This is a genomic window from Candidatus Pantoea floridensis (genome assembly GCF_900215435.1).
GTDB classification, from domain to species: Bacteria; Pseudomonadota; Gammaproteobacteria; order Enterobacterales; family Enterobacteriaceae; genus Pantoea; species Pantoea floridensis.
The window spans coordinates 461372-518492 of record NZ_OCMY01000002.1 but is presented as its reverse complement, the minus strand read 5'-3'; the positions used below and the strand labels follow the sequence as shown (position 1 = coordinate 518492).

Genomic DNA, 57121 nt, shown 5'->3' with positions numbered 1-57121 from the left:
GACTTCGGAAGGGCGGCAAAGCTTCGTTCCCAGCGGAGTCACCACTATCGGACGGTTGATCAGAATCGGGTGAGCCAGCATGGCATCCAGCAACTGTTCATCAGTAAAGCTGTCGCTGGCGAGGCCCAGCTGTTCATAGGGATCTGTGTTTTTACGCAGCAGCGCCCGCACTCCGATTCCCGTCGCTTCAATCAGCCCCTGAAGAGTTTCACGCGTCGGCGGAGTTTCAAGGTAGTGAATAACGGTAGGTTCCGCGCCGCTGTTCAGGATTAGCGCCAGTGTATTACGCGAGGTGCCGCAGGCGGGATTGTGATAAATGGTAATGTCAGACATGGTAAAACCTCGTGTGATGGGGCTGCATACGCCGCCCCGGATTATCATCAGACAGAGAGGCGCAGCGCGAGCGCAGCAAGCGTAACGGTCATTACCGGCAGCGTCATAACGATACCGACCCGGAAGTAGTATCCCCAGCTGATGCGGATGTTTTTCTTGGACAGCACATGCAGCCACAGCAGCGTAGCCAGGCTGCCGATAGGCGTGATTTTCGGTCCAAGATCGCAGCCGATAATGTTGGCGTAAATCATTGCTTCACGCACGACACCCTGCGCAGTGCTGGCATCAATGGAAAGTGCGCCAATCAGCACCGTAGGCATGTTGTTCATTACTGATGAGAGGAGTGCGGTGATATATCCGATTCCCATCGCCGCGCCCCATACACCGGCATCGGAAAAATCGTTAAGCAGCGCGGTCAGATATTCTGTCAGTCCGGCATTGCGCAGTCCATAGACCACCAGATACATGCCAAGTGAAAACACCACAATCTGCCAGGGGGCGTTGCGCAGCACTCTGCGGGTATCAATCACATGGCCGCGCCGTGCGACCAGCCAGAGGATTAGCGCGCCGATGGCTGCAACCAGGCTGACCGGTACGCCGAGCGGTTCCAGCGCAAAGAAGCCCGCCAGCAGTAGAACGAGGACAACCCATCCGGCACGGAAGGTGCTGATATCACGAATGGCCTCACGCGGCATCCTGAGCCTGGCTTCATCATACTGCGCGGGGATCTCCTTGCGGAAAAAGAGGTGCAGCATGGCGAGTGTAGCCAGCACCGAAGCGATATTGACCGGCACCATGACCGAAGCGTAATCCCTGAATCCCAGATGGAAAAAGTCAGCTGAGACGATATTGACCAGGTTAGACACGATTAGCGGCAGGCTTGACGTATCAGCGATAAATCCAGCCGCCATCACGAACGCCAGCGTGGCACCCTGGCTGAATCCGAGTGCCAGCAGCATGGCAATCACGATGGGCGTCAGGATCAACGCCGCGCCATCATTAGCAAACAGCACTGCTATCGCCGCTCCCAGCAATACAATATAGGTGAAAAGCAGCTTTCCGCTGCCGCCGCCCCAGCGTGCCACGTGCAGCGCCGACCACTCAAAAAACCCTGATTCATCCAGCAGCAGGCTGATAATGATCACCGCAATAAACGTGGCCGTTGCGTTCCAGACTATCTGCCAGACCACGGGAATATCACCGATATGAACCACGCCGGTTGCCAGAGCCAGCGCGGCTCCGGCAACAGCGCTCCATCCGATACTAAGCCCGCGTGGCTGCCAGATAACAAATATCAGTGTAAGAATAAAAATTGCGCCTGCCAGCAGCATGCTTCCTCCGTTGATAAGTCTTAGAAGCCTAAAAACACATTCGATAATTCGAATGTGTTTGGCTAAATTTTTTTACAGGCAGACAGCCCTGCCGTTAGTTGTGGCATGATCCAGCTGTGAATGATCGGCCAGGTCACGAATTTCGTCACGCTGGCTCAGCCACGCCTGATCAATGACAGAAGCCGCCCACACTGGCATGTGTGGAGACAGGCGATAGTGGATCCACTTGCCGTCGCGCCGGTCACTGAGTAACCCGCTGGATCGCAGCATTGCAAGGTGGCGGGAAATTTTAGGCTGAGGAAGGTTCAGTGCCCCTGTGAGTTCACACACACAGAGCTCTCCCTTTTCTTTCAGCAGCAGCACCAGTGTGAGACGTGTTTCGTCCGAAAGGTTTTTAAAAAGTTGTAGTGGGGTTAGAGATAACATGTTGAAACCCGATTAAAGAAAGCCTAAAGGTATTGGCAAGAGGATAGAACAAAAACATATTCAATAAAAGGAATATGTTCAAGGGAAGACCATACTATCTCATGGGGTATTTAAAATTTCCCGCTTTTAAATAATGCACCTTAAAATTAGCAATGTCCGTTTCTGGCACAGAGCGGACAGATATGAGAGCCCTGTGCGGTATGAGCGAGGAGCAGACGTCAAAATGATGGCGACATGCAAATTTTGCCAAATTAAACATAACAGTGCTGTTGTGAAGCCGAAATTTTCTGACTATAAAAACAGTAAGATAACTCATTGAATGAATCAAAAACTCAGGAGAAATTTTGCGGCTAACCACCTCCCGACTGCATCTTCGGCCTGTAATCACCTCAGACGCAGATGACCTTTTCAGAATTTATGGCGATCCTGCCACGAATACATTTAATCCCGCAGGCCCATATCCTGATATTGATTATGCCCGTGATGTTTTGGCTCGCTGGCTTAAACACTGGGAAGATTACGGTTTCGGAAACTGGGCTATCTCGCTGAACGATGATCCTAAAAGGCTCATCGGTTTTGGCGGGCTGAATATCCGCAGTTATGCCAATACCACTATCAATAACCTAGGATATCGGTTCTCTGCTGAGTCGTGGGGAAGAGGGCTGGCGACAGAGTTTGCTAACCATGCGGTCAGTTATGGATTTGGTGAGCTAAAACTGCCGGATATCTCTGCAGTAGTAAGAGCAGACCACCTGGCATCACAAAAAGTCCTGACTAATTCCGGACTCAGATATGTACGGGACATTCAGGATGTGACAAATGCGCCCGCCAGCATGCTGTTTACACTGACTCACGCCGAATGGGATAAAAAGTCAGAGTAAGAGAGCAATTCAGTCGCTTTACATAAGACTACTTTCGCTCACCCGTTTGTGTTGGCCCAGAACGCAGATGTCCGCTTCTGGCACGCAGCGGACAGATATGAGAGCCCTGTGCGGTATGAGCGAGAAGCGGAAGTTCACCGTTTTACTCGTCTCTGATCAGGTTTTAACGAACCAGCGTATCAGCCAAACGGTAACTCGTCGGAATGCAAACTAATGGTTATTGGACGCTGAAGGTCCGCTGTGAGCGAAAAGCGGAAGCTAAGAATGGATATTTACATCGGAATGTCCTGCGCAATGGTGAGCTGGTTACTCAACACCAAAAACGGGTACATAATTAATGATCCTTTTTTCGTTGCCTGGATACATAGGCATCTCCCCAAGCTTTCATCGTCTCGAGTACAGGAGCGAGAGTAAAACCTAATTCAGTGAGTGAATATTCAACTCGTGGGGGGACCTCTGCAAATATTTTCCGGGAAATAATGCCATGAGCCTCAAGTTCTCTAAGTTGTAGCGTCAATGAACGCTGCGTCACACTACCTATGAGTTTACGAAGTTCTCCAAATCGCTTGGTTCCACTGAGCAGATAATAAATGATCAACGGTTTCCATTTACCCCCGGCTACTGTAATGGTTGCTTCTACGGTGCATTGGTAATTCTGTTCTTCCTCGATTTTCATCAATTTAGACACTCCATTAGTATACTTATTATCCCTATGTATCATAAGAGTGCCTACTTTTAAATACTATCCATAGAGCTTAAAGTACACCAAGGAACAAGACTAAAACGTATAATGATTTATTTTCAATTCATACATAGGGTTACAACTAATGAAAGCCGCATATTATGACACTCAAGGTAATGCATATGATGTACTGAAAATTGGTGAAGTTTCTAAACCCAGCCCTGGTCCGAATGAAGTACTCGTGCGTATTTACGTTTCAGGAGTCAATCCATCAGACATCAAGGCAAGAACAGCTTTCTCTGCGAGCATGCCATATGCCCGCATCATTCCCCATCAGGATGGCGCAGGTGTGATTGAAGCAGTTGGTGAGAACGTATCGTCAGAACGACTTAATGAGCGTGTCTGGCTTTATGAAGCACAATATGGACGGGCGTCAGGAACGGCAGCAGAGTTCGTTGTCGTACCAACAAGTCAGGCTGTAAGACTCCCCGATAATGTTTCGTTTGAAACAGGCGCTTCACTTGGAATTCCAGCCCTTACCGCTCACCGCTGCCTTTTTTCAGACGGTGACCTTAAAGACCGCCGGGTACTCATTCATGGCGGAGCTGGAGTGGTGGGAACTGCAGCAATTTTATTAGCTAAATGGGCCGGTGCATGGGTTGTTACCACGGTGAGAAATGCTCAACAAGCGGCGATAGCAAAAATTAATGGTGCTGATTTAGTACTCGACCATACAGCTGGCGATGTGGCAAATATCATCATGGCGAATACAGATAATCAGGGGGTTCATCATATTGTCGATGTGGCTTTGAAAGAGAACCTTGATATCAACCTGGCTTGTTTGTCTCAAGGAGGAGTTATTAGCTCTTATGCTACGAGTAGCGCAACAGAAACAATTTCTGTTCCACTTCTCAAAGCCATGATGCACGGCTGTGTACTCCGCTTTGTCTATATATACAAAGTTCCCATGGACGTTAAAAAAGCCAGCGCAGAAGATATTAATTCCTGCCTTCAAACTGGAAGTTATGCACCTTTAATAGGCTTAAATCTGCCGCTTGAGAAAATAGCCGACGCTCATTATACAGTGGAACATGCAAAAGTGATCGGTAAAGTCCTTATACACATATAATGGCATCCTTAAAAATCAGTGCGCTAAGTGGTGACTGAGTTCCGCTTCTGGCGCGAAGCGGACGCAGAAGAAAGTCAGCTATGAGCGAACTGCGGACATAAGAGTGATATGTCAGGTAACATAGAAATGAAAATCAAAATCGGATGCCACTTCCAGTGAAAGAAAACAATTGCCAGACCTGTAATCAGCCAATGAGTAAAACACCAGACACATTGAATTTAGACTGTGGCGGAGATTGTTTAAGTTGCATGGCCTGGCATGGTGATCCAGACGCAATAGAGGCGGTTGGGAGACTGACTGGCGAAAAAGTTGATGTCTGCGGACATCGATAAAGTTCATGTGAGATCTAAGGTCAGCTATGAGCGAACAGCGGACGCTATGTCTTAAAGAGGGTTTAATAAAACGGCGTAAGAACCGAATAGTTATCGCTATCCGGTTATGAGCAATAAATCAAAGGCCGAATATAGCCTCAATTTCAATCGAGAGGTCAGGTGAAAAGAGGCGGCTAACTTCAACAAGCGAGCTGGCTGGCAAGTGATCACCGTAATTTCGGTACAATACTTTGCGTAGCTCGTCTATCTCTTTAAAAGAGGTAATGAATATCGTCACTTTAATCAGGGCTGAAAAATCTGAGCCTTCTGCGCTGATTATTTTCCTGATTTGGCAAAATATTTCTTCAGCCTGCTCAGCAATGCCTTTATGTTGAGCAACTGTGCCAAAAGCAGTCAATCCGGAAATGTAGAGCGTACCGCCATGTTTTACAGCATGAACATAAGGAGCCTTTACTTCACCTAATTCGGGATAATTCTTCCGTAACACATTGTTCATATAAGAGCCATTTTGGAAATGAGCAAACAATGACCTTACCATCCTCCTCTGAATGTTCAATCTTGCTTTTTTGATAATGAAACGCACAACCTCTGCTTCTGTCACAAAACGGACTGACGTAAGGCTTATGTCTGCTATGAGTGAGGAGCGGACGTCAAAATCATGGCGATAGGGATGTTATGCCACATTAGACATAACAACCCACTCACGAATCCCACATCCATCCTACATGCTATATTTAAAACCCTTCTAAAACATATGGGTAGAAACATGATTGTAAGAACATGGCATGGATGCGTACCAGTCAAGCATGCAGAAGGTTTTGCACATCATTTGCAAAAACCGGTGTTGAACATTTAGAGAGGACACCCGGAAATCTGGGGACATATGTACGCAGAGAGACGCAGGGTAATTGTGAGCATTTCTTTCTGGCAACTTATTGGAAAGATATTGAGGCAGTGAAAGCATTCGCAGGCGAACAGTTCCAGATCGCAGTTACCTATCCGGATGACGAGCAATTTCAGCTGCTATCAGATCCTTACGTCTTTCAGCATAACGTCCAAACCGTATCCCGTTTGTAGTAATTTGCTGGCTGATACCATGAGGCAGTCTCGACCCCTTTAGAGGTGCCCAACACTCATATGTTACATAAAAGTATGGGTGCCAACAGTTGATGCAAATGTCCGCTTTTGGCACAAAGCGGACTGACGGTAGGCTAAGGTCCGCTATGAGCGAAAAGCAGACTGCGTGATATAGCAAGTCCTGCTTTTTGAAGTCAAAATCATGACTCTAGCAAACCATGAGCTCTCCTTCCTGCGATACCTGAGTCAGAAATCCCCTGCTCTCCCGGAGAGGTTTTTTGTAACCTACACTCAAAGCCCTCAAACAATCTCACAACCCTCATTGACCTTCAAGTTGACTTTAAACCTATACTACAGTCACGGTTGATTCAGAGCCGGTGAAAGGATCGGTACTTATCAGTTCGTTCTGCCCTTTACGAAGAGTTGAGCAGGATAAGCACAGTCCATTGACAGTTTATCTGAGTGGAGAAGTGACATGGGTTATGTAACAACTCGCGATGGCGTTGAAATCTTCTACAAGGACTGGGGTCCAAGGGATGGTAAAGTTATTTTTTTCCATCATGGCTGGCCTCTGAGCAGTGATGACTGGGATGCCCAGATGTTATTCTTCGTAAATAAAGGCTTCCGCGTTGTGGCACATGACCGGCGCGGGCATGGTCGCTCAGGACAGGTGTGGGATGGCCACGACATGGATCATTACGCAGATGATGTTGCAGCCGTTGTGGAACACCTTAATGTACAAGGCGCGATGCATGTTGGCCATTCAACCGGCGGTGGCGAAGTTGTACGTTATATAGCCAGGCATGGTGAAGATAAAGTTTCAAAAGCCGTGTTAATCAGTGCCGTACCGCCATTGATGGTGAAAACCGACAATAATCCACAGGGAACGCCGAAAACAGTATTTGATGACCTGCAGGCGCAACTGGCTGCTAATCGCGCTCAGTTCTATTATGACGTTCCTGCTGGACCATTTTATGGATTTAACCGCTCCGGTTCGGCTCCTTCCGAAGCTGTCATTTATAACTGGTGGCGACAGGGCATGATGGGTAGCGCCAAAGCGCATTACGATGGGATCGTTGCTTTTTCGCAAACCGACTTTACTGAAGACCTCAAAGGAATATCCATCCCCGTAATGGTGATTCATGGCGATGACGATCAGGTTGTCCCTTATGATGATTCCGGTAAGTTGTCGGCTGAACTGGTCCAAAATGGGAAACTCAATACTTATAAAGGAGCTCCCCACGGCATACCCACTACACACGCGGATCAGGTGAACGCAGATCTACTTGCATTTATAAACAGTTAATCCAGCTGATAAAATATATAAGTTGAAGACTCCGTTACCGGTACAAAATACCGGTAACGGAGTCTTCATGCTTGTGAACAAGGGAACCGTGTCTTACAAATCAGACTTCGTTAATTCACTCTTCATTCTGAAACAGACCTGGCGCAATGTTTGCCAGATTACTTAATAGCATGAAGAACCGGCGTATCAACCTGCATTAGCCTCATAACCCGCAACATATTTTCCTGGCATGAAATACCCTCCGGCCTGTTTTCGATGCCGCTGATTAAATGCAGTATCATGGTCTGATTTTCCCTGAGTTGCTGCTGCAGGAGTCGGATCTCCTCAACCCTGGATTCAAGAGAAGCAATTAATCCTTCATGGTTCCAGCTTTCTTTCCCCTGAGGTAATACCTGACGGATTTGCTCAAGCGTGAATCCAAATCCCTGTGCCCGGTCAATAAGCATGAGTATCAGGGCGGTCTCAGGCGGATAATGGCGATAGCCATTATCCTGTCGGGGAGGGGCACTTATCAGGCCTTCCGCCTCGTAATAACGGATGCGGGAAGGTGTAAGCCCCGTCGCTTTTGCAAGATCTCCTATCTTCATTTCATCTCCAGTGACCGCCCTTGACATTAAAGTTAACTTTAATCTTATACTTTTAAAAAAGTCAAAGTCCCGGGACTTCCATCAAAAATTGTATGAAGAGGAAATAAATGCAAACGATTCTGGGAGCAAGCGGACAGATTGCCCGGGAACTTGCCCGCGAGTTAACACATTCCTACAGTGCTGAGTTGAGGCTTGTCAGCCGCAATCCGCATAAAGTCACTAAAAGCGACACCCTTATGTCGGCTGATTTGCTTGATGGCAGTCAGACTCTGGATGCGGTAAAAGGAAGCCGCATTGTGTATTTTGCGGCAGGACTGCCACCGGATTCCTCCCTCTGGGAGGAGCAGTTTCCTGTAATGCTTCAGAATGCACTGAATGCCACCCGGCAAGCAGGGGCTCATTTTGTCTATTTTGACAATACGTATATGTACCCTCAGGACGGCAGACTGCAGATGGAAGATATGCCGTTCCAGCCATCAGGGCGAAAAGGGCGAGTCCGGGCTAAGATGGCGAATATGGTTCTGGAGGAGATGCTGCGGGGTGATATTCCTGTACTCATTGGTCGCGCCCCTGAATTTTATGGGCCCGGGAAAACCCAGAGTTTTACCAATGCCCTGGTTTTAGACAGACTTAAAGCTGGAAAAAAACCACTCGTCCCATTGCGTGATGACTCATTACGTACGCTCATCTGGACCCCTGATGCAAGCCGGGCTTTAGCGCTGCTGGGTAACACGCCAGAAGCCTACGGTCAGACATGGCATCTGCCCTGTTGTGAAGAACGAATCACCTATGCGCAGTTTGTTTCTCTGGCGTGCAGTGTATTTGGAAAAGAACCGTCATGGTCAGTTCTGAGGAAATACTCCTTATATATTGCGGGTATATTTTCTAAAGGGCCTCGTGAACTGCGGGAACTCCTTCCCCGCTATGAAGCTGATAATTTTTTTGACTCATCAAAATTTAAGATGCGCTTCCCGGACTTTCGTATAACAAGTTACAGGCAGGGGCTGGAAAGTATATACGCTGAATGGAAAGCCACCTCCGCGTTGAAGAAAGATAATTAACCATTATGGCTGGTTGTGAATAACAGGCTCTGACAAACACCAGAAGGTTTTGCATGATTCGGACTATTTTACATGTTTGAACCATAGGAAAGTAATGTCCGCTTCTGGCACATTGCGGACATCTAATTATGAAAAGTCTGCTATCAGCGAGAAACTCACTGATCCGCTTTCCGATGAATAACCATCAAGATAGGCGTCATCCTTCATAAGCAACGCGAAGTTAACTCATCCGTGTTCGTTAGCTATGAAGTTAATTTTGCGTCCGTACCGGCATGACCAATTTGCTGTTGCACTTAGCCAACCCCCATTCAACGTCCCGAAAGGGTTGTAATTACTGTGGCCGATCATAGATATTGATGCGGCTATTCACAGCGCGGTTGAATGAGGGAAGAAAGCAAGGTGAAAACGTCGGGAACCAATCTGGAACATGCACGGGCGCATAATCGTCGCGTGATCATTGAAGCCATTCGCCTGCACGGCGAACTCACCCGCGCCGAACTGGCTCGCCTGACCGCGCTCACGCCGCAAACCGTTTCAAATATCGTTGCCGAACTGGAGCAGGCGGAACTGCTCACCAGCCGTGAGCCGCGCAAGCAAGGACGTGGGCAACCGGCCATTCCGGTGACGCTCAATCCTGCCAGCGCCTTCTCTATTGGCATCCATCTGGATCACCAAACGCTGCTGATTGTGCTGGTGGATCTCACCGGTGAAATTCACTTCCGGCGTCTTATTCTGGTGCAAAAGCCCGAGCCAGATGCCACTTTAGCGCGCATCGAAGCGGTGCTGGCTGAAATCAAAACGCAACTCGGCGAGCGCTGGCGCAAAGTGCTGGGTATTGGCGTGGTGATGCCGGGTCCGTTTGGTGTCGAAGGCATCTCCTCGGTAGGACCCACCACGCTGCACGGCTGGGAGCAGGTGGATATTGAAGCCAAACTGGCAGCGATGAGCGGCGTGCCGGTGACGCTGGAGAACGATGCCACGGTGGCGGCGATTGGTGAACGTTTTCATGGCGTGGCGCGCCAGCTCAACTCGTTTATCTATCTCTATATCGGCACCGGTTTGGGTGCTGGCATCATTATGGATGGCCACGTTTACAGCGGCCATGCGCATAACGCCGGTGAAGTGGGGCATGTGGTGGTTGAGCCTGGTGGACGCGAATGTTATTGCGGCAATCATGGCTGTCTTGAGCGCTATGTATCGCTGCAGGCGGCATATGAGTTTTGCGGTCTCGATCCGATGACGGCGCTGCCGGAAGATTTACTGGAGGTCGATCCGGCGCTGTTCGATCGCTGGATTGATACCGTGCTCACGCCGCTGCGCCAGGCGATTAATCTGCTGGAGTGCATTTTCGATGCTGAAAGTGTGATTATCGGCGGCATGATACCGGCTGCGCTGCTGGACAAAATCATTCGCCGCCTGCCACCGCTGTATCAATCAGTACGCGGCCGTTACCTTACCGGCACCCGCTTAAAAATCGGTATGACCGGCAGCGATACCGCCGCGCTGGGTGCTGCAGCGCTGCCGATTTTTGACGAATTTAATCCGCAGTTTCAGGTGCTGATGAAGTGATCAGACCGGGCAAGCGCCCGGCCTGTCGCTGCTACGCTTCTCTTCGAGTACTTTGCTCATCCAGTTTCTGATTGAACTGGCTCGGGCTCCACTCTTGCTGCAAGGCCTCGTGCACCAAAGCCTGCTGCGTCTGCGGAACCATGCCGCCTAACGGTGGATCGGTATCGAGATTCGTGGGGAAGGAGTAACCGCGCGCCGCCACGTTGATGACCGTATTGAGCTCCTGCTGGGTAAGCTGGCTGTTTTGCAGCAGCGGGTAAATCAGCTTGAGCAACTGTTCGTGATTTACTTTCTCCATCGGTACGCCAAATGCGGAGGAAACCTGCAGCAGGTTGGCGGTTCTAACATGATCGCTGGTGGTATTGTTACCTGCGGCATGGAACAGCGCCGGATTGAAGAACAGGCCATCACCTTTTTCCAGCGGCAGCTGGACGTAATTGTGGTTAAAGAATTCAACGAACTCTGGGTCACGATAGGCGATGTAACCCAGCTCATACTGATGTGACCACGGCAGTAAACGGGTCGGGCCGGATGCCAGCGGCATATCCGTGTGTGCCACGGCACCTTGCAACGTCAGATATTGCGAAAGGATCTGTACCGGCACCGGGAATTCAGACGCGAACGCACTTTGCTGGAAGCCCAAATGGTAATCCCGGTGCGGCTGCTGGGCTTCGCCGCCCGGCCGCACCTGATTCACTTGCGAGGTCATGCTCCACGCTGGGCCCAGCCACGCCTGACAAATCAACTCCAGCGTCGGATTCGCGTAGTAATCAACAAACGTTTGCGGGCTGGTTTCCGCCAGTTTTTGCAGCGCGTTCCAGATACGTCCATTGTTACCCGCGCGTGAGAAGTGATCGGCCTGAATTTTAGATTTGGCCTCGTGACTCATGATGGTTTCGAAAGCCTGCGAGGTGCGATCAATGACGTCGAGATCGCGGTATAACCCACGTACCACAAAAACGCCGGGACCATAAGAAAGGGCTTTGTGCAGTTCGCTGAGCAGCGCTTTTTTATCCGTTTTCGCCGCGGTCTCCAGCGTCTCTCGATCGTAAACCAGCACGTTGGCAACCGCTTCGCTCGCCAGCGGATAATCACTGGCATCGAGCTGCTGAGTACAAAATGTTTTGAAGTCTTCAACAGAGACCTGATCTTCACGGGCAAAATAGGGTGACATCATAACGACCTCATTTTAGAGATGGAGTGACAGAGCGTTATCAGCCGCCAGTGCAACATTAACTGGCGTCGTGATAGGGTTGATGAGTGTTAAAATAGCAGTTACATTTCTTTAACAGCACATCAAAAACACCTCACTCCTACATCATGTGACCTATGCCAAAATTTACGCAAAAACAGATTTCAGCCCAGTCCGGATTAAGCCTCGCCACCATCGATCGTGCGTTGCATAACCGCGGCCGGGTACATCCGCAAACGCAGCATCGAATTCAGCAAGCATTAGCCGATTTGGAGTTGCAGCAAAAAAGCAGCCTGGCGCAAGGGCGGACAATTTACTTCGATGTCATCATGCACACGCCAGAGCGTTTCAGTGAGTTGGTAAAAGAAGCCTTTAGTAGCCAGATATCCAGTTTCGCCTCTTTCCGCATCCAGCTTAGATTCCATTGCAGTGAAGAGATGGCGGTGGAGGAAGTGGAACGATTGTTGAAAAAGTGCTCGCTGAGCACCCATGGCATTATCCTGAAGGCGATGAATTCAAGCCAGCTGGTGCCGGTTATTAACAATCTGATTAAGCAGCGCATTCCGGTTGTTACGGTGGTTACGGATATCACGGGTAGCCATCGGCTGCGTTACATTGGCATGGATAACGTCAGCGCGGGACAGTCGGCAGCCTTCCTGATGGCAAAATGGTTGGGTAACGAACCGGGCACGATTGCCGCCATCACCGGCAATAAAGCGTTTGTTGGGGAACAGGATCGCATCCGCGGTTTTCAGGAGGGAATGAAATCCTTTTCCCCCCAACATCAGATAAAAATCGTCGCCGGTGGATCGGGCATAGACCATCTGATGTACCAAACCCTGCAAACCTTCCTGCAGGATAATCCCCAGATTGATGCGGTTTACACCGTGGGTGGCGGAAATGCCGGCATTTTGCGCGCATTAGAAGAACGCAACATTCAGCCGAAGGTGTTTGTTGGGCACGACCTGGATCGGGAAAATCGCGCGTTGATGCAGGCGGGTAAAATCGACGCGCTGATTGAGCATAATCTGCAACTGGATGCGCAGCACTCATTTAAAACACTGCTGGAATTCCACGGGTTTTTACCTGAAACGCGTAGCAACGCAACCTATTCACGCATCAATATCATCATGCGCTACAACATGTATACCTAACGAAGCCTGACGGCGTCAGGCTTCTGTTGGCATCAGCGATATTTCGGCTGTTTCCACACCGTACCCTGTTGATGGCTATCGACCACTGCATCGACAAAGGCTACCCCTTTTAGGCCATCATGGATTTGCGGGATAAGTGCGCCAATGCCAGAAATCGCGCGCTGTTCGTCGCGCGCGCGCAGTGCCGCAGCAAAGCCGCTGTACAGATTGGTAAAGGCTTCGATATAGCCTTCAGGGTGGCCTGGCGGTGTGCGAGTGCGCGCCCGGGTTATCGCATCCAGATCGTCACGCCCCCGTTTAATAATCTGGGTATAGCCTTCCAATGAGGTGTAAATCAGTTCGTTCGGCTGCTCTTGCGCCCAGGTCAGGCTACCGGTTTCGCCGTAAACTCGCAGCCGCAGCGCATTTGAACAGCCTATGGCAACCTGCGATGACCACAACATGCCGCGCGCGCCGCCCTCATAGCGAATCAGCACATGGGCGTTATCGTCCAGCGCTCGCCCTTCCACAAAGGTGGCTAAGTCAGCGGCCACGCTCTCCGCTTTCAATCCGGTTACATAACCGGCGAGATGATAGGCATGGGTGCCAATATCGCCAATCGAGCCGCCGCGTCCATTCTTTTGTGGATCGACGCGCCATGCTGCCTGCTGGTTATTTTTCAGCTCGACGCCGGTCGCCATCCACTCCAGCGGATACTCCACTTGCACGGTCCGCACCTTGCCAATCAGTCCAGCCTGGACGCGCGCGCGGGCTTCCACGATCAGCGGATAGCCGGAATAGGTGTAGGTCACGCCAAGAAAACGGCCGGTCTGGCTCACCACTTCGGCTAGCGCTTCGGCATCCTGCAACGTGGTAGTGAGCGGTTTTTCACAGATCACATCGATGCCGGCTTCAAGAAAGGTCTTGGCGATGGGGAAGTGGGTGAAGTTAGGCGTACAAATGGCGACAACATCAATACCGTCTGCGCGCGCCGCCTCAAACTGCGCCATGGTGGCGTAATCGCTATAAGAACGCTCAGGGGCGATATAGTTTTGCGTGGCAAAGCGGTGCCCGCGCTCGGCGTCAACGTCAAACGCGCCCGCTACCAGTTCATATTGATCGTCAAGACGCGCTGCAAAACGGTGAATACCGCCAATGTAGGCACCCTCGCCACCGCCGACCATGCCTAATCGGATACGACGTCCATTCAAAGGTGATCTATTCATCTTTCGCTCCTGTAATACCCAAAATTTTGCGGTTAAGTGACCGATCGGCGTAGGACTTACAAAAATCATCAAACGATTTATCGGTGACGCGAATAATGTGGTCGCTGATGAACTGCGCGCCTTCACGTGCGCCATCTTCCGGGTTCTTAAAGCAGCACTCCCACTCCAGCACCGCCCAACCCTCGAAGCCGTAACCGGTTAACTTCGAGAAAATCCCGCCAAAATCAGTTTGGCCGTCACCAGGCGAGCGGAAGCGTCCTGCCCGGCTGGTCCAGGGTTGATAGCCGCCGTACGCACCGGTTTTGCCATTCGGCCTGAACTCGGCATCTTTGACATGGAAAGCCTTGATGTGCTGGTGGTAGTGATCGATATAGCTCAGGTAATCAATGCCCTGTAATACCAGATGGCTGGGGTCATACATGATGTTGCAGCGTGGATGGTTGTGGGTTTTTTCCAGGAAACGCTCGAAGGTCACGCCGTCATGCAGATCTTCCGTAGGATGGATCTCATAGCAGAGATCGATTCCCTGTTCATCGAAAGCATTGAGAATCGGTATCCAGCGCCGCGCCAGCTCGCTGAAGCCCTCATCAATCAGGCCTTCTGGCCACTGCGGATAGGGATAGAGATAGGGCCACAGCAGCGTGCCAGAGAAAGTGACATGCTTCGTCAGGCCTAAGCGGCGTGATGCGCGTGCTGCCAGGTAAAGCTGCTCAGTGGCCCACTGCTGGCGCACGTGCGGATCATTACGCACGCTTTCTGGGGCGAAGCTATCGGCGGGTAAATCGAAAGCCGGATGGAGTGCGACCAGCTGGCCCTGCAAGTGGCTGGCTAAATCGGTCAGCGCCAGCTCGTGCTCAGCCAGTACGCCAAGAATTTCATCAGCATAGGTCTGGCTTTCAGCCGCTTTGCGCAGGTCAATCAGACGAGAGTCCCAACTGGGGATTTCTACGCCCTTAAATCCTTTTTCCGCCGCCCAACCCGCCATGCCAGCTAAAGAATTAAAAGGCGCATCGTCGCCAGCGAACTGCGCCAGAAATACCGCGGGGCCTTTAATCGTTTTCATAACTTCTCCGAATTAAAAAAAAGGCACCTGCTGCCTTCACAGGTGCAAACAACAGACACAGAAGAAAGCGAAAGTTAATTAGTCATAAACTTCTGGTAGTTTTGCGGTGTGACCAACTGGAACGGAATAAAATTAACATCCTGGATTTTTTCACCTTTGGCGGCTTTTTCTGCCATATCCACGGCGCCATAAGCTTGTGATTTCGCATCCTGGAATACGGTGACAGTGAGTAAACCGGTTTTTATCGCCTGTAAACCATTCGGGCCGCCGTCGGTGCCGCCAACTAAAATATCTTTGCCAATTTTAATGCCGTTACTTTTAATGGCCATGGCGGCACCAATAGCCATTTCATCCGCGTTAGCGGAAAGGATATCAATTTTGTCGCCCGACAGAATCCAGTTATTCATTAGATTCATGCCGTCTTCACGCATCCATTTCGCTGTGTCTTCAACAATCACATGCATATTAGGATGTTTGGCAATAATCTCTTTCGCGCCTTGCGTTCTGAAACGGGTGGCATCATTACTTAATAAACCTTTCATGATGGCGACATTAACGCTTTTGCGATCTTTAACCAAATCTGCCAGATACTGCATCTGCAAACGTCCCGCTTCAATTTCATCGCTGCCGATATAGCTCACGCCATCGCCCATTTTGGCGTCTGAAGGCATACGGTTAAGAAATATCAGCGGTACTTTGGCGGCGCGTGCCGCGTCAGCCATATTCTTGGTTCCCTGGGTATCAACCGGATTAACAATGATGACGTCGACTTTACCGTTAATAAAACTTTGCACCTGGCTAAGTTGTTTATCTACGGCGCCCTGAGCGTCCTCAAATTGAATTTTCATATCAGGATGCGTTTTCGCCTGCTCGATAATATATCCTCTCAGGCGTGAGAGAAATACGTCATCCATTTGGGCGATACTTACGCCAACCTGTACGGCATTAACAGCAGGGCTTAGCGAAAGTAAGGTAAGGCAGAGTAAGATGATTTTTTTCATAATAGCATTCCACATTTATGATTAATCTCAGAACCAGTCTGATGTCGGGTTTTTTATTATTAACTTCACTTGCGTAGGGTTTATTTACAGCACTTTTATGTCGTGCACGATCTGGAACGGCTGATAATAGAAATTACAGAGCGGCATCCCTGCCTTACGACCTGATGTTTTAGATCGTTATCCAACTTTTTTCACGTGAAGAGGCGACGGCAGCATCGACCAACTTCTGAATTTCATATGCTTCAGTAAAATCGGGGCCAAAAGATTTCCCCTCATTGATTGATTGAATAAACTCCAGCATTTCGATAGTTTTTAAATCGTTAAATCCAAGCTGGTGTCCCGGAGCCGGGCAGAATAGGGCATAAGGATAATGTTCGGGTCCGGCCACCAGCGTTTTAAAACCGTTGGTCGCTTCATGTTGATTGAACTGGAAATATTGCAGTTCGTTGAAACGCTCCTGATTAAAAATCAGCGCGCCTTTAGAACCGGTAATTTCAAAGCCCAGCTGCATTTTATGGCCTGAAGCCACCCAGTTAGCTTCAACATGCCCGCTGCAACCGCGCGCAAACTTCACCGTAAGACGAGCGATATCATCCACTTCAACGGCTTTGGTATTTGCGGCACCGGCACTTTCCGGGCGTGTTTTAATCACGGTTTCCAAATCGGCAAACAGTGACGAAATGGGACCAAGCAGAAAGCGCGCCATGCCAAGAATATGGCTGCCCAGGTCGGCCACGGCACCGGCGCCGCCTGAGGGATCCAGTCGCCATGACCAGGGGATCTCTGGATTGGCCATAAAGTCTTCGGCATGAATACCGCGAAAACCGGTGATATCACCCAGATCGCCTTCCGCTATCATCTTTTGCGCCAGCTTCAGCAGCGGATTTTTAACGTAATTAAAGCCAACCTGGGTGACCACGCCTGCTGCTTTGGCGGCCAGCACCATGCGTTCTGCGGTTTGGCTATCCGGTGCCAGCGGTTTTTCGCAGTGCACATGTTTGCCCGCCGCAATCGCCGCTAGCGACTGCTCGGCATGAAAGCGATTGGGTGAGGTGATTGAAATGACATCAATTTCAGGATCGTCAATCAACTCCTGCCAGTTATTGGTTGAACGTTGAAAGCCATACTGCTGTTGGGTACGGCGGGCAGCTTCACCGTCAATATCCGCGACGCACACCAACACCGGCTGCACCTCGCCTGAAAAGTTGGCTGCCGCACGCCAGGCCATAGCGTGAGATTTGCCCATGAAGCCGGTGCCAATAAGGCCAATACCTAATTTGCGCATCACAATGTCCTTAATTCAGTTTCACCACGGCCTGAGTATCGGCGGAGAGCTGCGCAGCATCGGCAAGGCGTAGCGCCTGGCAGCCATCATGAATAGTGACAGGCAGCGCGGTACCCTTGCTGATGGCCTGAATAAAGGCGTCGATTTCCAGCCGATACGCATCGGTATAACGCTGCATGAAGAAGTCCAGCAGCGGACCGCGCACTTCGGTGTGCTGCGCGCCAAAATGGCGCACCGTGGTCTCACGGTGGTTGTCATTGATCATCATGCCGCCAGAACCAAATGCCTCCAGGCGCTGATCGTAGCCATATACCGCCTGACGGCTGCAGTTAATCTGGCACTGTTTACCCGAAGCCGTACGCAGCTGCACCATCACGGTGTCGTAATCCCCTAACGCTTCCAGCGAAGGCTCAAACAGGCGGCTGCCGGTGGCAAACACCTCTACCGGTTCCTCGCCCAAAATCCAGCGCGCGAGGTCAAAATCATGGATCACCATATCGCGGAAGATACCGCCGGAATGCTTGAGATAATTCAGCGGTGCCAGACCCGGATCGCGGCTGGTGATCACCACTTGATGCAGGTCGCCAATATCTCCCTTAGCGATACGCTGATGAATTTCGTTAAAGCCGGGATCGAAGCGACGGTTGAAACCCAGCATTACTCTGCTGGCCTTCTCGCCCAGCGCTTTTTCGGCCGCCAGCGCTTTGTGGATATCAAGATCCACCGGCTTTTCGCACAGCACGGCTTTGCCTGCATTGGCTGCGGCGAGCATCAGTTCGACGTGGGTATCGGTAGGTGTACCAATCACCACGGCGTCAACAGCAGGATCGTGAATCGCCTCAAGCGGATCTTGCACCGCGCGACCGCCCCACAGGGCTGTCAATGCATTAGCATTTTCAATAAAGGGATCGGCAACCATAACCAGCTGCGCGTCTTTATGGCGTGCCACGTTGGCGGCATGGACCTGGCCAATACGGCCAGCGCCGAGGATGGCGATTTTGAGCATGATGTTCTCCGGGTCGAGTTTTATTGTTATCAGGGTAATTTGCTCATCAGGTCGTTAAGCGCCAGAACCTGCTTATTGACCACAAGATCCGTATCGAGCTGACCAGTGAAATAGTCAACGATATTAGTGGCGGCGGAGACCGACATTCGCATCGCCGCTTCTTCCGTGAGCCCCGCCGAATGGGGGCTGAGGATTAATTTATCGCGCTGGGCTAGCAGCGCAGTGTGCAGGGCGGGTGGCTCCTGCTGTAACACATCCAGACCCGCGCCGCCCAGCGCATCGTTTTGCAGGGCGGTTGCCAGCGCCTCTTCATCGACAATGCCGCCGCGTGCGGTATTGATCAAAATGGCGTGACGTTTCATCAGTGCCAGTTCTTCTGCGCCAATCAACGGTTTTTCGCCGCTCAACGGCAGATGAATGGTGATCGCATCTGCCAGCTGCAAACCGTCATTGATGGCAGTTATGCGGGCTACGCCGCTTTCTTCAAAAGCGTTATCGGGCAAGAAAGGATCGTAGGCGATGACTTTCATGCGGAAGCTTTTCGCCAGGCGCGCCACTTCGCGGCCGATACGACCAAAACCGAGGATGAATAAGGTTCTGCCAGCCACCTCAACCGCAGAAAAACTGTTGCGACGATTCCATTCCCCTTCACGAATACTGTTATCGAAATAGCAGAGGCGTTTTGCCAAAGCCAGCAGCATGGACAGGGTGTGCTCCGCCACGGAAAGCGAATTCACATTGCCGACAATGGTCAGCGGAATGTTGCGTTCGGTGAGGGCGGCAACATCAACCGAGTCATAACCCACACCGTGACGTGACACCACGCGCAGATTTTTCGCGGCAACGATCTCTTTTGCCGTGAGCGGTTGCGTGCGGATTAACAGCGCATCCGCCTCAGCCATAAAAGGCGCATAACTTTCCACGCTAACGTCGTGCACCAACTGCACCGTGAAACCTGGCGCGCTATTGAGAATATCGATCCCAGCCTGATGAATTTTTCCGGCAACCAGAATGTTTGGCATGTTAGTAACCCCCCGCCTGGGTTGATGGTGCTGTTACGCCGTTACCGTTAAGTTCGCGGAACTGCTGCACGCTGCTGGCTGCTGCACCACGCAACAGCTGGACATCATTGGAAAGGGTGACTAAATCGAAGCCCCATTGCGCCGCGTTGGCCGCATAAGCGGCAGAACCATTGTGCAAACCCGCTTTCTTCCCGGCGCGATGGGCGGTGGCGAGAATATGTTTAATTGCATCGACAATTTCCGCTTCAGTGCGATCAAAGCCAGTGCGATATTTTCTCCCGGTGAGGCCCAGCGTCAGGTCGGCCGGGCCGATATAGACGCCATCGAGACCGGGCGTGGCGACAATCGCTTCGATATTTTCAAAGGCTTCTGCGGTTTCAATCATTGCGAAACACACCACGTGATCGTCGGCATGCTGGCCGTAATCCTGACCGGCAGAGAACGTCACGCGCGTTGGACCAAAGCTGCGGCTGCCATGGGGCGGATAGCGTACGCAGGAGACCAGCGCCTGCGCTTGCTCAGCGGTACTGATCATGGGACAAATAATGCCCCACGCACCGGCATCGAGTGACTTCATGATGATGCCCGGCTCTAGCCAGGGCACGCGCACCATGGGGGCAACGCCGCTGGCGCGCATCGCCTGTAGCATATGCGTTGCCTGCTCATACCCGACGAAACCGTGCTGCAAATCGATAGTCAGCGCGTCGTAACCCTGCTCAGCCATGATCTCAGCGGTGAAGGCGTTGGCGATGCTAAGCCAGCCATTAAGTACGGTTTGTCCTTCATTCCAGCGTGCTTTGATATTATTCAGCTTCATCAATGCATTCCTTACAGCACGATTTGCGCGAGTTTGACGTTCATATAGTCGTGAATACCTTCACTTCCGCCTTCACGGCCCATGCCGCTGGCTTTCACGCCGCCGAACGGTACTTCGGCAGCGGCTAGCGCATAACTGTTGATACCGACCATACCGGCTTCGAGGCGCGCAACGGTTTCACGGATGCGGGCCGGATCGTGGGTAAAGGCGTATGCGGAGAGGGCAAAGTCAGAGTTATTAACGCGCCGCCACAGATCGTCGCTGTCGCTAAACGAGGTGATGGCGGCGATAGGGCCAAAGTTCTCTTCGGCGATAGCCAGCGCATCATCGGGAACATCCGCTATCACGGTAGGGGCGTAAAAATAACCGCCGTTTAATTCGATACGCTCGCCGCCGGTCACGATGCGCGCCCCTTTATCGCGTGCATCCGCCACAATCGCTTCGATAGCTTTAAGACGCCGAGGGTTGATCAGCGGGCCCATTTGCGTTCCCTCATCCAGCCCGTAACCCACCTTGAGTTTTTCCGCGCGCTCGGCAAAACCTTGCACAAAGTCGTGGTAGCGGCTTTGGTGGACATAAAAGCGATCGCAGGTGACACAAACCTGGCCGCAGTTGGCAAATTTGGTGGCTACGGAAAGGTCGAGCGCTTTTTCCAGGTCGGCATCTTCAAAGACGATGACCGGCGCGTTGCCGCCTAACTCCATGCTCAGGCGCTTGATGGTGGCCGCTGAATCGCGAATCATCTGCTGGCCGAGTTGCGTTGAGCCGGTTAGTGAGACTTTCTTCACCACGGGCGAAGCAATCAACGGTTCATAGGTTGCGGCAGTCGGCCCAACAACCAGATTGGCCACGCCAGCCGGCAGTCCCGCTTTGCGCAGACACTCAAAAATCATCATGGCGGAGCCAGGGACTTCACTCGAGGGACGCAACACCACCGTGCAGCCAGCGGCGAGCGCAGGTGCGAGCTTGCGTGCCACTAGCACCACCGGAAAATTCCACGCGGTAAAAGCCGCCACCACACCGACCGGTTCGTGTGACACTTCGCAGCGCCCGCCCGGCACCCGGCTTTCTACAATGCGACCATAGATGCGACGTGCCTCCTCGGCGTACCAGATAAATTGATCGGTCGATAATTCCCACTCACGTTTGGCCTGTGCTAACGGTTTACCGCTCTCTTGCGAGATCATCTGCGCGGCTTCTGCCGCTAATAGCGTCATCTCTTTTGCCACCGCCTGCAGTAAATCTGCCCGCGCCCAGCCCAGGGTTGTTCGCCACTCGACCAGTGCCGCTGCTGCACTTGCCAGCGCAGATTGGGTGTCAGCGGCAGAGGCGGCGGCTATTTCACCCAGCGTTTTTCCATTACCGGGATCGGTAACGATCACCGGTTCTTTACCGCTGCCTTTAAGCCATTCGCCATTAATAAACTGTCCAAAGTTTTGATACATGTTGATCCGTTCCTCCGGTAGCGGTTTCAGGCTAAAGACAATTGACCTGAAACGGTCGGCTGAGAGGGAAAAGAAGGGAGTGAAAATCCCTCATCAGCATTGATAGTTGCAATGTTAGGATCGGAGCAATAAAAATTGCAATGATATGACTCGTGTGAGGTGAAATTGAGGGTTTATCGTAAAATGTTGTTGAATATCATGTAGTAATATTCTTCTTTTTCAGATGGTTGAGGTGTTTCATTAAGACTAAAAGTGAATTTTTCGAAGCAAATCACAAATATCACGCTGAGTTTTTCCCAGTTGGAAACGAATAGGTTAGAACTAATTGCATTAGAGTTTTACTTGCAATTTTTATTGCGGTAGCGTGCTGGCGAGACGGGCTTTACGCCAAAAAGGAATGATGGATGAGTAAAATCGAGAAGATGCAGGCCACGCTGCCTCATGAGAATTACGAGCAAATTGTGGATGAAATTACCAAACGCTATGCGCAGTTGTCGGTGCGACACCAGCAGGCAGCCCGCTATGTGACACAAAACCCAAACACGGTGGCGCTGGAGTCGATTAACGCTGTTGCCGCTAAATGCGGTCTGCATCCTTCGGTGCTGGTGCGTTTTGCGCAGGTGTTTGGCTATAGCGGTTTTAAACAGATGCAGAGCGTGTTTCAAACCCGCCTTGCCACTGCGGCACCGGGGTACAACGAGCGCATCACCGCGCTGGAAAACGATCTGCGCAAGAATGAGCAAAATGGCAGCCTTGGCTTTCTGCAAAGTCTGGTGATCCGGGATATCGCGACATTGCAGGAGCTGCTGAGCAACGTAACGGAGGCTGATCTTGATGCCACCGCGACGTATCTGAAGGAGGCGGAAACCATTTACATCGCCGGTCAGCTGCGCTCCGAGCCCATTGCGTTACTGCTACGCTACCTGCTGACCATGCTGAATCGCCGGGTCATCCTGCTGGATTCCGCCGGCGGACTGGCGCCGGAAATGGCTAACCATATGCGCGAAAATGATGTGCTGATCGCCATCGCCTTCCGTCATTACGCCAAAGAGGTGATTGCCATTGCCGACCACGCCAGCGCACGCGCCATTCCGGTGATCGCGATTACCGATGGTCCGTTATCGCCTTTAGCCAAAGGCGCCAGCGTGCTGTTCAACATTCCGGAAGAGGAGTACAGCTTTTCACGCTCGCTGGCCGCGCCGGTGTGTCTGGCGCAAAGCATTGCTATGGCGCTGGCGGCGGTTTTACAGCCTGAAGTGGCGCAGCCGCGCATTGAAACCATTACTGAACGTGAAAAACGCGCTGAATCACCGCGCAAACGCAACCGCGCATAATGTGAATTAACGGGCTCCCGCCTGCTTTTAAGCGGGAGTTTTGTCGCCTGAAGTTGCAACTTATATTGCTAATATTTCGTTATGGCAATTTAAATTGTGAGATGAACCGCGATGCTGCCGAGCAGCATCTCTGAAGAGTGAGTGAGGATATGGCTACGATTCGTTGCACGACAGCTCAGGCGATAGTTCGCTATCTGAGCAATCAGTTTACCGAAGTGGATGGCAAGCGCGTACCGCTGTTCCCGGGCGTGTATGGCATTTTTGGTCACGGCAATGTCACTTGCCTGGGCGAGGCGCTAGAAGCGGCGCAGGATGTATTGCCGACCTGGCGCGGACAGAATGAGCAATCGATGGCATTTGCGGCCGTGGGTTTTGCTAAGGCGATGGTACGACGTCAAATCATGGTGGTTACCGCCTCGATTGGTCCTGGCACCACCAATCTGCTTACCGCAGCGGGCGTGGCGCATACGAGCCGCTTGCCGCTGCTGATGATCTGCGGTGACAGCTTTGCCCGTCGTCATCCCGATCCGGTGATGCAGCAGGTCGAGCATTTCAACGATCCGACCCAAACGGTGAATGATGCCTTTAAAGCGGTGTCGCGCTACTGGGATCGGATTACCTATCCTGAACAAATCCTCTCCTCTCTGCCACAGGCCGTGGCAACCCTGCTCGATCCCGGCGACTGTGGCCCAGCATTTATTGGCGTATGCCAGGACGTGCAGGAGATGGCGTGGGATTACCCAGAAGAGTTCTTTACTCCGCGTTTGCATCTGATGCCGCGTCCACGTCCCGATCGTCAGCTTCTGGCTCGCGCCGTTGCATGCCTGAAACAGGCCAAACGCCCGCTGATTATTTCCGGTGGCGGCGTGCGCTACTCGCAGGCTGAAGCAGAACTGGCGCAGTTTGCCCAGGCGCATGGCATCCCGGTGGTGGAAACCATCGCCGGCAAGGGCGCGTTTACCCACGACCATCCAATTCATTGCGGGCCGATTGGCATTCTCGGTTCAACGTCAGCCAATGCGCTGGCCGCCGAAGCGGACGTAGTGATTGCGGTGGGCACGCGCTTGATGGATTTCGTTACCGGTTCGTGGACGGTGTTTGATCGTAACGCGCAATTTATCGCCCTCAATGCCGCGCGCTTTGATGCACACAAGCATTTCGCCATCCCGCTTGAGTGTGATGCCCGCGAAGGCATTACCGAACTCGATACGGCGCTCGGCGACTGGAAAGCAACCGACAGCTGGCTGGAGAAAGGGCGCCGGGAATTTGCCAAATGGAACGAGCTGATTGCTGCGCGTCAGGAGCGCACGGTAGCGGAAGGCGATCCTACCTATGCGCAGGTCATCGGCGTAGTGAATGCGGCTGCCGCGGCTGAGGATTACATCATCAGCGCGGCGGGCGGCTTGCCGGGCGAACTGGTGAAAGGCTGGCGGGTGAAGAACCCCGGCACATTTGACTGTGAATTTGGCTTCTCCTGTATGGGCTATGAGCTCTCCGCCGGATGGGGCGTGGCGATGGCTGAGCAGGATCGCGACGTGTTCGTGATGATCGGCGACGGCACCTACATGATGATGAATTCCGATATCTACTCCAGCGTACTTTCCGGGCACAAATTCATTCTGCTGGTGTGTGATAACGGCGGCTATGCGGTGATCAACCGCTTGCAGAATGCCAAGGGCGGCGCGTCGTTCAATAACCTGCTGAAAGATTGCCGGGTGCAAGAGCCGTTTCACGTCGATTTCGTCGCGCATGCGCAATCGATGGGGGCGCTGGCGCGCAAGGTTTCTTCGCTGGATGAACTTGAAGAAGCCATCAGCTGGGCCAAAGGCAACGATCGCACTACGGTCATCTCGATTGCGACGCATCCTTTTGATTGGACGCCGGGCGATGCCTGGTGGGATGTCGGGGTGCCGGAAGTCAGCGCGCGTGACAGCGTCAACAAAGCGCGTGAAGAGCACGTCAAAGGCCGCCTGGCGCAGCGCGTCGGCATTTAATCAGGGAGTTCATGATGTTAAAAGCAAAACTGGGCATCGCGCCCATTGCCTGGTCGAATGATGACCTGCCGCAGTTGGGTGGGGATACGCCGCTGACCACCTGCTTGTCTGAGAGTCATCAGGCGGGATTTCAGGGCGTTGAAACCGGCGGAAAATTTCCGAAAACCTCCGAGGCGCTAAAACCGTTACTGCAAGAGTTTCAGCTGGATTTGGTGTCAGGCTGGTATTCCGGCACCTTGCTGGACAACAGCGTGGAGGCGGAGATCAAAAAATCGCTGCCGCAAATGGCGCTTTTCCGCGATTGCGGCGCCGCGTGCCTGGTGTATGGCGAAACGGCCGGCACCATCCAAAATCAGCAACGTGTGCCGCTGGTGCAGCGTCGTCGCCTCACTGATGAACAGATGCGCGAATACGGCGAAAAGCTGATTCAATTTGCTGCCTTTTGCCGGGATTACGGTGTGCCGCTGGCTTTTCATCATCACATGGGAACCGCCATTGAGGATGAACATGATATTGACCGCTTGATGGCCGTCACCACGCCGGACGTTGGGCTGCTGTTTGACGCCGGTCATCTTGTCTTTGCAGGCGTTGATCCGCTGCGGATTCTGGAAAAGCACGGCAGCCGCATCATCCACGTGCACACCAAAGACGTGCGCGAGTCGGTGCTGCATGCAATCGATAGAAACCGTGACTCTTTCCTCGATGCGGTGCTGAAGGGGATTTATACCGTACCCGGCGACGGCATGATCGATTTTAACGCCATCGTTAACAAGCTGGCGCAAATCGGCTATCAGGGCTGGTTTGTGGTGGAAGCGGAACAAGATCCGGCGAAAGCACCGCCGCTGGAATACGCGCATATTGGTTATAAAACACTTCGTTCTGCGCTCGACGCAGCCGGTTATTCAGTCATTTCAGGAGCACTATGATGAGCCAGTTAACAGGTAAAGTGGCAGTGGTTACCGGAGGAACACAGGGCGTGGGCGCAGCGATTGCACGCCAGTTTACGCAGCTGGGCGCCAGCGCGGTGGTGATTTGTGGCCGCAATCAGGAGAAAGGGGCCAAAGTTGCCGAGCGCTTAAACGGTGAAAGCGAGACCAAAGTGGATTTCGTGCGCGCAGATTTATCTAACGTAGAGGATTGTCGTAACGTCATCGCTACCGCCGATAAGCTGCATGGCCGCGTCGATGTCTTAGTCAATGCGGGTGGCATGAGCGATCGCGGGACGATTCTGGACACCGACCCAGAACTTTTTGACCGTATCTTCGCCACCAACGTCCGTGGCCCGTTCTTCCTGATGCAGGAGGCCATCAAGCTGATGCGCCGTGACAATATTGCTGGCAGCATCGTGAATATCTGTTCGATGTCATCGCTGGCGGGGCAACCTTTTATCGCCGCATATTGCTCTTCCAAGGGGGCGCTGGCCACGCTGACACGCAATACCGCTTATGCACTGTTACGTAACCGTATTCGAGTCAATGGTTTGAATATTGGCTGGATGGCATCGGAAGGTGAAGATCGCATCATGAAGCAATATCACAGCGCGGAAGATAACTGGCTGGAGAAAGCCGCGGCGTCTCAGCCGTTTGGTCGTCTGATCCAACCTGAAGAAGTGGCGCGCGCGGTGGCATTCCTCGCCAGCGAAGAGTCTGGCTTGATGACCGGCTCAATGATTGAGTTCGATCAGTCAGTGTGGGGCGGTTACGATCAGGCCGCCGCGCCGGCAGCACCCCTTTAAATCTCCTCCCTCAGCCTGTGAAAGCAGGCTGATTCCTCATTTCATGCACTGATAAACGAGGATGCGCCATGAACCTAAAACAACTCGATAGCATTGCTTATTTTTATCATCAGCTGCTGCTTCAGGTTCGCTACCTGAAATTCAGCGCGCGGGGAAAAAAAGAAGACGAGAAAAAAGAGTTGCTCGTTCAGTGGCTGCTGAAAGAAAAAAAGTTAAAGACCTTTGGTGAAGAGTGCCGTCATGAGATTGCCTATATGATGCTCGAAATCGAGGGTAACCAGCTTCTCGACTTTGAAAATAAAGTGGAGAATCTGCTGAGTAACTGCGGTGCTATTCGTTTGGAGATGGAAATGAGCCAGGCGTTGAAATGGGAAACGTCATCGAAATCTGGCTATGGTTAAGACATCTGCCTCATGAAGAGGCAGATTTAGCATTCCATTCACGCTTCTCCGCACCGGCACGTTTTTCTTTTATTTTCCAGATCAACCAAAGCGCGATGAACCACGTTGGCGAAACCGCCAGGGCGGCGAGTGTGTCGGGGTCAAATACCATGATTACGACCGAAAACAGGAAGAAAATCAGCGTGGCCCAGGCCATAACAATGCCACCGGGCATTTTGAATGTTGATTTTTGATGCAGGTCCGGGCGATGTCTGCGGTATACCAGATAGGACACCAGAATCATTCCCCAGCAATAGATCACCAGAATGGCGGCCAGCGTCGAAACGATAGTGAAGAGCGTAGAGACATTCGGTACAAGGAACAGCAGCAACGTTCCGCTCAGCATACAGAAGCAGGAGAACAGCAGACTGCGCAGCGGGATGCGCGTGGTGCGCGAAAGAATGCGAAATTGCCAGTGCGCGTGCTTCTCAATCGACAAGCCATACAACATGCGGGTACTGGAGTAGACACCGCTATTTGCGGAGGACATCGCCGAAGTGAGCGCCACGAAATTAATGATCGCTGCTGCGGCGGGCAATCCGGCCTTCGCGAAGAGTGTGACAAAGGGGCTGGTGTCTGGCGAAACGCCCTGCCAGGAGGTGACCGCAATAATGACCATCATCGAGAGCAGGTAAAAAACCACAATACGCAGCGGCAAGGCATTAATGGCGCGTGGCAGAATTTTCTCGGGATCGCGCGTTTCCGCGGTCATGGTGCCTAGCAGCTCAATCCCGGTATAAGAGAAAATAGCGATTTGGAACCCCGCGAGAAAGCCGGTGATGCCATGCGGCATAAACACGGCGGGATCGGTCAGATTATGTACCGATGCGGTGACGCCGTCAGGCGACGTCCAGCCGGTAAACACCATCCATCCCCCGGTTAAAATCAGCGCAATGATGGTAATCACTTTGATCAACGCGAACCAGAACTCCGCTTCACCAAAGGCTTTCACCGACAGCATGTTAAACAAACACAGTATGCTAAGGGTGAATAATGCCGGTATCCACGCCGACATTTCCGGAAACCAATACTGCATATAGGCACCGCACACCACCACGTCGGCAATGCAGGTCACAACCCAGCTTAGCCAATAGGACCAACCCAAATAGAAGCTGGCTTTCGGCCCGAGATAGTCACTGACAAAATCGGCAAACGATCGATAATCCAGCCGCGTCAGCAGTAGCTCTCCCATCGCCCGCATCACCATATAGCTAAAGAAGCCCACCAACACGTAGATAATCAAAATAGAGGTTCCGGCCACCGCAATATTGCGGCCTGCTCCCATAAACAGTCCTGTGCCAATGGAGCCTCCTAGCGCGATCATCTGAATATGGCGTTCGCTTAGTCCGCGCTGCAGTTTTTGCGGGGCGTCGTTAGACGGAGCAGGCTGAAGCTGCTCTTGAGTCGGTTTGTTAGACACAATGATTCCTTCAGTCTGGCGAAGAGACGCATGGCGATGCCTGCCCGCAAGCATCAATGGCAAATAAGGGTTTTATTCTTTCCGTAAAGGCATAATTAAACGTATCTGTTTGGCCCCTGTAAAAAGGCACGTTTAACTAGTTGAAAGAACAACAAAACTGATAAAAGCCTAATTCATGATCGAGATTTCCCACTGAGTTTCACTCATCGTGGTTGCCTGAGTTAACAAAGTCAATGCGATAAAATAACACTTTATTCACTTTTTGATGACCATCAAAGAACTGAAAAATAGGGAAAAAATCCCAATTTATGCACTTAATTGCATATGTATTGCATAGATATGCGTTTCATGCAGAGCAATTTCATTGCTTATTTATTCATTCAAAAACGCGAATTTGCATTGGGAACGTTAATGTTTTCTTTTTCGCCATTATTCTCTTTTTTTAAAGATGCTAAATTAAACCCTGCCTAGTGCAATGCATTACCTTTCCACGTCTTTTCAATATAAATAACTCTGATTAAACAGGCTTCTCATGGAAAAGTTATCTTACGCGTCTGAAAGCAGTACATCTCCCTGGACTACCTACCTAAGCCAAATTGACCGCGTTGCGCCTTATCTTGGTGAATTATCTCGCTGGATAGAAACGCTGCGTCATCCCAAAAGAGCATTGATTGTTGATATCCCGGTGCAAATGGATGACGGATCCATCCGCCATTTTGAAGGCTATCGCGTGCAGCACAACTTATCGCGCGGGCCAGGCAAAGGCGGCGTGCGTTACCATCCCGCGGTTGACCTGAACGAAGTGATGGCGCTCTCTGCCTGGATGACCATCAAGTGTGCGGCGGTCAACCTGCCTTATGGCGGGGCCAAAGGCGGCATTCGCGTTGATCCCCATGCGCTGTCTGAAGGTGAGTTGGAACGATTAACGCGTCGTTACACCAGTGAAATTGGTCTGATTATTGGTCCACAGAAAGATATTCCCGCGCCGGATGTCGGTACCAACGGCAAAGTCATGGCCTGGATGATGGACACGTACTCGATGAACCATGGCACCACCATTACGGGTGTGGTGACCGGTAAACCGATCCATCTTGGCGGCTCGTTAGGTCGTGAGAAAGCGACCGGCCGTGGCGTATTTATTACCGGTCGGGAAGTGGCGCAGCGCTCCAACATTACCATTGAAGGCGCGCGCGTGGCGCTGCAGGGTTTTGGTAACGTGGGCAGCGAAGCGGCCCGTCTGTTTGCCGAAGCGGGTGCGCGCGTGGTGGTGATTCAGGACCACACCGCCACCTTGTTTAATGAGGGCGGGATCGATTTAACTGCGCTAAGTGCATGGCAGGCCGAGCATAAACAGATTGCCGGTTTCCCAGGCGCACGTGAAATCGAGAAAGAGCAGTTCTGGACCACGGCCATGGATATTTTGATCCCGGCCGCGCTTGAGGGGCAGATTACCCGCGAACGTGCGGAAATTATCAGTGCAAAACTGGTGCTTGAAGGGGCGAACGGCCCAACCTACCCGGATGCCGATGATGTGCTGGCTAACCGTGGCGTACAGGTGGTGCCGGACGTAATCTGTAATGCTGGTGGGGTAACGGTGAGTTACTTCGAGTGGGTGCAGGATATGGCGAGTTTCTTCTGGAGCGAAGACGAGATTAATAAGCGTATGGATCGCATCATGACCGAAGCGATGGTTCATGTTTGGGACAAAGCCGCAGAAAAACGCTGTTCACTGCGTACCGCCGCTTATATTGTTGCCTGCGAACGTATTTTACTGGCACGTAAAGACCGCGGTATTTATCCTGGCTGACTTAACGGTTTAAGACGCCTATTGGTAAAAACCGGGAGTGATACCATTTCCGGTTTTAAAATATCTGAATTAACGTTTATGAGATAACATTCAAGCAGCCAATTTTTGGCATATTACGCTTCGCTTTAATGAAGAGAGACAAAAATATTTACCGCCGTAAGCTGAGCGTGTTAAGTAAAGCTAACTCTTAAGTTAAACGTCATCACCGCAGTGAGAGGACGTTTATCCTGTCGTTTATGCAAGGTTCACCCCCCGCAGGCCTGACCAGCAGCGCGCGGCGGACTGCGTAATCAGCACCGCAGGATCTTCGCTAAAGTCATTGACTAAATTCACTATCCTGTCAGTTAAACTTCTTATGTTTTCAGTGCCTACGTAGACAAATTCATTCACCGGTAATACGTAGGCATATCCCTTTTCACATACCAAACTGCGTGAGAATCCATTTTCGAGCATCGCATAGAGTAATTCGATCTGCATACTGGCAGTGGGCTCTTTCAACTCAATGCGAATAGTGTAACTGGCCATGATAAAACCTCCCGCGCGATAAAATTTAAGTTTACTTAAGTTTAATTGTGCCAGAACTTATATTCTGCTTTTAAGAAATATCCTAGTGGCTGCCTGCGCATAAATAAAAGGGTAATTTAGGGGTTACAGCGATCGGGTGTAGTAAATAGTGGCACTGTTAAGCGCGTCGGCGAAATGAGTTAATATATTTAACGGCTTGGGTTTATTGTTATTCCGTTCGGCTTATTTATGTTTATCGTTAATTAGAGACAATAGACGCTACGCGGGCTATCTTTAATAGATGGATCTTTTTGAATCAGTGTTAAAGACGTTTGCAAGCGAGTTTCCGCAAAAGGCGATTTTAAGCGTGGTATTTTTCCTATTTTTTATGCCTTAAGTGGAGTAGCAAATGAAATTAACCGTAACCGACTTTTATGTGTTTAGTCAGGAGGATGCCGACGGTTGCTGTAATCTCCACCGTGAACACTGCCGCTGGGCGCCGGCCTATAATAATCGCGTGTTTATGGGGTCCTTTTATTCACCCGCGCATGCCTGGCAATATTTCCGCACGCATCATGCCGAAAAAAGAGCGGCGTACTGCCTGGTTTGTATGCGAGAGGGCGCCTAAGGCTTAAAGAGTGATTTACAAAGGCTGTTGCGCAAAGGCCTGTTTCAGCGCATCAATCGCACACCTTAGCCGCAGCGGCATCGCGGCGGTTTTCAACCACACGGCGTAAATGGGTAGGCTGTTGCTGCGCGTTTGCGGCAGGATCTCAATCAGTTTTCTACTCTGGATATCCTCATTTACCAGCCAGCGCGGTAATTGTGCAATGCCGTAGCCTTCAAGAGTCGCAGCATAAACGGCACTCATGCTACTGAAGCGCAATCGATCGTCTGGCTGCCAGTAAACCATCTCCTCAGCGTTTTTCAGTAGCCACGGCTGCGATCGACCGTTTTCAAGTAACGTTAGATGCGGAAAATCAATAAGACCGTCTGGTTTATCCAAAGGATTAACAGTCGTTATCAGGGAAGGCGCGGCGCATAACAGCAACGGTTGCTGGCCAATCAGGCGAGCAGTCAGATCCGCGTGATGGCCGGGTGCCCCGATACGTATCGCGAGATCAACCCCTTCGGCTGCCAGATCGATGCGTTTGGTTGAGAGCCGCACATCGAGAGACAGTCCTTGCCAGCGGCGCGTCAGCGGCAATAAGACGGGCATCACCCATTTCTCACCCAGCAAGGGCGGCGCTGCTACCCGCAATTGGCCGGTCGGTTCGCTGGCATGCGCCATAAGTCGATTCTCTGCCGCATCCAGACTCGCCAAAATCTGCAGGCAATCCTGATAAAATTGTTCACCTTCACTGGTCAGCGACAGGGATCGAGTGGTGCGCTGAAATAATTTCACCTGCAAGCGTGCTTCCAGACGGGCCACTGCTTTTCCCACGGTGGAACGCGATAAACCGAGTTGCTCTGCAGCCTGACTGAATCCACCCGCCTGGGCCGCCTGCACAAAAGCACGGATGCCGTTCAGCCTATCGGTGTTGACCATTTTTTTGCGACCTGGAATTGACGATAAAGATTCGCCAGTATGACGAAAACATAGCGTAAATGGCGAATTTAAATCGTGTCAGGATAAGGTTTTCGCCTCAGGACCTTCGCATGTCAGCTTCTCACTCTGTTACACCCGCTAAATTGATCCGCATGCAAACAGGCATTTGTCTGGCCAGCTTTCTGGGTTGTATTGATTTCACCATCGTCAATACCGCTTTACCCGCACTGCAGCGACATTTTCAGACTGATATTGAGGATGTGCAGTGGGCAATGACGCTGTTTGTGATGGCACTGTGTTGCTGCATGGTGATGTCAGCCCGTCTGGCTGAACGCATGGGGGCTCGTCGGGTGCTTTATGCCGGGATGCTGCTATTTGGCACGGCTTCGCTAGGGGCGGGATTAGCCCCTAACCTGCTGTTCTTGCACTTTTGTCGCTTGTTACAGGGCGCGGGCTGCGCGGTACTGTATACCGTCAGTGCCACTATTCTGGTTGAGGCAATGCCCGTGGCAAAACGCGGCAGCGCCCTTGGCGTGCTGTTTGCCGCGAACGGACTTGGATTAGCGTTGGGGCCGGTAGCCGGCGGGGTGCTGGTAAGCTGGCTCGGCTGGCGTGCGGTTTTCCTGCTGAATGTGCCGCTTATCCTGCTGAGTTTTCTTTTTTGCAGCGGCTGTATTGCGGCATCGCGCAGACGTAATGAAACGCGTCTGGATATACCTGGCTGGCTGCTGATGACTGCCGGGTTAGCTCCATTGCTGGTGTGGTGCAGCCATGTCCTGCAATGGGGGATGTTAATGTGGACTTCATTCGTGACGCTGCTGGCGTCGCTGCTGCTGTTGCTGGCTTTTGTGCTGCTAGAAAAACGCGCGATTCAACCGATGATCGACTTGCATCTATTGCGTATTCGCGGCTTTGTGTCCGCCTGTTTGCTCTCCGTGTTGCTGGCGATATTCTACTGCTCGGCGTTTATGCTGATGCCGTTCCGCCTGATGGCAATCTTTTATTTGAGTGATGCACAACTTGGCCTGATGCTGCTGCCGGTGACGTTAATCATGGCCCTGGTATCGCCACTGGCAGGTCGTGTTGCTGACCGGTTTTCGCCCTGGCCGGTGATGGCGGTAGGTTTTGCCCTGCTGGCGGTTTCCGCACTGCTACAGAGCCTCGTCAGCTCAGCGCTCTTACCTCTCTTTCTCGCCTTCATACTGATGGGGGCAGGTTGGGGGGCCATCCTCGGCCCTTCTGTCGCAGCAGCACTCGCCGCTTTGCCCGAGGCCCATCACGCGCAGGGAATTGGCATTTCGTGGACGCTACATAATCTTGGCGGCGCGCTAGGGTTAGCCTTAGCAACACAGATCTTTCAAACCGGCGGCGAGATCGCAGGTTTCCAATGGGTGATGTGGGGACTGGCGGGCGCAGCGGTGATCGGTATGCTTGTTGCCGTGAGAGAAGCAAAAAGCACAAGCGTAGCAGCGGCGGATGCGGGTTAAAATTAATTCAACAGCACGGCATGCCATTTCTTTGCCCGCTCGCCACATTGAGCGTATTCACAGAAGCAGGAGAAATAAACGGTTGTCCTTGACCACGCAGACGCATGACGCATCCTGTTGAATCACTATCCGACCAGAGAACGCAGCATGCAGAATCCACACAAGACCACGCATTCACAGAAACGCGCATTAATTGCGGGTTCTGTTGGCAACTTTATTGAGTGGTACGAATTTGCCGTATATGGCTTTCTTGCCACGGTCATCGCGCAGAATTTCTTTCGCCTGCAGGGCGAAGCCGAGCTGACGGGGTTAATCCTCACTTATGCCTCGTTTGCGGTCGCTTTTTTCTTTAGGCCTCTCGGCGCGGTGTTTTTTGGCCGCATGGGCGATAGGATGGGACGCAAGCCCACGCTGATTTTCGTGTTGATTATGATGACGTTAGCGACGACGGCGATCGGCTTGATTCCCACCTATGCCAGCATTGGTGTGGCGGCGCCGCTGATCATCACCGGGCTGCGTATTCTGCAAGGCCTGTTCGCCGGGGGGGAATATGGCGGCGCGGTTTCACTGATGACTGAATTTGCCCCTAAAGGACAGCGGGGACGTTACGGTGCCTGGCAATCATTCACTGTTGCATTGGGGTTACTGGCGGGAGCCGGCATTGTGGCGTTGCTTTCCGCCGTGTTAAGTGCTGAACAGATGCACGACTGGGGCTGGCGCATTCCTTTTTTCCTGGCATTACCGATGGGGGCGCTGGCGTTGTGGTTACGGTACAGCATGGAAGAGACACCCAGCTTTGTGCGCCAGCAGCAAGCGAAAAAAACGCATCAGCCCCAACCGGTCCGGGCCAGCTTCGGCACGACTTTCAAGATCATCCTGCTGGCGATTAGCCGCGTGATGGTTTGGTCGGCGGCGGGATATACCTATTTGGTGATTATGCCCACCTATTTGCAATCATCACTGCATACCGGATTTAATCAGGCGCTGCTGATTGCGGTGATATCTAACGTCGGCTTTGCGGCAACCATCCTCCCGGCGGGGATCCTCAGCGACAGAATAGGGCGTCGCCGCGTGATGGTTATTGCTGCTTGTCTATTGCTGGTGCTGGCTTTGCCGTTGCTTAAATTACTGCAGGCCGATGCCGCAACGCTGTTAATCAAGGCATTGGTGGTATTACTGGCAGGAGGAATTGTCGGGTTGCTGGCAGGACCGGGACCGGCAATGCTGGCGGAGATGTTTCCCACGCGCGTACGCTACACCGGACTTGGCCTGGCTTATTCTCTCTCTAACGCTATTTTCTCGGGATGTGCTGGGCTGATTATCACTTCACTCATTAAGCAGACAGGCAATCTGGATATTCCCGCCTGGTATATTATCGTGACGGCTGCGGTGAGTATTCCGGCGCTGATGACGTTGAATAAAACCGATCATTTGCGGTCGCTGGATGAGTAAGCAGAATCAACGCTAAAGGCAGAGGAGAGTGCTGCCTTTAGCGCGGCAAAATTCTATGGTGACAATGATGGCGAGTTAGTCTTTAGCTAAATGCCCCACCGCTTCCCGAATCGCGACTTCTCCGCTCGTCAGCTCAATAATGATGCGATTGAGGTCAGGCCGATCGATGATTTCTGCCAGCGTAGCTGCAACGTCTTCACGCGGGATATCGCCATAGGGAATAGCAAGGCCCGCATTGACCTTTCCGCTGCCTTGTTCATCCGTTAGCGTGCCAGGGCGCACTATCACCCAATCCAGCTGGCTTTGTGCCAGCGCCACGTCCGCCATTTTTTTCACGCGCATGTAGTTTTCGAAGTTGGCGGAAAGGTTTTTTCCTCTTCCCGCTTCAGGGAAAGCGGAAACCAGCAAAAAGCGTTTTATCCCAGCCTGCTGTGTTGCAGCCACAGCGGTTTTCAGGCCTTCACCGTCAATGGCATTGGTCATCTCCTCTCCGCCTTTACCGCCCGCGCCGGCGGTAAAGACCACCACATCACTTCCTGCCATTAGTGCGGCGAGAGCGGCGCTATCCAAACGGGTTAAATCACCGTTAACCGGCTCTGCCCCCCGTTCGCGTAAGGGTTGTTCCTGCTCCGCTTTACGAAACAGCGGGCGTGCAATATGGCCTTGGGTTGCTAACAGGGATGAAAGGCGACGACCAATGTTTCCTGCACCGCCAATAATAAATACCTTGGACATGAATGCCTCTCTGATTCCGTGAGTATGAGTAAAGGGATGAAAGTGTAGGCAGGCATGCGGATGAACGCCAGTTTAGGCTTATAGGTGGCGGGCTCGTAATACCCTGCGCTGCAGATTTATTTCAGTCATCTACACTCGAACCAGACGATTATGACAGGAGGAAATATGGCAGAGAGTAAACATGGGCTGGTCTCCCAAAGCGGAACCGCGTGGAACGGGCAGACCTACAAGGAATATCCGGCCGGTAAGCCAGAAATATCGGTAATGCGTATGTCATTACCTCCGCATAGCGAACTTCCCTGGCACACGCATCCGATGCCGAATACCGCTTACATTTTATCTGGCCAGCTGACGATTGAAGACAAAGAAACCGGTAAGACCCATTGCGTTAAAGCGGGGGACGCGCTGAATGAAACCATCAACAGCGCGCACCGTGGCTATACCACCGACGACGCAACCGAGTTAGTCATTTTCTACGCGGGAGTGGAAGGGCAGGCGCTTTCAGAATCACTGCCAGGCGAAGAGTCCGAGTTCTGAAGGTATCGCCAGAGTGCGTCGCTGCAAAATAAGCGAATGCTGTGGCGCGAAGAGCGGACTTGATCAGCGGTTTGCAGTACCCTGTTTACCTCGCAATTCAATCCTCTCTTCGAACAGGTAATATCGACAATGGCTCTGATTCCAAAAAATTACGCGCGGCTGGAAAGCGGCTACCGTGAGAAGGCATTAAAAATTTATCCATGGGTATGTGGACGCTGCGCGCGTGAGTTTGTGTATTCAAACCTGCGCGAATTAACCGTTCACCATATCGATCATGATCATACCAATAACCCAGAAGACGGCAGTAATTGGGAGCTATTGTGTCTGTATTGTCATGACCACGAACACGCTAAGTACACAGAAGCAGATCAGTACGGCACGCGCGTTGTGGCGGGAGAAGACGCGCAGAAAGATGTTGCCGCAGCCACCTATAATCCTTTTGCCGATTTAAAGTCGATGCTGAACAAGAAAAAATAATATCGCCAACAGGCCTCGCGCCGAGGGAAACGCTCTTCGCGAGGTCATCTGGCGACGCATCGCTGCCCCATTTTAAACGCACTACACGCCAAAATTCTGCTCAAGTCAGATTTTCATGATCCACATGTAGCGTATCGAGCATGACAGACAAGGTCTCAATATTGATTTGGCCCGGTGCAGAAGCCGCTCCCTGGCTGGCAAACGTTAAATTGCTTCCGAAAAGCTCGCCAGCGGCACGCGACAGTTTGCCTGGGTCACCATGGCCATGGTGAGTAACGGTTTGTCGGACTGCTTTCTCATTTGCCAGGTAACGTCCAGCAGTCGAATGACATCGTCAGGCCAATGCGGCATAACAGCTATCTTTAGAATATCTGCGCCCTGAGCCGCTTGCCACTGCAACCTTTCAAGTAGGTCGGCAGAAGACGGCGTTGAGGCGAAATCGTGAAACGAGAGGATCACAGCCACTTTTCGACGGTGGGCTTCGTTAATAATTTCCTGGGTGATGCTCTCGCCAATGCGCATTTCAACATCAATAAGATCGGCAAAGCCAGCCGCTAACCATTTTTTATACAGTGCCAGATAAGTTTGATCATCCACCTCGCCACTCCCGCCTTCTGCCTTAGTGCGGAACGTCAGCAGCAGCGGCTTTCCCTCAAGCCGCTCACGTACAGCATGGCCAAGATGTGCAATTCGATCCGCGTCCAGCGCATTTTGATGTTTATCAACGCGCAGTTCGGCAATTTGTACAGCGTCATTTTCGGCCGCCTGGCTGGCCTGACTCAATAGGGTTTTGTCATTATCACCGTTTAAAGACACGATAACGGCAGGTTTACCTTGCTTAATGGTGATATTACCCACCGTGAGCGGCGTTACACGCACAGTCGCTGCTTTATCAGAGGGTTTATTCTCTTCACTGTTCGCCGCCGTTGCTGCAAAAGGCATCATTTCTCTCCGGACCTAATTCAAATTTCCATATTATATTTAGTTCACCTTTTTCAGCCCCGCAATAGCCCTTTCAATTTAGATGAATAAAGAAATTGTTCGCCTATGTAATAGTCATGTTCATATCAGAATATGGTAAGCGGGCGGCGTAATATGAATTTTACAAAATTAAATAAATTTTCAGTGTTTAACGTGGCTTAATAAAAATCGCTATCAGGAATAAACGAGACGTTAACGCATTACGTCTGAACGCTACTTAAAACTGAACCTATACTCTCTATTCGGCACTTTTGAATGAATACGTGAAAATAGTGAGGAATAAGATGGTTACGTTGTATCACGCGATAAAAATCTCAGCCAGCCGTCATGAGGTTTATACATCACTCACGGATCTGAAGAAAATGGCGGCCTGGCATGGCGGCAAGGTCGAAGGAGAAATTGCGGCGGGAAAGGTTCTTACTCTGCGGCCAAAACCGGACACTCACTTCAGCTGGGTAACCGAAAAACTTGTAAGCGATGAGCGCATTGTGCAGACGTCGCGAGAAGAGAGCGACAGCGATCCCGGTAAAACACTTGTTTTTACGCTCAGCGATTTAAACGATGGTCGCACGCTCGTTAAGCTGGAGCACGGCGTTTGGTCAGAAAATGATCCGCATCTTCCTTTTTGTAATACCTATTGGGGAGAAGTGCTATTTCACCTGAAAACCTTTCATGAACAACCCTGAGAGAGAGCCATACCATGCCACAAAAAAAACCGTCTACTTACCGCATCGTTAAAGCCGGTGAACCTCATCCTCAAGGCTGGAATGTTCCCCCCGTTAACGATCTGCGTTCAGCAATTGAACTGCTTAAAACATTACCAGAACAGTATGTTGAATCGAACCGCGAAGTGGATCCGATTGCCGAACTTGCGGGTGTATATCGCTATATCGGTGCAGGCGGCACGGTGATGCGCCCCACGCGTATCGGCCCCGCTATGACGTTCAACAATATCAAAGGTTTTCCTGACGCGCGTGTTTTGGTCGGCTTAATGGCAAGCCGTAAGCGCGTGAGTGCGTTACTGGGCGCGCCGGAACGTGAGTTGGGTATTCAGATGGCTGAAGCGCGAAGGAACGTGACCCCGCCGACGGTAATTGAGCCTGAGAATGCGCCCTGCCAGGAAGTGGTCTATCGGGCTGAGGACGAGGGATTTGATTTACGAAAAATTCTGCCGGCACCGACCAATACAACTGAAGATGCAGGACCCTATTTTTGTCTTGGTCTGGTGTTGGGAAGCGATCCTGATGATCGCGATAATGTTGATGTCACTATTCATCGTCTTTGTGTTCAAAGCAAAGATGAACTTTCAATATTTTTTGCGCCAGGACGCCACATTGATGCGTTTCGCTTAAAGGCGGAAGCCGCGGGCAAGCCGTTGGCGGTGTCCATTAATATGGGGCTTGATCCGGCAATTCATATTGGCGCAGAGTTTGAAGCACCCACCACACCGTTTGGTTTTAATGAGTTATGCGTGGCGGGAGGACTACGAGGTCAACCGGTTGAACTGGTGGAGTGTTTGACCGTTAAGCAGCGTGCGATTGCTCGCGCAGAAATTGTTATTGAAGGTGAAATTTTACCCGGCGTACGCGTTGCAGAAGATCAGAACAGCCATACCGGCAAGGCGATGCCGGAGTTTCCCGGTTATACAGGGGAGGCAAACCCTTCGCTGCCGGTAATCAAAGTGAAAGCTATCACCACGCGGAAAAATCCCATCCTGCAAACCTTAGTAGGACCAGGTGAGGAGCATGTCAGCCTTGCGGGTATTCCAACGGAGGCCAGCATCCATATTGAATGTGAGGACGCTCTGCCAGGACTGGTAAAAAATGTGTACGCCCACAGCGCAGGTGGCGGTAAGTTTCTTGCCATATTACAGGTGCAGAAGAAAAATGCCGGTGACGACGGTATGACGCGTCAGGCTGCGCTGATAGCGCTTTCAGTCTATCGTGAACTTAAGAACGTGATTTTGGTTGATGAAGATGTCGATATCTTTGATACCGATGATGTGATGTGGGCTTTACAGACGCGTTATGTCGGCGACATCGATACTCTTTTCGTGCCCGGTGTTGCGGGGCATGTGCTTGATCCTACGCAACAGCCTTTTTATGACCCGCGCGTAACGGCGAAGGGAACAACGACAAAAACCATCTTTGATTGTACGGTACCTTATCATCTGAAAGAGCATTTTATTCGTGCTCAGTTTAAAGAGGTGGATGCGAGCTTGTGGTTATCTTCGTAACTCACTTTATCGATTGTTAGCGATAACGCAATCGTGGATGCGAGGGGGACAAAGTGAAGAGGCGGGCCATGGCGGCCCATTCTCTCCATACACAAATCATTTTTATAAAAAATATTTTTCTTACCTCTGGCTTAATAAACCTGTACAAGCTCGTTGTTGTTGTATAACTTCACCTCCTGGCATAACGATTAAACCGTGACCAACCGAGGGTTTTCATGCAACAGAACGTAGGCACTTCCAGTTCGATAAATGACATTGCTGCTTATTTCAACAACGCATCACTTCCTTCTCAGCAGGAAACGCTGGGTAGCATTGTGGTTGAGATCCTCCGTTCGGGACGTAATCTGAATCGCAAAGCGATTTGTACAAAACTTTTGTCACGTCTCGAACTCGCCTCCACGTCTGATGAAGAGCATCACTACCACCAGCTGATAGCGCTGCTATTTGGCCGGGACTAAACGTTGTTAATCGGCCTATCTGGCCAGAGAGTGATATGAAAAACAGCGATGAAGAAAAACTCTGTGACATTCTCATCGGTGAGGCTGTTGTTACGTTACTGCGTGAAAAAGGGCGCATATCGCAACGTGCGCTTCTAACTAAGCTTAGGCTCATGCTTAACGCGGAGCATGATGAAGTGCGCATGCGCGCTACAAAGCTCGCCATTCGGGATGTTGAGGCTGAAATGGTACGGCGCGATAGTCCCGGCGCGGGAGAGCGAGAAAAGGGCGTAATAATTACGACTGGAAAATTCGGTAATGATGGCTCAACCCGGCACTGATACTGGTAGAAGTGTCAGCGAGAGAAAGCTCATAATAGTCACCAAGGTTAAAAGGAACACCCGATGCAGCAGAATACGACCGAATCAGACCTCCAGTCCTTCTTACATAGTACTGGAGATCAGTTTGACGAAGAAAAACAGGTGATTGGTGCCATAGTGAAGTCGTTACTGACAGAAAGAGGCCGAGTAACGAATAAAGCCATTATTTTAAGTTTGATCGCAGAACTTGAAAGCACGAATGATATTGAGCAGCTTGATGTGCTGCGCAATTGCCTCGAAATCGTCGTGGGCCGCACACCGGATGATGATAAATGAGATTTTTTCGGCCTCGCCTCTATGTGAAAGCGTAAAGAGGCGAGGGCGACGTACCTTTAGAAAGTTAGATGTTTGCTGAATGATAGGTGGCTAATTCAGTAGGAAGTGCCTTCAATTCCCGTAATGTCTTCTCTGCATGCCGCTGGTGCGTGTCTGATTGCTTCCGGCGCTTATTTCTCCCTCGATTACTCTTGAGCAGCCAGTCATTAAAGCGTTTCACTATTTCTTCAGCGTGCTGCGGATCAGGTGTGCGGCACAGCAGCAGGCGACTCATCGTCTGATGAGTACAATCGATGGCGTAAATTTCATGGGTCATATCGCGCGGCTCGCACTCTATTGCTGTGAAATGCATGTCAGGCCAGCGATTCACCTTTGACATAAACTCACTCAAAATCATATTTTCACCTCTAATTATTATGGAATGCTTTTTACTTTTCCCTACTGGTCAGTCCAGACTAGACGCAAGTCAGTACTTTGCAAATTAATGGCACTATTTTTGTGGCAAATTTTTGCCTGATGGTTGTCAGTTAAGATATGAAAGACCCTCATTATCGAGAGCACACAATGTAGCGGCGCAATTCATTGCGCGATAAATCGCGCCGCTACGGAAGGTGCGGTGATTTGATACGGCGCTTAACTGATCGGCATTAGGCAAACCAAGGGTGAAGCAGCCCGTAACAGTGAAGTGAGTTGCAAAGAGAGGAGGAGCGGCGCGAAAACAAAAGAGCAGGGCGGATAAGCTGGCGCTACGAGCTCAACATGGCGTTGAGACTTCAGCGTTGTGGCCAGCTATCCGAAAGATCGTGGCAATAGGGTGCAAACAACGTTTACCAGTTGAAGTAAGCCCAACGCTCCTCTTCACCCGGGGTCAATCCTACAACGACTTTAAGCGTGTTGAGTAAGATATCGACCTGCGCGGCATCAGAAGTGGTTTCAATGTCCGAAATGAGGTGCAAAATTAACGCACTGGTCGTGACCTCTCTTCCTTGATTAGTCAAATCACGAACCGTGGCGTCAATAACCGCGGTTTCCGCAGAGAGAGCATCACCCGCACTAAGGAAGTGGTGAAAAATGTTTGCTTCAACTGTATTTTGCTGCGTGCTTTGATGCATTGACTTTATCCCCTTCATCCGGAAGTGTAGTGATAACGCGACGCGTAGCGACCATCTTAAAATTGAAATATAGCCGACTCTGTCTAGGTGTAAAGTTATACACTAATTTTAAAATTGTACAGATATTCTGGTTGTGTACAGATTTGGATTTTTGGCGAAAAGTGCTAATTGTCATCAAGCTATAAGTGAGAGCACGCGCAATGCAGCGTTGCGGGGGAAATGCTATACGCTTTCCGTTATGGCGCTGCACTCAAGGCATGGCCAGGAAGAGGCAAATAGAGAGCGGGGATTTCGTAGGGTGCGCATTCATGCGCACCTGAATAAAGAGGCATTTTTGGCTTAAGTAAGCGGCGAAGCCTCAAAAAAATGTGGTTGCGCGCCCTCAGGCGCGACCGAGATAACATTAGGTTTTACTGTTGTCTTCCGACGGCAGATTCATGAGTTGAGGAGACTTTGCTGTAGCAAGCCAGCGGAGTTCTGCGCGATGTCGGGGGGCGGTGTTAACGAACCCTTTGAGCCAGTGCCTGGCGTCAGCAATTTGAGAAAGCTTATCTTCACTGATACCGTTTTCTGCCATTACACCTAATTCTGCAATAAGGGATTCAACGCTGATTTCCTGTTGACTAACGGCGAGGTTAAACACTGCTTCGCCAATAATAATGTGCCCTTGCTGGTCATCATGAAATAACACGGTGTTTCCTCCTGTTCATTTCTCGTTAATCATCAAAAAAGTGTAGTCAAGGATTCACTTTTATTCCTGCTACATCCACTTGTCCCTGTAATTTAGCTGAAAAAAGGTAGAATTAAACGTAGGTGACGTTTAGCCAACTCGCTGAAAGAGTGAGTAAAGAATGATTATGCTGGCAAATAAGCATCCTTAAAGAAAATTCTTAAAAAGAACCCTTGTTGTCAATGAAATCGATTTCAAGCCGTTTCTATTTTACTGTGCCGATGTCCAATAATTCTTATGCAGCAGTTGGTTTGACCACAAATTGTGGAACAGAATATTAAAAATCGACAAACTACATTCACTAGTAAGGAAGTAATTATTTTCTAAATAAGTTCGGTAAATGTATTAATTCTGACATTTATCTTTTGCAGGCATAAAGAGGGCAATGTGTGGGGGAGAGTGTCGTCCCTGACATATTCTCCGGCCGGTACACGTAGAAACGTGACCGCTGAGGTCATCTTCGTTATCGTCTTCCGGCCGGAGCCGGACTACGTCCTATGGCGTCAGTTTGTCTCGTCGTTCAAGCCTGCAAGCGTTTGCAGGTAGGGCACTTGATGGACTGCTCGCTCCGGTTCTTCGAAACTCTTCAGCCAGGCACTGGCTTTGGTAATCTCAGACAACCGCGCTTCGCTGCCGCCAGCATTTGCCATATGATCAAGTTCGTCGATTTGCGAATGAACGCTGACCACTCTTTGACCCAAGGCAATGCTTAATGCCGCTTCGCCAATAATGACGTAGCCTTTCCCGTCGTGTTGAATAGACAAATTACCTCCTCCATTTCACGTTGATGAAAACCTCATTACCAACTGTAGGCAGGATGGGGATTTTTGCCTGGCGTTTATTCTTAAAAAACCGTCATAATTAATTTTAAATGGTGTTCATGCGCCAGGTATCTCGGTTAACGCTTATATATTAAGCATAAATACCCAAACACGTTGTGGCGTGACCTGAAAATACGCCTTGCTGGTGCGTTAATTTATCAATGCAAATGTGCAAAATAGCGCACAGGATTTCCATTATCATCGAACACCTCAAAGGATATTTTTTCATTTATCTTTAAAGGCTTTTTTAAAGGTAAGGTGTAATTACCTTTAGGGGCGACCATAATATTATTGATCATCTTATTCGGTTCAATTTGCAGACGAAGGCTCATAAACCAGGGCGTCGGGTTGACGATAGTTAAAAGCTGATTGCGGCTCTCAAAACGTAAGCGTTGCACATCTTGCTGTGTAGGCGCGGTAAGGGCTGCCGGGCGAATGAAGACTTTAAGGCGCAGTCGTAGCGGCAGCACCACCTTGCGCTCAGCATGACTTGTCTCTTTTGCTAATGCAGGTATTTGATAAAGATTAAGCCAGTACAGGCTCTCTTTATCCATGGGCAGAGAATGCTGTGAGAGTAACATCAGCCGAATAACTCGCTGTTCATCGGGGAGAAGTTTCATCACCGGCGGCATAGCAAATACCGGTGTCCGGGTGAGCGTAGGTGACTGCATTATGTCCCCATCATCACTCCAGATCTGCACAATGGTCGGATTATCAGGGCTATTTTTGAGATTCAAGGTCTGGCTGCTTTCGCTAGCACTAAAGATAATGCGCGTTTTATCAATATTTACGACGGCAAAAGTAGAATGGGCGTAAAGCACACAGGCTAAAACCCACGCGTTACTGAAAGCTAACCACCACTTGCAACTGCGCATTGACTGTCCCTGCTGTAATTGTTTGTCCACTCAGTGCTTCAAGCGAAGCGGTAAAGTCACCGCTATACATGTTGCTGGTGCCGGAAGCGGCGAGCGAGGTCAGATCGGTATAGGCATACCATCCTCGCGTATTACCTGTACCGGTACTGGTGAGATCGGGTAACAGGTTAATGGGAGCACCGTTAGCGTCATAAATTTTGATGCCCACTCCGGATGCCACGCCACTGCTGCCGTATTGATTATCCAGCAGCCATGTCAGTCCGCCGCCGCTGGTGGTTAATCCCATTTGAGTGGCTTTAAGAACGGATGTTGCCTGATTAACAAGGAAGCCCATGGCGACATTGGCTGAACTTGTCGTTGACGTGCTAGTACTGGAATTCGCGCCAGATTCACATTGCAGCGTGACGGAAAAGGGGGCCTGGCTGCTGCCACCACCCGATAACGCCCCTACGCTAATCGTCGGCAACAACACTACCGAGGGATAATTTTTCACTTCACACAGTGCGCCGCGGACATAAGTAACGTTTTTGTAACTACTCCAGGCGGCAGGCCAGTTAGCGTAAAAGCCATACCAATAGCTAGCGCTGTCTTGCCCATCCCGCAGGCTATTAGTATCGAGCCCGGGTCCTTTAAAGGCGATATAACCGCGTGGCTGCGTCCAGATATCGGTATAGCGATTCGCCGCGGATGCATAGTAACTGGTCGAGCTGATTTTAAACATTTCATACAACACGTTGCTGAAGGCGCTGGCTGGGATATAAATGTAGGTGCCGTCGGAATACCAGTTGTCGGAAGTAAACTGACGTGATTTCCAGTAGCGACTGTAAAACTCCCCGGTAGCGAGATTGGTCATACGTACTGCCACATTTTTTGCCACGTCATAATAGGCCCCCTCTACTTCACTGCTGGCATACATACCGGCATACGGGCTATCACCATTCGTGGCATACATTTCGTACAGGCTGCCGGCATCAGTCACAGCGCAGCGATACAGGATCTGATTCGGGCTATAGTTCACACTGCTAGCCGATGAGAGAAAGCTACCCACAGAGCTGGCAAGCAGCGTCCCGGAGGGTTGAAACGTACTCCCGCTGTTGATACTGATTACAGACGGTAAGCCAAGATTGCCGGAGCAGGTATCACAAGCACCTGGCCAGGAACCGGCTGTATAACCGGCTGCCAGTGCGGCGGCAGAGAGCGACGAGGTGCTGGTCACCCGAATACAGTTCGCCCAGACCGTGGGAGAGTGGGCCAGCAGAATAATAAGCGCCAGCAGCCAGGTTTTAATTTTCACGTTTATGATTTCCTACATGTCCCGTCGAGATGAATAAGCGCCTGATGCACATGACCGGGGATTTGATAATTCACTAAGCAGTGGTTCGTATTGCCATTCCAACTAACTTTCAGGCTGCCTGAGGTATGCGGCACGCGGGCGTAGAGCTGGCTTCCCTGGCCAACGACGCCAATTAATGTGCCTTCGCTGTCGCGAACGTCAGCCCCCATAGGTGGCGTAATGCCCTCATTGAGTGAGATCAATACCGCGTTGCCGCGCAGCGTGGAAAATTTCACCTGACTCACCGCACCTGCATAAGGTACTACGCGCTGACTTCCCCCGCTTAACTCGGCATCCGCACGCATGTTTTTGCTATCGAGGGTGACGGTATTTTCACGATATGGGGTAAGCGACGGCAGCAAGGCATAACCATGGCTATCGATCACCGCACCCTGACCGTTCTGCACAACTGCACCTTGCGCACCGTCGGCATGAATCAAAGCAAAGGTGTCGCTGGTATACGGACCGGCCGTCAGTCCACCGCGATGCAAAAGCAGCGTACCGGAAGTACCCAGTCCGAGCTGGCGGTAATCATTACCTTGACCATAACTGGCGCGGAATGCCCCTACTCGGGTATTTTGCTGCAAATTACCACCGAAGGAGCTGGCCTCGCCCGTTGAATCGTTGTGGTAACGATCGGTACCGCCATACATCGAATAGGATAGGTCTCGCTGCTCACCAGCCGATCCGGTAAGTGAAACGGTGGAAGAGCGGCTGGTTTTTGACTGGTTATAGTTGTAGGCCACCGAAGAGAGGCCCGATCCCCAATCCAGCGGTAGAGAGATATTTAACGAAACGGTGTTTTCGGTATATTTCTGCTGGCGTGAAGCGTCTGCATTATCATTCACACTGATGATGTGACGTCCGCTGTTCCAGTACGTGCGTTGGCGCGCCACATTCACTCCAAAACTGATGGTTTTCCAGCTGGTGGTATAGCCGAGTTGTAGCTGAGTGATACGCGACTGATTGTTGTAATAGTCTGAACTACTGGCACTGAGACTGAGCAAGCCATACGCATCCAAAGATTGGCTTAGGGTTGCCGACAGTCGATTTCGTTGATTAAGCGTATCAGAGTCGTAATGAATTCCATTTTTGGCCTGGCGTCGTACGCCAAGTACATCCTGTAGATCGCGAAAGCCACTGGTGGAGTAGCGATAGGCAGCTAACACCAGATTCGTACCAGTGTGAAAGGTTTTGCTATAGCTTAATTCGGCGCGCCAGCCCGAAGTAGGGTGATTTTCCTCCACTTTGGCTTGGGAGAAGGTGGTGTTCATGCCTAAAGCACCCCATTGTGTCGCCCACACCCCACCCAGTAACCAGGCCTGATAACCTTGCGCCAGCCTGGAACCTGCCGTCGCTGTTATGCTGTTGCTCATGCCATGTTGTAAAACGCCTTCCAAAAAGCCGTTGTTCACCGAGTAATATTGGCGCACGCGTCCCATGGCTAAGGAATAATGCCAGTTACCCGGTCTGACAGAATCTGGAACGGAGGCATAAGGAACGGTGAATGTCGCCATCTTACCGTTTGCCTCAATCACCGTTACCTCAAAATCTCCCTGGCTGCGCGTGTTAAACAAATCATCAATGACAAAGGGGCCTGGCGGCACCACAGTTTCATAAACCACTTTATTTAACTGCTTCACCACTACGCGTGCGTTCGATGAAGCAATACCGTGAATTTCGGGTGCATAGCCTCGCCTGCCTTGCGGCCACATACGTTCATCCGTGGTTAACTTGATACCGTTAAAGGGCAGGCTGCCAAACAGATTGCTGTCGGTGTAGCTATCACCGATAGCAATTAAGCTGTTTAATTTTTCTAACGGACGTTGCACCCAGGTTCTAACGCTATTATAGCGATAGCTACTGCCACCGGTGCTGCTGCTCAGATAGCGTAAATTACTTTGGTGGCGTAGTTGCCAGTTCGCGATATTACTACCCGCAGTAATGCCACTCCATAAATATTGGTAGCGATAATCCGCACCACTGTTTTCCGTCCAGGTATAGTTGGTGTTATGACGCAGAAACAGAGCTGTCATACCTTGATCCCATTCAGACACTGGGACGTAGCCTCTGGGTTTACGATTAAGTGCAGTCATGGGCAGCGTAATATTTAGACGCAACGCCGCGGCGTCAAACTCCCAGTTTCCAAAGGACGTCCATGATGCAAGCGGATAGCAGGTGCGGGATAAGGGCGATGTCAGGGCAGATTTTATATGTAGCGTATCAATAAGTGACTTCGACAAGCAGGGCTCAGCGCGTTTATCTGCTTCTGAGGAGATAAACGTGATCTCTTCGCTGGAAACAATTAATTTATTGTTCAAATAGACATCAACAAGATATTGCCCCGCTGGCACGTCACTACGATTGAATTGATCAATGTTTTGACCAAAGGATGAGCCTTTGAACAGCGAGGGATCAAAATAGTATTCATCAGCATGTGCAGGATGAGACAAGCAGCCCGATACGCCGAAAAAGAATAAGTACAGCCGCAATTCACTGCGCGTCAATTGTATAGCTTTCACTTATTCTTGCCCCCTGATCGTTAATCGCATCGATATTCACCGCACCCACACCTTGTAAGCGTTTATTATTTTTGTGAAACCAACATGTTTGTCTGGCGAAGGGGGCTATCATTTCAGGTGTGCAAGAGTATTTTTCGGTGGATATGCGTACAGAAACAGCGACTATCGAGGCATACCAAGGCTGAGCATTATCTATTGTTATGCCATTCCCTTTAACGGCATCATAGACATCATGAACAGTTAATCCTTTTAGAATATTTTTTGGTTCGCCAATGGCGGTTGGACGATAAAAAATCTTCACTCTATTTCTCAGCATTACCGTCATTGCATTTTTCGCTGAATCAGACGTTAGATTGCTGGGGGGGATTTGCAGCATGTTGAACCAATAAAGCGTTTCTCTATCCTGTGGCAGAGCTGTTGTTTGGTTGAACATAATGCGTGATACTTGCCCAGCCTTGGGCTGAATGCGAAACACCGGCGGTGTAATAATAAAAGGGACGTTATTGATTTGCTGTGGCTGAGCGTCAATATCACCTTCATCAAACCATGACTGAATGACATACGGAATGTTATCGTCATTTTTAAACTGAATATCAATTGAGTGAGCGGAAGATGGATAGATAATACGGCTCCCCAATAACGTAACACTCGCCGTGGCATTCGCAGACGTCAATATCACTATCAGAAATAAAGATGAAAAAAGCGTGTGTAAAGACATACCAACGTTCTCATTGCATTAACTGAGAGCCCATTTCAATGGACTCTCATACTTTAACTACTGATAGGTGACGGCATATTGCATTGATGACTCAACCGTACCGGCGGTTGCGGCACTGGTTGCATAATATTGCGCAATATAATTTGCTGAAGCTTCCGTTTCATCGGCTGCCAACGTAAGGTCGCCATCACCGGTATAGCCACCGGTTAAATTGATTACAGCGTCTTTGCTGTCGACTAATTGAACTTCCACATTGGTCGCGCTGCCGGTATTGGTAAGGTTGCCATTAGCCGTGACGTTATTTCCCACAAATACCGTAGAGACTTTTGTTGACGTCGTTGAGCTGCCGGTACAGCCGGATAGACCTACGGTGAATGAAGTCTGGCCTGCTGTATCGCCGCTTTTCGCCAGTTCTGATTTACTGACGGTTGGCATTAGAACGACAGGCGAGGCCGCATTTCCATTTACCGCAATCGAACAGGTTTCATCAGACACTTCGCCCTGAAAGTTAATTGTATTCTCCGATGCGGCAATCGCCGATGATGAAAAGAGTAAACCGCTTAGTAACCGGACTAATAGTTTATTTTGCGCATGCATTGTGTCATCCTTTTTACAAAGTTATAGAAGTGTATCTTGATTAACGTGTCACCAGATTTTAATTTATATAAACGATACAGTGGATGCTGATATCATTAGGCAGAATGATCGGCTAGAGTTTTTTGAAAAATTTGGCGTCATCCTCCCTGTGAAAAGTGTGAAAGTTCATGAGAAGACTTCTGGCATGAATTAATTTCGCTGCCTTAATCACTGCAAAAAGTGAGTCAATCAGCCATAACTTTCCTGCCACAGTAAAAGGCTCGATGCTTTTTTAACATTCAGTTTTCTCAGCGCATTGTCTCGTTGAGAGTAATAAGTTTTCCGCTTTGCACCCTCCAGGTATTGTAAAGCATCACACTGTAGACTTAACTGAAGCGCTTTATATTCTCCAGCCGTAATGCTCGGGCTGTTTTTATAAACATTAACCGGCGTTTTTAAATTGGGCCACGGGTATTTACTTAACGCAGTAATATCAAGAATACGTATCCTTCCACTGTTTGTATTTTCAAGAAATTTTGCCAGTGGCATACATCGTGATGAACTCACTAAAACCACATTTCCCTGAGGAAGTGTAAACTCGCCGGTGCCATTCACCACATGCACTAATGAGTGCACATCCAGCTTTACAAAATGGCAATATCTGGCAGGCGCGGGCAGGCTTGGCTTAAAGGTTGCAATAAAATGTCTTAACCCCACATTAAAGTAATGGTCCTGTTCTGGGAATGTTTTGATATTCATGATTATTCTGGCGTCCCTGATATATTTCGATCTCAAGAATAAAAAGCAACGTTGAATTCAACGTCTGCTAAGTGAGCAGATGCTCCTTCCCATGGACCATGATAATAGCGCGATGTTACTACCCATTTAGATTAGTTTGCTCGCATTCACGGCATGTCCATAATTCTACATAAAAATCAGCGCATCTAAATGACAACATTTCTACCCAATCTTTAACACCATGTTTAGCTAAGTGTATATTGACTTTTTTATTTATATTAGGTTGCGAGAGTTCACATGTCGCTCTATAGTCAAAAAAGAGGCGGCTGTTCGCATAATATTATATTTACTAACAGGACTTTATTCAGGCATGACGCCATAGAAGTTCTTCTGCAGCGAGTAACCATGGAAAATAAAATTAGAGTTTTTGAGGCACTTAATAAGTTATATTTAGACAATGCAGCAAACCCTTTGCTTAATGCAGCAATTCACAAACATAGCGAAATGATAACGGAAGAGTTCAAACGCAAAAGCCATTTCTATAAATTTATCTTTAAGAATAACCGCTTTCTGGTTGCGACGGTAACGGCTTCACAGTTTTACATTAACGAAGAAGCTTGCTTCTCCGATGTAAAGGCCGAATGTCTGAAGTTTGGTCTTGTCAGCGCCAATACCATTTCAAGTCTCCTTACTTTGATGAGTGTTAGTGGCAGAATTAAAATGAAAGTGAGCAAGAAGGATAAAAGAAAAATGCGTTATTTTTTGACTGAAAAAGGCGCAAATGATTCAATAAGTCTAATTAACACAATGACAAGTGCTCTTGATATCCTGAGCGGAAAGAAGCGCTCTCATCACATTTCACTTGATAATATTGCGCAATATTTTTCACGGTATTCGGAAATCTATAAAGCAGGCTTTTTTATTATAAATTTAGTTCCTGACGCTCATCTTTTTATCGACAAGGATTCAGGGCATATGGTCATGCTGAATTTATTCAATATTGGCAATAAGCCTAAAAGAGAAGATTGCAAGGAGGGCGCGCTAACGCGCATCTCACGGGAGTGCAGCGTCTCACGTTCTCATCTGAGAAATATTTTCATCGAAGCAGAAAAGAATAATATGATAAATTATGATCCGAAAAGCGGTGAGGTTGAAATACTCGATAGGTTTAAAAAGATGTTTTACACTTATATGTCTTATTATTTTGCTTTTGTCCAATATGGTCTGCAAAGTGAGTGAAATTTGTGAATTTGGCGTAAGTATTTATTTTTTCCAAAGATAGGACACTAAGCCAGAAACCGATGATTACGTTAATCAGGGCTGCAACACAGCCCTGATTGTTATCGCCTTACAACTTATCTTATGTTGTACTTGGTCTAAGCGTTTTTATCTTTCCCTTGCAGTGCAGAATGATACTTTTCAAAATACTGCTCCATCATCTTTCTTAATGACTTACCGATTGCGGCGTACTCATATTCATTCAAATTAGCCAGAGATATACGTCCTGCAGGTTTAAGGCTACCAAATCCGGTACCTGGAAGCATGACGATGCCGGTCTCTTCTGCAATGTGGAAAAGCAAGTCGGTTGGGTTGAGGGTTTTATTTACCCAATCGGCAAAGTCATCGCCGTAAACCTGACGAGATATTGCCTCTAAATCCAACAGCGTGTAGTAATCTACAGCCTCTTCGGTATCAATATGCGTTATTCCCAGCTCACGGTAGAGCACGGCCTGACGGCGGCGGATCACTTCCGATACAGCGGCTTTATAACCGTCCTCCCCATCCATCAGAGCGAATAGACTGAACAATACCATCTGCACTTGTTGCGGAGTCGATAAGCCGGCAGTGTGATTGAGGGCTACGCTTCGGCTATCCGCCACAACCCGGTCAAGAAATCGTAAAGCGGGAACGTCTGGCGTAAGGGAACCATAGCGCTGCTGCAGACGATGATGTTCTGCATCGCTAATATTTCTCAGTTTGTCATCCAGAATATTGTTCTGGTGGGTGGCGATCACCCCCAAACGCCAACCCGTTGCACCGAAATATTTTGAGAATGAATAGACTAAAATGGTGTTCTGCGGGCAGGTAGCAAACAATGATTTAAAGTTATTCGCAAAGGTACCGTACACATCATCCGTGAGAATGATTAAATCGGGACGCTGCTCAACAATTCTCGCCATTTTATCCAGGGTGCGTTGATCCATTTTCACTGAGGCAGGATTGCTTGGATTGACGCAGAAGAAGATTTTAATAGCCGGGTCGAGCAGTTTCTCTAACTCTTCATCGGGATATTGCCAGTTATCTTCCGGCGACGCATTAATCATCACGCTTTCAAGCCGGTAATCCTCCAAATGCGGTATTTCAATATAAGGGGTAAAAATGGGCGCGCCCATTGCGACTTTATCACCTGCGGTAACCAAACCATTTGTGCGAAGAGTATTAAAAAGGTAGGTCATCGCGGCCGTACCTCCTTCCACCGCAAACAGTTCAACGTCCTCAGCCGAAATCAGGCCGCCAACCATTTCTTTGACGATATACTCGCGGGTGATTTTTTCACTAAGCGACAACATACGTGGTGGAACCGGATAATTGCAGCCCAGAATACCTTCCACCATCTCATGTAAAAAATCGGAAGCGGAAAGCCCCAGCTGATCACGGACATAGCTTACGGCCCTCGACAAAAATGCAACGCCTGGTTGCTCATGGCCGCGAGAAAGAAATGCGTCGAAACGTGCCTCAATACCTTCAATGCGCGGTATACCTCCAATGCCATGCGGCAAATAAGAGAAGGATCGCTCCGCCTCTTCTGTGGCAAATAATCCAAGACGCCAGAAAGCACGGCGGGGCAAGGTCGCGATGAAGTTAGGATTGCCTCTACCTGCATTAAGCATCATGCGGTCGGGTTTACCGGAGGCGAGTTGTATCAGGGCGTCTTTGAGTTCGAAGGGACTGAGTGAAGCATATTTTTCGTAAGGGTTAGACATGGTAAATCTCTCCAGATCAGGAAGCATTTCATTGTCATACCAGCGCGACGATAAGCGGGCCAAGCAGGGTGAGAAACACATTTGCCAACCCGTATGTCACGGCAAAGGGGGCGGTAGGAATGGCATTGCCCGCCTTATCGAGAATTTCACCAAAAGCGGGATTCGCACTTCGCGTGCCAGACAAAGCCCCGGCAAAAATCGCCGTATTGTCATAGCGCAACAAATAGCGACCAATAAATAACGTGATCATTAGGGGGAGGACAGTCACGACAATGCCGATCAGGAAAATAGAGATGCCGTTATTTCGCACGGTCTCGACGGCTTGCAGGCCCGACTGTAAGCCCACCACCGCAACAAACCCCGCCAGCCCTAAATCACGCAGCAAACCCGATGCGGGCAAAGGCATATTTCCCATTAGTGGTTTTCGTGCCTGATACCAGCCAAACAGCAGGCCGGACAGTAGCGCTCCGCCGCCGCTGCCCAGCGTTAAAGGTACTGAACCAACACGCAACACCAGCAATCCCAGCAACAGGCCAAAGGTCAGGCCAAAACCGTGAAACATCAGATCTGTTTTTGGACTTTTCAGCAACACCGGACCGGCTAGCGTCACCGCACGCTGAATGTCCTGTTCGCTACCGTACAGCGTTACTACGTCATTACGCTCAATGACAGCATCATCTTTGAAGGGCAACACCACATCACCCCGTTTAAGTGCGGTGACATAAATACCGTGCCGGACGTCGCCCGAAATCTGTTTGCGCAGTTCATCCACCCTTTTTCCCATCAGCGCGGGGTTGGTTAGTAAGACTTCGGAGGTTTTCATCGTCATCTCCGGCCCATCCTCCGCATCCAGCTCTGTGCCTAGCGAGGGAGCAAGTGCAACGATCCCTTTGCGTCGACCCACCAATAACAGGATATCGTTCTCGTTGAGCACCATGTCAGGCGTGACAGCAATGACTTTATCGTCACGTTTAATGCGTTCGAGCGTGACAGGAAAATTTGATTGGGCCAACGCTTCAACCTCCGCCACGCTCTTGCCTGCGGCCGGTCCCACCCGGAATACCCTTCCCACCAGCTCGGGGAGTGCAGGGACCTGACCAGGCGCCAGAATGGTTGCGCCGTGCATCATTTCCTGTTCGGCTTTTATCGCGTCCTCGCGAATGGATCGGCCCATTATTTTCGGCAGAATGTTAACGCAGATGATGATGGCGCCCAGCGAGCCGAAGATGTAGGTGACCGCGTATCCCACCGCCACATTGCCTTGCATCTGCTGAAGTTGTGCGGGATCTAAATTCAGTTTAGCGATGGCGGCACTGGCCGTACCGATGATGGCTGATTGTGTCAGCGCCCCTGCCGCAATGCCTGCCGCAATGCCTTTGTCCAGCGCGAAGAGTTTGGCCATCACGACCAGGGTGGCTAAGGATGATATGACCAGAACTAACGCCAGAGCAATTTCACGCAATGTTCGTCGACCTAATGAGGAGAAGAACTTTGGTCCACTTTCAAAGCCCACAGCGTAAATAAACACGGCAAAAAGAACGTTTTTGATTCCACTGTCAATGGTAATTCCTACCTGGCTTATCAGCACGGCGATAAGCAAAGCGCCTGCAACGCCGCCAAGTTGAAATGCACCCAGTTTAAATTTGCCAATCCATGTGCCTATCGCGAGAGAAAGGAAAAGCGCCAGTTCCGGTGACAGACGAAAAACTTCTTGAATCAAATTCATAGAAGAATATCCTGCAGTTCGGTTCTTGAAATTCGGGCATATTTATCCGCCCGCTGAGTGGTTTATCAGTGGTAAAGAAACGTCAATATGTAACACCTTAAATAGGTTAGCTTTAGATTTCACTTTGGCAAACTTGATAACTAAAATACTTCCTAAAAAAGAATTAACGTGCGATAAGTCGTTTAACTATCAGTAAAAATCTGAGAGAAATAATTCTCTCACGCTCCGTTTTTATTTACATTTTATTACCTTATGCTGACTTTTTATTGTCATATGATTTATCCGGTTAAATAGCCGTGTTGCAAATATCTCTGCTATCGACTACCGTGAAAAAAAAGGTAATCCAGGTATTTTCAAATGCAGAACATTGGAAAAAACCTGAAGTGTTCCATATTATAAATATCTCTATACAAGAATGATGCGGCAACTCGTCAAGAGGACGTTTCATCAACTTACTCACAACACAGTGAAATATGAGGTAGTTATGTCCGTGGAATCGTTAAACGATATCTCAAAAGATTTATCCGCCTTTGTTGGAACGCATTTTGTCTACACCTACGATAATGGATGGAAATATGAGTGGTATGCGCGCAACGACACAACGTGTGATTATCGTATCCACCAGGGAATGGTAGGTGGCCGATGGGTAACCCAGCAAAAGATGAATGCCGTACAGTTCGCCCCAGGTATTTATAAAGTAGACTGGCACGAACCGACAGGAACCTGTGTAAGCCTATTATTTGATCTCGAAAGAAAACTTATTCATGGTACTATTTTCTTCCCTCAATGGATTGCCGGTGAAGGACAGCACCCTGAAAAAACGATTTGTTATCAAAACGAATTTATTGAAGATATGCATCGTTTTCGCGATGAAGGTCCGGCTTACCCTTATGTGATTATTCCGGAATTTGCTAAAGTCACCTATATGAAAAATGAAGGGCCTGATAATGATGCTGTTATTAATATGCCTCCAGGTCAACTTCCGAGTGATTTCTTCGAAGGGAAATAAGCGGTGCTTGCTTTATAAAGGTGTTTGTGCCGAAGGTATTAAATGAACGGACAGCCTCTGGCATTAAGCAGTAATGCCAGAGGCTGTCCGGTTGAGAATGCGTTAACGGCTTATACCACTTATCGTTAGTCTCACGAAAACGATATCTAGCGGATTTTCAGGCGGTTAAACACCGGAATCGCTCAATGTTGCGCGAACATGAGGCAGACACTCAGGATAATTTTGTTGTATAAACTCAATCATTTTTTCCCGGACGAGGCAGCGCAAATCCCAGGCCGTGGGGGAGTTTTGT

56 protein-coding genes and 1 pseudogene (2 of these 57 cut by a window edge) are annotated in these 57121 nt (G+C 50.1%); 24 read left to right on the top strand and 33 right to left on the bottom strand.

Features of this window, described 5'->3' with window-relative positions; translation table 11 throughout:
* The 3 genes from arsC to CRO19_RS22995 form a co-directional block, all read right to left on the bottom strand.
* Positions 1-333 carry the 5' portion of a glutaredoxin-dependent arsenate reductase gene (arsC, locus tag CRO19_RS23005; RefSeq protein WP_097098147.1) on the bottom strand. Its footprint begins 96 nt before the window's first position, so the window shows 333 of its 429 coding nt (coding positions 1-333); the start codon lies at positions 331-333; its stop codon lies off the left edge, out of view.
* A gap of 47 nt (positions 334-380) precedes the next feature.
* Positions 381-1664: an arsenic transporter gene (locus CRO19_RS23000; protein WP_097098146.1), complete on the bottom strand. Its 1284-nt coding sequence runs from the start codon at positions 1662-1664 to the stop codon at positions 381-383.
* 72 nt (positions 1665-1736) lie between these two features.
* A complete protein-coding gene (locus tag CRO19_RS22995; RefSeq protein ID WP_097098145.1) occupies positions 1737-2090 on the bottom strand; it encodes a metalloregulator ArsR/SmtB family transcription factor in 354 nt (117 codons plus the stop codon).
* Between the two features lie 344 nt (positions 2091-2434).
* On the opposite strand from CRO19_RS22995, the gene CRO19_RS22990 reads away from it, so the two are divergent.
* Positions 2435-2971: a GNAT family N-acetyltransferase gene (locus CRO19_RS22990; protein ID WP_097098144.1), complete on the top strand. Its 537-nt coding sequence runs from the start codon at positions 2435-2437 to the stop codon at positions 2969-2971.
* 334 nt (positions 2972-3305) lie between these two features.
* On the opposite strand, the gene CRO19_RS22985 is transcribed toward CRO19_RS22990, so the two are convergent.
* On the bottom strand, positions 3306-3647 hold the full coding sequence (locus CRO19_RS22985) for a winged helix-turn-helix transcriptional regulator (protein WP_097098143.1): 342 nt from the start codon (positions 3645-3647) through the stop codon (positions 3306-3308).
* Positions 3648-3798: 151 nt separating this feature from the next.
* On the opposite strand from CRO19_RS22985, the gene CRO19_RS22980 reads away from it, so the two are divergent.
* Positions 3799-4782: an NADPH:quinone reductase gene (locus CRO19_RS22980; RefSeq protein ID WP_097098142.1), complete on the top strand. Its 984-nt coding sequence runs from the start codon at positions 3799-3801 to the stop codon at positions 4780-4782.
* Positions 4783-5232: 450 nt separating this feature from the next.
* Here the strand turns inward: CRO19_RS22980 and CRO19_RS22975 are convergent, their stop codons facing one another.
* Positions 5233-5610: a Rid family hydrolase gene (locus CRO19_RS22975; protein ID WP_097098350.1), complete on the bottom strand. Its 378-nt coding sequence runs from the start codon at positions 5608-5610 to the stop codon at positions 5233-5235.
* A gap of 270 nt (positions 5611-5880) precedes the next feature.
* On the opposite strand from CRO19_RS22975, the pseudogene CRO19_RS26305 reads away from it, so the two are divergent.
* Positions 5881-6191 (top strand): annotated as a pseudogene (locus CRO19_RS26305) (hypothetical protein).
* Between the two features lie 475 nt (positions 6192-6666).
* Positions 6667-7497 (top strand): alpha/beta fold hydrolase, encoded by an 831-nt coding sequence (locus CRO19_RS22965; protein WP_097098141.1) that lies wholly within the window; start codon positions 6667-6669, stop codon positions 7495-7497.
* Between the two features lie 158 nt (positions 7498-7655).
* Here the strand turns inward: CRO19_RS22965 and CRO19_RS22960 are convergent, their stop codons facing one another.
* Positions 7656-8084: a MerR family transcriptional regulator gene (locus CRO19_RS22960; protein WP_097098140.1), complete on the bottom strand. Its 429-nt coding sequence runs from the start codon at positions 8082-8084 to the stop codon at positions 7656-7658.
* Between the two features lie 107 nt (positions 8085-8191).
* Here CRO19_RS22960 and CRO19_RS22955 point away from each other — a divergent pair, with 107 nt between their 5' ends.
* The gene (locus tag CRO19_RS22955; RefSeq protein ID WP_097098139.1) at positions 8192-9145 is read left to right on the top strand and encodes an NAD-dependent epimerase/dehydratase family protein; all 954 of its coding nucleotides are present in this window, start codon (positions 8192-8194) and stop codon (positions 9143-9145) included.
* Between the two features lie 399 nt (positions 9146-9544).
* A complete protein-coding gene (locus CRO19_RS22950; protein WP_097098138.1) occupies positions 9545-10714 on the top strand; it encodes an ROK family protein in 1170 nt (389 codons plus the stop codon).
* A 31-nt stretch (positions 10715-10745) separates the two neighbouring features.
* On the opposite strand, the gene CRO19_RS22945 is transcribed toward CRO19_RS22950, so the two are convergent.
* Positions 10746-11891, bottom strand: coding sequence for a phytanoyl-CoA dioxygenase family protein (locus CRO19_RS22945; protein ID WP_320204528.1), 1146 nt, complete (start codon positions 11889-11891; stop codon positions 10746-10748).
* Between the two features lie 152 nt (positions 11892-12043).
* On the opposite strand from CRO19_RS22945, the gene CRO19_RS22940 reads away from it, so the two are divergent.
* Positions 12044-13060, top strand: coding sequence for a substrate-binding domain-containing protein (locus tag CRO19_RS22940; RefSeq protein ID WP_097098137.1), 1017 nt, complete (start codon positions 12044-12046; stop codon positions 13058-13060).
* A 32-nt stretch (positions 13061-13092) separates the two neighbouring features.
* On the opposite strand, the gene CRO19_RS22935 is transcribed toward CRO19_RS22940, so the two are convergent.
* The 8 genes from CRO19_RS22935 to CRO19_RS22900 all read right to left on the bottom strand — a co-directional run bounded on the left by CRO19_RS22935 (position 13093) and on the right by CRO19_RS22900 (position 21904).
* A complete protein-coding gene (locus tag CRO19_RS22935) occupies positions 13093-14265 on the bottom strand; it encodes a Gfo/Idh/MocA family protein (protein WP_320204527.1) in 1173 nt (390 codons plus the stop codon).
* Positions 14258-15328, bottom strand: a complete 1071-nt coding sequence (locus CRO19_RS22930) for a sugar phosphate isomerase/epimerase family protein (RefSeq protein ID WP_097098136.1) — start codon at positions 15326-15328, stop codon at positions 14258-14260. The genes CRO19_RS22935 and CRO19_RS22930 overlap by 8 nt, the downstream gene beginning before the upstream one ends.
* Before the next feature lie 74 nt (positions 15329-15402).
* The gene (locus CRO19_RS22925; RefSeq protein WP_097098135.1) at positions 15403-16329 is read right to left on the bottom strand and encodes a substrate-binding domain-containing protein; all 927 of its coding nucleotides are present in this window, start codon (positions 16327-16329) and stop codon (positions 15403-15405) included.
* Positions 16330-16498: 169 nt separating this feature from the next.
* Positions 16499-17614 (bottom strand): Gfo/Idh/MocA family protein, encoded by a 1116-nt coding sequence (locus CRO19_RS22920; RefSeq protein ID WP_097098134.1) that lies wholly within the window; start codon positions 17612-17614, stop codon positions 16499-16501.
* A gap of 10 nt (positions 17615-17624) precedes the next feature.
* Positions 17625-18620: an inositol 2-dehydrogenase gene (gene iolG, locus CRO19_RS22915; protein ID WP_097098133.1), complete on the bottom strand. Its 996-nt coding sequence runs from the start codon at positions 18618-18620 to the stop codon at positions 17625-17627.
* A gap of 29 nt (positions 18621-18649) precedes the next feature.
* A complete protein-coding gene (locus tag CRO19_RS22910) occupies positions 18650-19642 on the bottom strand; it encodes a hydroxyacid dehydrogenase (RefSeq protein WP_097098132.1) in 993 nt (330 codons plus the stop codon).
* Position 19643: 1 nt separating this feature from the next.
* Entirely contained in the window at positions 19644-20459 is an 816-nt protein-coding gene (locus tag CRO19_RS22905; RefSeq protein WP_097098131.1) for an HpcH/HpaI aldolase family protein, read from the bottom strand.
* An 11-nt stretch (positions 20460-20470) separates the two neighbouring features.
* Positions 20471-21904 (bottom strand): NAD-dependent succinate-semialdehyde dehydrogenase, encoded by a 1434-nt coding sequence (locus CRO19_RS22900; RefSeq protein WP_097098130.1) that lies wholly within the window; start codon positions 21902-21904, stop codon positions 20471-20473.
* A 404-nt stretch (positions 21905-22308) separates the two neighbouring features.
* On the opposite strand from CRO19_RS22900, the gene CRO19_RS22895 reads away from it, so the two are divergent.
* The 5 genes from CRO19_RS22895 (at position 22309) to CRO19_RS22875 (ending at position 27368) form a co-directional block, all read left to right on the top strand.
* Positions 22309-23238 carry a MurR/RpiR family transcriptional regulator gene (locus tag CRO19_RS22895; RefSeq protein ID WP_097098129.1) on the top strand — a complete coding sequence of 310 codons (930 nt, stop codon included), beginning with the start codon at positions 22309-22311 and terminating at the stop codon, positions 23236-23238.
* A gap of 149 nt (positions 23239-23387) precedes the next feature.
* Positions 23388-25232, top strand: a complete 1845-nt coding sequence (gene iolD, locus CRO19_RS22890) for a 3D-(3,5/4)-trihydroxycyclohexane-1,2-dione acylhydrolase (decyclizing) (RefSeq protein ID WP_097098128.1) — start codon at positions 23388-23390, stop codon at positions 25230-25232.
* Between the two features lie 14 nt (positions 25233-25246).
* Positions 25247-26158, top strand: coding sequence for a myo-inosose-2 dehydratase (gene iolE / locus CRO19_RS22885; RefSeq protein WP_320204539.1), 912 nt, complete (start codon positions 25247-25249; stop codon positions 26156-26158).
* The gene (locus CRO19_RS22880) at positions 26158-26967 is read left to right on the top strand and encodes an SDR family oxidoreductase (protein WP_097098126.1); all 810 of its coding nucleotides are present in this window, start codon (positions 26158-26160) and stop codon (positions 26965-26967) included. The genes iolE and CRO19_RS22880 overlap by 1 nt, the downstream gene beginning before the upstream one ends.
* A 68-nt stretch (positions 26968-27035) precedes the next feature.
* On the top strand, positions 27036-27368 hold the full coding sequence (locus CRO19_RS22875) for a hypothetical protein (RefSeq protein WP_097098125.1): 333 nt from the start codon (positions 27036-27038) through the stop codon (positions 27366-27368).
* A 10-nt stretch (positions 27369-27378) separates the two neighbouring features.
* On the opposite strand, the gene CRO19_RS22870 is transcribed toward CRO19_RS22875, so the two are convergent.
* Entirely contained in the window at positions 27379-28827 is a 1449-nt protein-coding gene (locus CRO19_RS22870; RefSeq protein WP_097098124.1) for an amino acid permease, read from the bottom strand.
* A 532-nt stretch (positions 28828-29359) separates the two neighbouring features.
* Here CRO19_RS22870 and CRO19_RS22865 point away from each other — a divergent pair.
* The gene (locus CRO19_RS22865) at positions 29360-30634 is read left to right on the top strand and encodes a Glu/Leu/Phe/Val family dehydrogenase (RefSeq protein ID WP_097098123.1); all 1275 of its coding nucleotides are present in this window, start codon (positions 29360-29362) and stop codon (positions 30632-30634) included.
* A gap of 234 nt (positions 30635-30868) precedes the next feature.
* Here CRO19_RS22865 and CRO19_RS22860 read toward each other — a convergent pair whose 3' ends face one another.
* Both CRO19_RS22860 and CRO19_RS22850 read right to left on the bottom strand, forming a co-directional pair.
* Entirely contained in the window at positions 30869-31159 is a 291-nt protein-coding gene (locus CRO19_RS22860; RefSeq protein WP_097098122.1) for a hypothetical protein, read from the bottom strand.
* A 622-nt stretch (positions 31160-31781) separates the two neighbouring features.
* Positions 31782-32687 carry a LysR family transcriptional regulator gene (locus CRO19_RS22850; RefSeq protein ID WP_097098120.1) on the bottom strand — a complete coding sequence of 302 codons (906 nt, stop codon included), beginning with the start codon at positions 32685-32687 and terminating at the stop codon, positions 31782-31784.
* A 110-nt stretch (positions 32688-32797) separates the two neighbouring features.
* Here CRO19_RS22850 and CRO19_RS22845 point away from each other — a divergent pair, with 110 nt between their 5' ends.
* A complete protein-coding gene (locus CRO19_RS22845; protein ID WP_097098119.1) occupies positions 32798-34174 on the top strand; it encodes an MFS transporter in 1377 nt (458 codons plus the stop codon).
* A gap of 147 nt (positions 34175-34321) precedes the next feature.
* Entirely contained in the window at positions 34322-35626 is a 1305-nt protein-coding gene (locus CRO19_RS22840) for an MFS transporter (protein WP_097098118.1), read from the top strand.
* 75 nt (positions 35627-35701) lie between these two features.
* On the opposite strand, the gene CRO19_RS22835 is transcribed toward CRO19_RS22840, so the two are convergent.
* Entirely contained in the window at positions 35702-36361 is a 660-nt protein-coding gene (locus CRO19_RS22835) for an NAD(P)H-binding protein (RefSeq protein ID WP_097098117.1), read from the bottom strand.
* 165 nt (positions 36362-36526) lie between these two features.
* Between CRO19_RS22835 and CRO19_RS22830 the strand changes: the two genes are divergently transcribed.
* Positions 36527-36898: a cupin domain-containing protein gene (locus CRO19_RS22830; protein WP_097098116.1), complete on the top strand. Its 372-nt coding sequence runs from the start codon at positions 36527-36529 to the stop codon at positions 36896-36898.
* Positions 36899-37027: 129 nt separating this feature from the next.
* Complete coding sequence (gene yajD / locus CRO19_RS22825) at positions 37028-37375, top strand: HNH nuclease YajD (protein WP_097098115.1); 348 nt, start codon at positions 37028-37030, stop codon at positions 37373-37375.
* A 204-nt stretch (positions 37376-37579) separates the two neighbouring features.
* On the opposite strand, the gene aroD is transcribed toward yajD, so the two are convergent.
* The gene (gene aroD, locus CRO19_RS22815) at positions 37580-38320 is read right to left on the bottom strand and encodes a type I 3-dehydroquinate dehydratase (protein ID WP_097098114.1); all 741 of its coding nucleotides are present in this window, start codon (positions 38318-38320) and stop codon (positions 37580-37582) included.
* A gap of 320 nt (positions 38321-38640) precedes the next feature.
* On the opposite strand from aroD, the gene CRO19_RS22810 reads away from it, so the two are divergent.
* From CRO19_RS22810 to CRO19_RS22790, 5 genes are all read left to right on the top strand, one after another.
* Positions 38641-39042: an SRPBCC family protein gene (locus tag CRO19_RS22810; RefSeq protein ID WP_097098113.1), complete on the top strand. Its 402-nt coding sequence runs from the start codon at positions 38641-38643 to the stop codon at positions 39040-39042.
* A gap of 14 nt (positions 39043-39056) precedes the next feature.
* Positions 39057-40592: a UbiD family decarboxylase gene (locus CRO19_RS22805; RefSeq protein ID WP_097098112.1), complete on the top strand. Its 1536-nt coding sequence runs from the start codon at positions 39057-39059 to the stop codon at positions 40590-40592.
* A gap of 215 nt (positions 40593-40807) precedes the next feature.
* Positions 40808-41050 carry a regulatory protein YcgZ gene (ycgZ, locus tag CRO19_RS22800; RefSeq protein WP_097098111.1) on the top strand — a complete coding sequence of 81 codons (243 nt, stop codon included), beginning with the start codon at positions 40808-40810 and terminating at the stop codon, positions 41048-41050.
* A gap of 35 nt (positions 41051-41085) precedes the next feature.
* Positions 41086-41370, top strand: a complete 285-nt coding sequence (locus tag CRO19_RS22795) for a hypothetical protein (protein ID WP_097098110.1) — start codon at positions 41086-41088, stop codon at positions 41368-41370.
* Between the two features lie 63 nt (positions 41371-41433).
* Positions 41434-41685 carry a biofilm/acid-resistance regulator YmgB/AriR gene (locus CRO19_RS22790; RefSeq protein ID WP_097098109.1) on the top strand — a complete coding sequence of 84 codons (252 nt, stop codon included), beginning with the start codon at positions 41434-41436 and terminating at the stop codon, positions 41683-41685.
* Positions 41686-41749: 64 nt separating this feature from the next.
* Here the strand turns inward: CRO19_RS22790 and CRO19_RS22785 are convergent, their stop codons facing one another.
* The 10 genes from CRO19_RS22785 to CRO19_RS25955 all read right to left on the bottom strand — a co-directional run bounded on the left by CRO19_RS22785 (position 41750) and on the right by CRO19_RS25955 (position 51131).
* Positions 41750-42082 carry a hypothetical protein gene (locus CRO19_RS22785; protein WP_097098108.1) on the bottom strand — a complete coding sequence of 111 codons (333 nt, stop codon included), beginning with the start codon at positions 42080-42082 and terminating at the stop codon, positions 41750-41752.
* A 430-nt stretch (positions 42083-42512) separates the two neighbouring features.
* Entirely contained in the window at positions 42513-42797 is a 285-nt protein-coding gene (locus CRO19_RS22780; protein ID WP_097098107.1) for a biofilm development regulator YmgB/AriR family protein, read from the bottom strand.
* Positions 42798-43200: 403 nt separating this feature from the next.
* Positions 43201-43488, bottom strand: a complete 288-nt coding sequence (locus CRO19_RS22775) for a hypothetical protein (RefSeq protein WP_097098106.1) — start codon at positions 43486-43488, stop codon at positions 43201-43203.
* Positions 43489-44030: 542 nt separating this feature from the next.
* Positions 44031-44291: a hypothetical protein gene (locus CRO19_RS22770; RefSeq protein WP_097098105.1), complete on the bottom strand. Its 261-nt coding sequence runs from the start codon at positions 44289-44291 to the stop codon at positions 44031-44033.
* 215 nt (positions 44292-44506) lie between these two features.
* On the bottom strand, positions 44507-45253 hold the full coding sequence (locus CRO19_RS22765) for a fimbrial assembly chaperone (RefSeq protein WP_320204526.1): 747 nt from the start codon (positions 45251-45253) through the stop codon (positions 44507-44509).
* Entirely contained in the window at positions 45189-46511 is a 1323-nt protein-coding gene (stbD, locus tag CRO19_RS22760; protein ID WP_370659832.1) for a fimbrial usher protein StbD, read from the bottom strand. The genes CRO19_RS22765 and stbD overlap by 65 nt, the downstream gene beginning before the upstream one ends.
* An 8-nt stretch (positions 46512-46519) precedes the next feature.
* On the bottom strand, positions 46520-49063 hold the full coding sequence (locus CRO19_RS22755) for a fimbrial outer membrane usher protein (protein WP_097098102.1): 2544 nt from the start codon (positions 49061-49063) through the stop codon (positions 46520-46522).
* Complete coding sequence (locus tag CRO19_RS22750) at positions 49050-49796, bottom strand: fimbria/pilus periplasmic chaperone (protein ID WP_097098101.1); 747 nt, start codon at positions 49794-49796, stop codon at positions 49050-49052. The genes CRO19_RS22755 and CRO19_RS22750 overlap by 14 nt, the downstream gene beginning before the upstream one ends.
* 57 nt (positions 49797-49853) lie before the next feature.
* Positions 49854-50393 carry a fimbrial protein gene (locus CRO19_RS22745; RefSeq protein WP_097098100.1) on the bottom strand — a complete coding sequence of 180 codons (540 nt, stop codon included), beginning with the start codon at positions 50391-50393 and terminating at the stop codon, positions 49854-49856.
* Positions 50394-50621: 228 nt separating this feature from the next.
* Entirely contained in the window at positions 50622-51131 is a 510-nt protein-coding gene (locus CRO19_RS25955) for a hypothetical protein (RefSeq protein ID WP_141400278.1), read from the bottom strand.
* Positions 51132-51515: 384 nt separating this feature from the next.
* Between CRO19_RS25955 and CRO19_RS22740 the strand changes: the two genes are divergently transcribed.
* The gene (locus CRO19_RS22740) at positions 51516-52349 is read left to right on the top strand and encodes a hypothetical protein (RefSeq protein WP_097098099.1); all 834 of its coding nucleotides are present in this window, start codon (positions 51516-51518) and stop codon (positions 52347-52349) included.
* Positions 52350-52486: 137 nt separating this feature from the next.
* On the opposite strand, the gene CRO19_RS22735 is transcribed toward CRO19_RS22740, so the two are convergent.
* A complete protein-coding gene (locus CRO19_RS22735) occupies positions 52487-54094 on the bottom strand; it encodes a bifunctional aspartate transaminase/aspartate 4-decarboxylase (RefSeq protein WP_097098098.1) in 1608 nt (535 codons plus the stop codon).
* 34 nt (positions 54095-54128) lie between these two features.
* A complete protein-coding gene (gene aspT, locus CRO19_RS22730) occupies positions 54129-55820 on the bottom strand; it encodes an aspartate-alanine antiporter (protein WP_097098097.1) in 1692 nt (563 codons plus the stop codon).
* A 484-nt stretch (positions 55821-56304) separates the two neighbouring features.
* On the opposite strand from aspT, the gene CRO19_RS22725 reads away from it, so the two are divergent.
* Positions 56305-56829 (top strand): phenolic acid decarboxylase, encoded by a 525-nt coding sequence (locus CRO19_RS22725; RefSeq protein WP_097098096.1) that lies wholly within the window; start codon positions 56305-56307, stop codon positions 56827-56829.
* A gap of 165 nt (positions 56830-56994) precedes the next feature.
* Here CRO19_RS22725 and CRO19_RS22720 read toward each other — a convergent pair whose 3' ends face one another.
* Positions 56995-57121: the final stretch of a mechanosensitive ion channel family protein gene (locus CRO19_RS22720; RefSeq protein WP_097098095.1), read on the bottom strand. 938 nt of this gene lie beyond the right edge of the window; only the last 127 of its 1065 coding nucleotides appear in the window; its start codon lies off the right edge, out of view; the stop codon is at positions 56995-56997.

Excerpts from the sequence above, each read along its gene's own strand:
- CRO19_RS23000 (WP_097098146.1), bottom strand. The coding sequence starts at position 1,664 with ATGCTGCTGGCAGGCGCAATTTTTATTCTTACACTGATATTTGTTATC.
- CRO19_RS22995 (WP_097098145.1), bottom strand. The coding sequence starts at position 2,090 with ATGTTATCTCTAACCCCACTACAACTTTTTAAAAACCTTTCGGACGAA.
- CRO19_RS22985 (WP_097098143.1), bottom strand. The coding sequence starts at position 3,647 with ATGAAAATCGAGGAAGAACAGAATTACCAATGCACCGTAGAAGCAACC.
- CRO19_RS22980 (WP_097098142.1), top strand. The coding sequence starts at position 3,799 with ATGAAAGCCGCATATTATGACACTCAAGGTAATGCATATGATGTACTG.
- CRO19_RS22975 (WP_097098350.1), bottom strand. The coding sequence starts at position 5,610 with ATGAACAATGTGTTACGGAAGAATTATCCCGAATTAGGTGAAGTAAAG.
- CRO19_RS22965 (WP_097098141.1), top strand. The coding sequence starts at position 6,667 with ATGGGTTATGTAACAACTCGCGATGGCGTTGAAATCTTCTACAAGGAC.
- CRO19_RS22960 (WP_097098140.1), bottom strand. The coding sequence starts at position 8,084 with ATGAAGATAGGAGATCTTGCAAAAGCGACGGGGCTTACACCTTCCCGC.
- CRO19_RS22955 (WP_097098139.1), top strand. The coding sequence starts at position 8,192 with ATGCAAACGATTCTGGGAGCAAGCGGACAGATTGCCCGGGAACTTGCC.
- CRO19_RS22945 (WP_320204528.1), bottom strand. The coding sequence starts at position 11,891 with ATGATGTCACCCTATTTTGCCCGTGAAGATCAGGTCTCTGTTGAAGAC.
- CRO19_RS22940 (WP_097098137.1), top strand. The coding sequence starts at position 12,044 with ATGCCAAAATTTACGCAAAAACAGATTTCAGCCCAGTCCGGATTAAGC.
- CRO19_RS22935 (WP_320204527.1), bottom strand. The coding sequence starts at position 14,265 with ATGAATAGATCACCTTTGAATGGACGTCGTATCCGATTAGGCATGGTC.
- CRO19_RS22930 (WP_097098136.1), bottom strand. The coding sequence starts at position 15,328 with ATGAAAACGATTAAAGGCCCCGCGGTATTTCTGGCGCAGTTCGCTGGC.
- CRO19_RS22925 (WP_097098135.1), bottom strand. The coding sequence starts at position 16,329 with ATGAAAAAAATCATCTTACTCTGCCTTACCTTACTTTCGCTAAGCCCT.
- CRO19_RS22920 (WP_097098134.1), bottom strand. The coding sequence starts at position 17,614 with ATGCGCAAATTAGGTATTGGCCTTATTGGCACCGGCTTCATGGGCAAA.
- iolG (WP_097098133.1), bottom strand. The coding sequence starts at position 18,620 with ATGCTCAAAATCGCCATCCTCGGCGCTGGCCGTATTGGCCAGGTCCAT.
- CRO19_RS22910 (WP_097098132.1), bottom strand. The coding sequence starts at position 19,642 with ATGCCAAACATTCTGGTTGCCGGAAAAATTCATCAGGCTGGGATCGAT.
- CRO19_RS22905 (WP_097098131.1), bottom strand. The coding sequence starts at position 20,459 with ATGAAGCTGAATAATATCAAAGCACGCTGGAATGAAGGACAAACCGTA.
- CRO19_RS22900 (WP_097098130.1), bottom strand. The coding sequence starts at position 21,904 with ATGTATCAAAACTTTGGACAGTTTATTAATGGCGAATGGCTTAAAGGC.
- CRO19_RS22895 (WP_097098129.1), top strand. The coding sequence starts at position 22,309 with ATGAGTAAAATCGAGAAGATGCAGGCCACGCTGCCTCATGAGAATTAC.
- iolD (WP_097098128.1), top strand. The coding sequence starts at position 23,388 with ATGGCTACGATTCGTTGCACGACAGCTCAGGCGATAGTTCGCTATCTG.
- iolE (WP_320204539.1), top strand. The coding sequence starts at position 25,247 with ATGTTAAAAGCAAAACTGGGCATCGCGCCCATTGCCTGGTCGAATGAT.
- CRO19_RS22880 (WP_097098126.1), top strand. The coding sequence starts at position 26,158 with ATGAGCCAGTTAACAGGTAAAGTGGCAGTGGTTACCGGAGGAACACAG.
- CRO19_RS22875 (WP_097098125.1), top strand. The coding sequence starts at position 27,036 with ATGAACCTAAAACAACTCGATAGCATTGCTTATTTTTATCATCAGCTG.
- CRO19_RS22865 (WP_097098123.1), top strand. The coding sequence starts at position 29,360 with ATGGAAAAGTTATCTTACGCGTCTGAAAGCAGTACATCTCCCTGGACT.
- CRO19_RS22860 (WP_097098122.1), bottom strand. The coding sequence starts at position 31,159 with ATGGCCAGTTACACTATTCGCATTGAGTTGAAAGAGCCCACTGCCAGT.
- CRO19_RS22850 (WP_097098120.1), bottom strand. The coding sequence starts at position 32,687 with ATGGTCAACACCGATAGGCTGAACGGCATCCGTGCTTTTGTGCAGGCG.
- CRO19_RS22845 (WP_097098119.1), top strand. The coding sequence starts at position 32,798 with ATGTCAGCTTCTCACTCTGTTACACCCGCTAAATTGATCCGCATGCAA.
- CRO19_RS22840 (WP_097098118.1), top strand. The coding sequence starts at position 34,322 with ATGCAGAATCCACACAAGACCACGCATTCACAGAAACGCGCATTAATT.
- CRO19_RS22835 (WP_097098117.1), bottom strand. The coding sequence starts at position 36,361 with ATGTCCAAGGTATTTATTATTGGCGGTGCAGGAAACATTGGTCGTCGC.
- CRO19_RS22830 (WP_097098116.1), top strand. The coding sequence starts at position 36,527 with ATGGCAGAGAGTAAACATGGGCTGGTCTCCCAAAGCGGAACCGCGTGG.
- yajD (WP_097098115.1), top strand. The coding sequence starts at position 37,028 with ATGGCTCTGATTCCAAAAAATTACGCGCGGCTGGAAAGCGGCTACCGT.
- aroD (WP_097098114.1), bottom strand. The coding sequence starts at position 38,320 with ATGATGCCTTTTGCAGCAACGGCGGCGAACAGTGAAGAGAATAAACCC.
- CRO19_RS22810 (WP_097098113.1), top strand. The coding sequence starts at position 38,641 with ATGGTTACGTTGTATCACGCGATAAAAATCTCAGCCAGCCGTCATGAG.
- CRO19_RS22805 (WP_097098112.1), top strand. The coding sequence starts at position 39,057 with ATGCCACAAAAAAAACCGTCTACTTACCGCATCGTTAAAGCCGGTGAA.
- ycgZ (WP_097098111.1), top strand. The coding sequence starts at position 40,808 with ATGCAACAGAACGTAGGCACTTCCAGTTCGATAAATGACATTGCTGCT.
- CRO19_RS22795 (WP_097098110.1), top strand. The coding sequence starts at position 41,086 with ATGAAAAACAGCGATGAAGAAAAACTCTGTGACATTCTCATCGGTGAG.
- CRO19_RS22790 (WP_097098109.1), top strand. The coding sequence starts at position 41,434 with ATGCAGCAGAATACGACCGAATCAGACCTCCAGTCCTTCTTACATAGT.
- CRO19_RS22785 (WP_097098108.1), bottom strand. The coding sequence starts at position 42,082 with ATGATTTTGAGTGAGTTTATGTCAAAGGTGAATCGCTGGCCTGACATG.
- CRO19_RS22780 (WP_097098107.1), bottom strand. The coding sequence starts at position 42,797 with ATGCATCAAAGCACGCAGCAAAATACAGTTGAAGCAAACATTTTTCAC.
- CRO19_RS22750 (WP_097098101.1), bottom strand. The coding sequence starts at position 49,796 with ATGTCTTTACACACGCTTTTTTCATCTTTATTTCTGATAGTGATATTG.
- CRO19_RS22745 (WP_097098100.1), bottom strand. The coding sequence starts at position 50,393 with ATGCATGCGCAAAATAAACTATTAGTCCGGTTACTAAGCGGTTTACTC.
- CRO19_RS25955 (WP_141400278.1), bottom strand. The coding sequence starts at position 51,131 with ATGAATATCAAAACATTCCCAGAACAGGACCATTACTTTAATGTGGGG.
- CRO19_RS22740 (WP_097098099.1), top strand. The coding sequence starts at position 51,516 with ATGGAAAATAAAATTAGAGTTTTTGAGGCACTTAATAAGTTATATTTA.
- CRO19_RS22735 (WP_097098098.1), bottom strand. The coding sequence starts at position 54,094 with ATGTCTAACCCTTACGAAAAATATGCTTCACTCAGTCCCTTCGAACTC.
- aspT (WP_097098097.1), bottom strand. The coding sequence starts at position 55,820 with ATGAATTTGATTCAAGAAGTTTTTCGTCTGTCACCGGAACTGGCGCTT.
- CRO19_RS22725 (WP_097098096.1), top strand. The coding sequence starts at position 56,305 with ATGTCCGTGGAATCGTTAAACGATATCTCAAAAGATTTATCCGCCTTT.